The following is a 54114-nucleotide window of genomic DNA, read 5'->3' on the forward strand; positions in this document are numbered from 1 at the left end:
CCGCTTGCCCAGTCTTATCAGTTCGAGCGCCAACTCAACCAACTGTTCGGGCGGTTCAGGGAGAATCCGGCGTGGGGACCCAAGCTACTTCTCGGTCGCAAGACCTGGATCCACACGGTCGCCCACGCCGGGCTCTCGGCAACCAAGGTGCCAGATCGGCAAGAGATAAGATCCACGCCATGCGTGGATGGTGCCCAACGGCGCCGGGGAATCACCCCTCTGCCGCACTCACCCGTATCGCCAGCAACTCGCCCCCGCCCTGCAACGCGTGCCGCTGCCGTTCACCCGCTGACAACCACGCGGTATCGCCGGCCTGCAGCGGCGGCAGGCCGCTGTCGGCACCGAACTCGGCCTGGCCAGCCAGCAGGTGCAGCGCCCAGGCTACGCCCGGTTCGCAGAAGAAGAACATCGACCCAACCAGCGGCCGGTGCAGCAGTTCGGCCTGCAGCAGCTCGCGCTTCCACATCAGGTTGAAGTCGTGGGTGGTGCCATCGACCAGCTCGCCATGCAGCGCCTCTTCACCGGCAAACCGTATCCGTCCATGCGGCGGCAGCACTTCGGCCACGCGGCCGTCTTCGAAACGCAGGCGCACGCCGTTGCCCTGCAGCAGCACCAGTTCGCGCTCCACGCCGGGGAAAGCGGAAAACGCGGCATCCTGCTCGATCTCGGCCACTGACAGGCGCAGCGCCCAGTCGTCGCCCTGTGCGGGCAGGCGCAGGATCTCGCGGGTCCAGCCCAGGCCGTTGCGCCAGCGTTCGCGGCGGTAGTCCAGGCTGGAGATGACCTGGCTCGGGGTGTGCAGCAGGGAGTCGATGTTCATCGGCGCATTGCATCATGCCGCGCGCCGCGGTGCATCACCGTGTAGCGAGCGTCCCCTGGCCACCACACTCGCCGCCCAGCAGCTGCGAATGCTTCAGCCAGTCCTGGTCGGGGTAATAGGCGAACACCATGGTGCCGCCGCGCAACGCATCGATCAGTGGCTTGGCCACCGAGAGGCGCACCGCCGGGCAACCCAGGCTGCGGCCCAGCCGCCCCTGCAGCTGAGCGGTGGCCGGGTTCACGTAGGGCGCGCCATGGATGACGATCGCGCGTTCGCGCGCGCGGTCGTTGAAGCCCGGCTCCAGCCCGGCCAGTCGCAGCGAATACCCGTTGCCGCCCATGTAGGTCTCCTGCGCGGTGAACGCGCCGAGACTGGACATGAAACTGCCGTCGCGGTTGGAGAAGTGTTCGGTGCGGTTCTCGCCACTGTTGCGGCCGTGCGCCACCCATTCCTCGAACAGCAGGCGCTGGTGCGCCAGGTCGAACACCCACAGGCGCGGCTCGGTGGACGGCCGCGAATAGTCGATCACGCTGAGGCGATCACCGTTGATGCCCAGCTCCGGCCGCTGCAGCGCGCAGCGCATGGCGTGCGCCGCCAGCTGCAGCACGTGGCGGTCGGCCCTGGGCGCGCTGCGCGACAACAGCGCAGCCAGGTCATCGGCAGAGGTGGCGAGGGCGGGCGTCTGTGCCAGCGCCGGGGCGCTGGCCGAGGTCGCCAGCAGGCCGAACGCGGCCAGCCGGCACAGGCGGGATGCAGTCATGGGCACAACGAGGGGACTCAGTTGCCCTTGAGGGTGGACCCTGGCGGCTCGGATTCCAAGACCGGCTGCATTCCGGATTCAGCCGGGCTTGGGCGGACCGCCGGCAGCGAGGTCACCAGCAGGGTCGTGCCCGGCACCAGTACCTGGTACAGCTGGCGGGCGAAATCGGCCGGCAGCGCCATCGGCAGCGAGGGCGTGGCCAGCAGGTCCGGCGTGGCCTGGGCACGGTCCTGGCCCAGCAGCGGGTAGGCCGTCCACTGGTGCAGGCGCTGGTTCACGTCCAGCGGGCTGGGCGTATCACTGTAGCCCTGCCCCATCACGAACAGCGTCGTGCCCTGGAACGCCGGCAGGGCGTCGGCCTTCAGCGGCGACTCGCCGATCATCACACCATCGCGCAGCACGTACAGGCGCTGGTCATGCAGGCTGACCAGGATGCCGACCTGACCGGCCGGCGCGGCGCTGTCGTTCCACCACGCCTGCGCCGGCGCCCCGCCCTCTGCCTCCGGCAGGGCCTGCCCGCGGGCATTGACCGGCGCCAGGACCGACGGATAGGCCAGGGTCATCGGCGAGCTCTTGGCATCGGCCACCACCACCGTGTCGCCGCGCTGGGTTTCGCTGAACAGCTTCTGCGCGAAGGCCTGCGGCAGGCGCACGCAGCCATGCGAGGCCGGATGCCCCGGCAGGCTGCCGCCGTGCAGGGCGATGCCGTCCCAGGTCAGCCGCTGCATGTAGGGCATCGGCGCGCTGTTGTAGAGGTTGGACTTGTGGTCCTTGTCCTTCTGCAGGATGGTGAACACCCCGGTCGGTGTTTCGTGCCCGGCCTTGCCCGAGCTGATCGTGGTCAGGCCGATGGCGATGCCGTTGCGGTAGACGTACGCCCGCTGCTCATCGAGGCTGACCACCAGCACGATCGGGCCGGTCGGCGAGATTTCCGGATGCCACAGGTATTCGCCCGGTTTCAGGTCGGTCGGCCCGCGCACGTCGGCGGTGCTGGCGGCAGCTGCCGGCTTGGCAGCCGTCGTCGGCGCAGCGGCGTGGGCCAGCAGCGGCAGGGTCAGTGCCAGGGCGAGCATCAGGGGTGTAAGGCGGTGCGCAGGCATCCAGCGGGGTCCTTTCCATGCGGAGCGGCCACCGTACACCATCGGCCCGTGGTGGCCGCGGCAAATCCAGGCGCCGGAAATGAAACTGCCCGGCGACACAGCCATGTGTCGTACCGGGCAATCGTTACGTCCCTGTCGGCCTGCTGCCGCCCCCTCGCATCCTGCGCTGTGGGGGTAGCGTTGCGTCCTGCACGCGGCCGCGTCTGTCCTGTTTGTATCTCAGCCCCTTCCACAGGTCTGTGATGCCACCATCCTGGTGATTGGTGCCGCGTCCTGCGGCGGTCGGTGGTCACGGCCTTCCTGTCCGCGACCGGTGAACCAGCCTCCTGCCGGTTCCGACGATTCCTGCTGTCAGCGCCTGGGTACGGTCCTCACCGGTACCGATCCGGGTACCGGATCCGCCGGCAACACTCTGTTGCCTACGGTGATCCGCTGTCGATTCCGTTCGACGATCGCTTTCCCTATCCCCTTCACCTGCGTCAGGTCCTCGACGCGATGAAACGGGCCGTGTCTGCGCCGGTGCTCGACGATCGCCTCGGCCTTGGCGGCTCCGACCATCGTCAGTCCCTGCTGCAGCGCATGGGCATCGGCGCGGTTGATGTCGATCGGTTCGGCGGCATGCGCCCCAGCGATCCCCACTACCAGCACCAGTGCCCTCAACACGACACTCCAAGGCACGACGTGTATCTCCCTGTGATTCTGGCCGCCCCGACCGGCAATCCCGTCGGCAGGAACAGTGTCCGTCACCACATGTGCACAGCCTATCGGTTTCCCGGATTTCCGTAAGCCAGCCAAATACCCGACGTGATGTAGGAAAAACCCTACCCGCGGCACAGGCGTAGAATGGCGCGATCACAGCCCATGCAACCGGAGTATCAGATGGACAGCGCCAAGCTCGGCCAATTCGTCAATGACAAGTGGGACAGCGAAATCGTCCCGCAGTTGGTCGACTACATCCGCATTCCCAACAAGTCGCCGATGTTCGACGCCAATTGGGTGCAGAACGGCTACATGGAACAGGCGGTCACCCTGATGGAGAACTGGGCCAAGGCCCAGCAGCTGCCCGGCCTGACGGTTGAAGTCGTGCGCCTGGAAGGCCGTACCCCGCTGATCTTCCTGGAAATTCCGGCCACCGGCGCCGAGACCGGTGACGACACCATCCTGCTCTACGGCCACCTGGACAAGCAGCCGGAAATGACCGGCTGGGACGACGATCTCGGCCCGTGGACCCCGGTCCTGCGTGGCGACAAGCTGTATGGCCGCGGCGGTGCGGACGACGGCTACGCCATCTTCGGCTCGCTGGCCGCGGTGCTGGCGCTGCAGGCCCAGGGCCTGCCGCACGCACGCTGCGTGGTGCTGATCGAAGCCTGTGAAGAGTCCGGCAGCTACGACCTGCCGGCCTATGTCGACCACCTGGCCGACCGCATCGGCAAGCCGTCGCTGGTGGTCTGCCTGGATTCGGGCTGCGCCAACTACGACCAGCTGTGGTGCACCACTTCGCTGCGCGGCCTGACCGGCGGCAATTTCACCGTGAAGGTGCTCAACGAAGGCGTGCACTCCGGCGATGCCTCCGGCGTGGTGCCGTCCAGCTTCCGCCTGCTGCGCCAGCTGCTGTCGCGCATCGAGGACCAGGACACCGGCCGCATCCTGATCGACGGCATGAACGTGGAGATCCCGGCCGAACGCCTGGAACAGGCCAAGCGCGCCGCCGAAGTGGTCGATACCGAGATCTTCGAGAAGTTCCCGATGGTCGACGGCCTGCGTCCGATGAACGAGGACCTGACCGAGCTGGTGCTCAACCGCACCTGGCGCCCGGCCCTGTCGGTCACCGGCGTCGGCGGCATGCCGCCGCTGGAATCGGCCGGCAACGTGCTGCGCCCGCAGACCTCGGTGAAGCTGTCGCTGCGCCTGCCGCCGACCGCCGATGGCAAGACCTGCGGCGAACTGTTGAAGGAAGCGCTGCTGCGCGATCCGCCGAACGGCGCGCAGGTCACCCTGGACCTGGAAAAGGCCTCTACCGGCTGGAACGCCCCGGCGATGGCGCCGTGGCTGACCCAGGCCATCGAGGACGCCAGCCAGGCCTTCTTCGGCAAGCCGGCGATGTACATGGGCGAAGGCGGCTCGATCCCGTTCATGGGCATGCTGGGCGAGAAGTTCCCGGGTGCGCAGTTCATGATCACCGGCGTGCTCGGCCCGCACTCCAATGCGCATGGCCCGAACGAGTTCCTGCACATCCCGATGGGCAAGAAGGTGACCGCCTGCGTGTCCAAGGTGATCAGCGAGCACTACGCCGCCAGCCTGCGCGGCGAGACCAGCGGTTCGCCGGTAGCGGCCGACAGCGGTACCCGCCACGGCGACCACGGCTGCTGCTGACCCGGCACCGGTGACGGACGCAGCCTGGCCTTGCTAGGCTGCGTCCACACTCAAGCGGAATCCGCGCGCATGAATGGTCTGTTCGGCAGCAGCAGCTGGTTGTACATCCTGCTGGTCGGCTTCTTCGTCGGCCTGCTCGGGCGTTTCTTCATGCCCGGCAACAACCGCATGGGCTGCCTGCTGACCATCGTGCTGGGCATCCTCGGTGCCCTGCTGGCCGGCTGGTTCGGCCAGTACATGGGCTGGTACGCCCCCGGCGAACCGGCCGGTTTCCTCGGTGCGGTGGTGGGCGCGGTGGCCGTGCTGGCCGTCCTGCGCCTGTTCAGCGGTCGCCGCTGACGCCGTTCCCCCTTTCCTTCCTGTTGCCGACGTTGGCGCGCCCGGCGCGCCCGGATATGCCCGCATGACCGAACCCGCCTCCGATCCCCAGCGCAGCGCGCAGCGCCTGCAGTGGGCCCGTACCCAGCTCGAGGATGCCAACGCCGTGGTCGAGCGCGCCTCGGTCGACGCCGGCATGCGCAGCTACTGGCGCACCACCAGCACGCGCGGCAGCCACATCGTGATGGACGCGCCGCCCGGGCTGGAAGATCCGCGACCCTGGCTGCGCATGCGCGGCCTGCTGCATGACAACGGCCTGCGCGTACCCGCACTGCTGGCGCAGGACCTGCAGGCCGGCTTCCTGCTGCTGGAAGATCTCGGCGGCCCGACCCTGGCCAGGATCCTCGACGAGCGCAACGCCGATGAATGGTTCGGCCGCGCGATCGAACAGCTGCTGCGCCTGCAGGCGATTCCGGTGCCGGCCGACTTCGGCCAGTTCGGCGAAGCGCTGCTGCAGCGCGATGCCGGCCTGTTCGACGAATGGTTCCTGCAGCGCCACCTGAACCTGCAGCTGGACTGCGGCGAGATCGAAGGCCTGCAACTGGTGCACCGCCGGCTGATGGACAACGCGCTGGGCCAGGCCCAGCTGATGACCCATCGCGACTACATGCCGCGCAACCTGATGCCGGTCGACGATGGCCCTGCGGTGCTGGATTTCCAGGACCTGGTGCGTGGCCCGATCGCCTACGACGCGGTGAGCCTGTTCAAGGACGCCTTCCTGAGCTGGCCGCTGCAACGCGTGGACGCGTGGCTGGCGCAGTACCACGCGCACGCGCGCGATGCCGGCCTGCCGGTGCCCGACCGCGCCACGTTCCTGCGCGATGCCGACTGGATGGGCATCCAGCGCCACGTCAAGATCCTCGGCCTGTTCTGCCGCCTGCGCTACCGCGACAACAAGGGCCACTACCTGGACGACGCGCCGCGCTTCATCGGCTACCTGGATGAAGTGCTGCCGCGCTATCCCGAACTGGCACCGCTGCAGCGGCTGCTGGAGGACCGCATCAAGCCGGCGTTGGCTGAGCTGGGTGCGCCGCTGCGCGTGGCCCGATGAAGGCGCTGATCTTTGCCGCAGGACTGGGCGAGCGCATGCGCCCGCTGACCCTGCACACGCCCAAGCCGTTGCTGGAAGTGGCCGGCAAGCCGCTGATCGTCTGGCAACTGGAACGCCTGGCGGCACTCGGCGTGCGCGAGGTGGTGGTCAACACTGCGTGGCTGGCCGAGCAGTTCCCGGCAACGCTGGGCGATGGCCACCAATGGGGCCTGCGCCTGCATTTCCTGTACGAAGGACAGACCCCGCTGGAAACCGGTGGCGGCATCCTCAACGCACTGCCGGTGCTGGGCGACGCCCCGTTCCTGGTGGTGAACGGCGACATCTGGACCGATTTTGATTTCGCTGCATTACCGCGCGAGCCGCAGGGCCAGGCGCACCTGGTGCTGGTCGACAATCCTGTACAGCACCCGGACGGCGACTACCGTCTGGATGCACAGGGGCTGCTGCACCACGATCGCGCAGGGCCGTGCCTGACCTATGCCGGCATCGGCGTGTACCGTCCGTCGATCGTGGCCGACTGGCGCGCGGTGATCGGCGACGCGCCGGGCAGCGAACGGCTGCCGCCGAAGTTCTCGGTGGTGCCGCTGCAGAAGCATTTCATGGCGCAGGGGTTGATGACCGGGCAGCACCATCGCGGGCGCTGGACCGACGTGGGTACCGTGGATCGCCTGCGCGCGCTGGATGTGGAGTTGGCGGCGAACGGCTGAGCCCCTCGTGGTTGGTCGCGTAGAGTCGACTGTTAGTCGACTGGCATGTGAGTTGGCCGGGCGGGCGCCCGGCCTCTGACAGTTTCCGTGCGCGTCCAGCCACGGAAGAAAGAAAGAAAAGCAAAAGCGGGTCGCTTCGCTGCGCTTGCTCGGGTGTCGACCAAGGTCGACACCCACCAACAGCCGCGGGAACCTGTCGAAGGCGGGGTGGCTCAGGTTGCGGGGGCGTGAGCGCCATGGATGGCGCGACCGAGGCTACAGGGACGTACTTGCGCCGTCCCCCGCAACCTGAGCCACCCCGCCTCCCCTCAGGAAGCCAGCTTCTGCCGTTGACGTTGACGTTGCTGTTGACGTTGCCGGCCAGCGGCCGGCACTACCGCGGGTGCAGGGCGCAGCCCTGCAAACAAACCCCACCTCAGTAACGGGGCCGACCTTCTTCCAGCACCTGGCGCAGGAACGGCACGGTGATCCGCCGTTTCGCCGCCAGCGACTCACGGTCCAGCCAGTCCAGCAGCGTGATCAATCCGCCCAGCTCGCGACCGGTGTGCGACAGCAGCCACTCGATGGCCGCCTCATCGATCGCCAGGCCACGGCGCAGCGCGCGCTCGCGCAGCACCGCGGCACGGCCTTCCTCATCCAGCGGCTGCAGCAGCACGCGCACGCACTGGCCCAGCCGCGAGCGCAGGTCGGGCAGCAGCAGGCCCAGCTCGCCCGGCGACTTCTGCGCCGTGTACAGCACAGTGACTCCAGCCGCACGTGCACGGTTGTGGAAGTCGAACAGCGCGACCTCGTCCTCGCGATTGCCGGCCACTTCATCCAGGCCGTCCAACGCCACCAGTTCGCGCGCATCCAGCCCGTCCAGCGCCGCACGGACACGGCCGGCGGCGCTGGCCAGCGGCACGTAGGTCGGCAGGCGCCCGGCCTGCTCGGCGCTGGAGCACATCGCCAGCGCCTGGTGGGTCTTGCCGGTGCCCGCCGCGCCTTCCAGGTAGACCCAATCGTGGCTGGCGCCAACCGCGATCGCGCGCAGCTGCGCCAGCGCGCCATCCGGCGCGCCGATGAAGGTCTCCAGGCGCTGGTCCCGCGGGTAATGCAGGGCCAGCGGCAGTTGCGGCACACCCATCACTTCAGGTCGGGGCCCTTGTCGTTCGGATCGAGCAGGATATGGGGCTGGTCGACCACCCCGTCAAGCACGATCGCCGGCTTCTCGCCCACGTACAGCTCGCTCTGGCGATAACGCTGGTGGGCGTAGCGCAGCAGCACGTTGGTCACCGCCGCCACCGGCAGCGCCAGCAGCATGCCGAGGAAGCCGAACAGCTGGCCGCCGGCCATCACCGCGAAGATCACCGCCACCGGGTGCAGGCCGATCTTGTCGCCGACGATGCGCGGGGTCAGCACGTAGCTTTCCAGCAACTGGCCCACGGTGAACACCACGCCGACCAGGATCAGCAGCTTCAGGTCGAAGCCCTGCGCCTGCACCAGCGCGGCGATCACCGCCATCAGCACGCCGGTGGTCGCGCCCAGGTACGGGATGAAGCTGATCAAGCCGGCAATCAGGCCGATCAGCAGGCCCAGCTTGAGGCCGACCAGCGACAGGCCACCGGCATAGATCACGCCCAATGCCAGCATCACCAGGAACTGGCCGCGGATGAACGCCCCCAGCACTTCGTTGGACTCACGCGCCAGCGCGCTGATGGTGCCGATGTGGTTGCGCGGGATCACCGAGGCCACCCGCTCCACCAGCTTGTCCCAGTCGCGCAGGAAGTAGAACGCCAGGATCGGCAGCAGCAGGATGTTGACCACCCAGGTCACCATCGCAAAACCCGAACGCGACACGTAGCCCATGAACGTGGTGGCGAAACCGCCGGCCTGCTGCCAGTGGCTGCGCACCCACTCGATCAGGCGGTCCGGGTCCAGCCACTGCATCACTTCCAGGCCGGTCTTCTGCTCGAACCAGGGAATCCCCTTTTCCATGAGCCACGCCTGTGCCTGCGGCGCGACCGCGATCAGGGTGGTGATCTGGCGCTCGATCATCGGCACCAGCACCAGCAGCAGCGCCACGATCACCAGCACCATCGCCGCGAACACCAGCACCACGCCGGTCATGCGCGAGCGGCCGGTGGCCTCGATGCGGTCCACCAGCGGGTCGCCCAGCCACGCCAGCGCCAGCGCCATCACGAACGGGGTCAGGATCGGCGCCAGCAGCCACACCACCCAGCCGATCAGGCCGGCGAACAGGATGTACTTCAGCCGGCGCAGGAACTGCGCGATTTCAGCTTCCGGGGTCAGGGTCATCGCAGGCGGTACTCGTTGCTGACCGGCGCGGCCACCGGGGCACCGGTGGTGTCATCGATCGGGGTCGGCAGCGCCGGCAGCGGCGCACTGGGTACCAGCACGCCGTTGTCGCCGAGCATGCGGTTGAAGCCGGCCAGGCCGGTGGTCATCTCCACGCTCAGCTCCAGCTGGCCGGCCGAGGCGTGCAGCGGGGTCACAGTACGCACCACCGGCACTTCGCGCAGGCCCGCGGCCAGGCGCAGGTAGTCATCGGCGCTGTTGATGCCGGTCACCACCACGCGGTAGGTGCCGGCCTGGCCGGTGGCCGCCCCCGCCTTGGCGTAGCGCTTGACCAGCGCGTCGGCGGCGCCATCGGCGCCGGCCGCCATCGCGCGCATGGCGTTGGCGTCCTTGCTGGTCCACTTGTTCAGTTCACGGCCGTTGTCGACGAACACCCAGTCCGCCTGCCAGCCGCCATTGGCGCGGTACAGCTTGCCGATCAGCTGCATCGGTGGCGAGTAGCGCGAGGAGGCGCGGGCCACGGCGGCACTGTCCTGGCGCCAGATGGCCCCGGCCAGGGCCTGTTCGGCAGCGCCGCCGCTGGGCAGGCCCAGCTTGTAGCCCCGCTCGATGGCACGGTTCAGCAACGGGCGGGCGGCGTTGGCCTGCTGCACGCTGACCAGGCGCGGGCCGCTGCCGTCATCGACCGCCAGCCACAGCACCGGCTTCGGCCGCGGCTGCGGCCACAGCGGCAGGCCGAGCGCCGAGACCAGCGCATCGACGTCGTCCTCGCGGAAGCGGGCCACCAGCAGGGTCCGGAAGCTCGGCGCGCCGCTGGCGCCCACGCTCTGGTCCTGCTTGTAGTCGTAGCTGGCCACGTAGTCCTTGGCATTGCGCAGCGCCTGCACCACGCCGGGGCGTGACATCACGTTGCGATCGCCGGACAGCTTGCCCAGCACCACGCTCAGGGCACGGGCCAGGGCACCGTTGCGATCGGCCTCGGCCTGGCTGTTGACGGGCACTTCGGCCTCGTAGGCCCCCGAAGCGGTGGCGACATCTCCCTCGGTGCGCAGGCCGCTCTGGGCCATCGTGGCCACCGGCAGGCTCAGTGCAAGGAGCAGGGTCAGAATCAGGCTGCGGCGCATCAGGACATCCATTGGCTCGACGAATCCGGGGGAATTGTTGCCCGAATACGGCCTTTGCGCCAATGCGGCCTGTTAAAATCGCCCGTTCAACCCCTGCCAGCGCCGACGCCCGTGACCAACACCCCGTCTTCCGCCCCCTCCCCCCTCACCTACCGTGACGCGGGGGTCGACATCGACGCCGGCAACGCGCTGGTCGAGCGGATCAAGCCCCTGGTCAAGCGCAGCTTCCGCCCGGAAGTGATGGGTGGCCTGGGCGGCTTCGGGGCCCTGTTCGACCTGTCCAACAAGTACCGCGAGCCGGTGCTGGTGTCGGGCACCGACGGCGTGGGTACCAAGCTGAAGCTGGCCCACCAGCTGAACCGCCACGATACGATCGGCATCGACCTGGTCGCCATGTGCGTGAACGACGTGCTGGTGCAGGGTGCCGAGCCCCTGTTCTTCCTGGACTACTTCGCCACCGGCAAGCTGGACATCGACACCGCCGCAGCGGTCGTGGGCGGCATCGCCAACGGCTGCACCGAGGCCGGCTGCGCGCTGATCGGCGGTGAAACCGCTGAAATGCCCGACATGTATGCCCCGGGCGAGTACGACCTGGCCGGCTTCACCGTCGCCGCAGTCGAGAAGAGCGAGCTGAAGGACGGCGCCAGCGTGGCCGCAGGCGACGTGCTGATCGGCATCGCCTCGTCCGGCCCGCACTCCAACGGCTACTCGCTGGTACGCCGCATCTACGACCGCGCCGGCCGCCCGGCCGACCTGGAGCTGGAAGGCGGGGTGAAGCTGGTCGACGCGCTGATGGCACCGACCCGCCTCTATGTGAAGCCGATCCTGGCGCTGCTGAAGTCGCACGGTGCCGCCATCCACGGCATGGCCCACATCACCGGTGGCGGCCTGACCGAGAACATCATCCGCGTGGTACCCGATGGCCTCGGCCTGGACATCCAGGCCTCGTCCTGGACCCTGCCGCCGGTGTTCCAGTGGCTGCAGAAGGAAGGCGCGGTGGCCGACAGCGAGATGTGGCGCACTTTCAACTGCGGCATCGGCTTCGTGCTGATCGTGGCCGCCGACCAGGTCGCTGCGGTGTCCGAGGCGGTCAAGGCCCAGGGCCTGGACCACTGGACCATCGGCCAGGTGGTGACCGCTGAAGGCGCCGAGCGCGTCCGCATCGGCTGAACCCGACGCCGAGGAGCCCGCATGGACGCAACGCCCCCCGTGTTGCCCGCCCCCGCACCCGTGCCGCCGCCGCTGGCGACGGTACCGGCGTTCAGCGTCCAGGATGCCGACCACCTGCGCATGCTGGCCATCGCGCACTACGTGGTCGGCGGCCTGATCGCGCTGTTCTCGCTGATCTTCATCGTCCACATCGTGCTCGGCGTCACCGCGCTCACCGGCAACCTGCCGATGAACTCCGGCGGCCAGCCCTCGTCGCCGGCCGAACAGCGCGTGTTCGGTTGGATGTTCGTCCTGATCGGCTGTGTCATCGTGTTCGGTGGCGTCACCCTGGGCGCGTTCGTGGCCTACGCCGGCCGCTGCCTGGCCCGCCGTCGCCGTCACCTGCTGTGCCTGATCGCGGCCGGCCTGGCCTGCCTGTTCACGCCGGTCGGCACGGTGCTGGGGGTGTTCAGCCTGATCACCCTGCTGCGCCCGCAGGTCAAGGCCGCGTTCGACGCTCCGGCCACGGCCGCATGACCGCCTCCGGCAATCCACCGCCGCTGCCGCATCAGACCCTGGCGCACCTGCAGCTGGCCAGCCACCTGCAGACGCTGAAGGTACTGTTCTACGCGCTGGCGGTTTTCCACTGGGTGGCCGCGCTGGCCTTCCTCGGTTTCATCGGCCTGGTCGCCAGCGCGCGCGGGCTGGACGATGGCGCGGTACTGGCCACCGTGTACGGCGTAGTTTCAGTGCTGGCTGCCGCGATTGGCTTCGTGCAGCTGCACACCGCGCGCCTGCTGTCGCGCCGCACCGGGCTGGCCTGGTGCCAGCGCGCGGCCTGGCTGGCGGTACTGGCCGGCCCGCTGGGCATGGCCCTGACCGCCTATGCCTGGGTGTTCCTGTCCAGGCCGGACATGGCCGCCCTGTTCGACCGCGGCGACCATCTCCGCGTCTGAGCTTGCCGGCAGACGCTCCGCCCTCCCCTGATCGACTCCCCATGTCCGCGCCCGCACTACCGACGACCGCCCCGCCCACCGCCTCCCGTTTCCCGGGCCCCAAGCGGCTGGCCTTTGCCGCCGTACTGGCAGTGTTCGCAATCAGCTGGATCCATCCGCTCTGGCCCACCGAGCAGGCCCTGCACAGCACGCTGACCGTGGTCGGGCTGGCCGCCCTGCTGTGGGTCGACCGCCGTGGTGGCTGGCTGGGCAACGGCCCGTTCATCGCGATCTGCGGCTTCATCGCGCTGCATTGCGTGGCGGCGCGCTGGCTGTACTCGAACGTGCCCTACGACGCGTGGGCGCAGGCGCTGACCGGCTGGTCGCCCAACGCGGCGTTCGGCTGGCAGCGCAATCATTTCGACCGCCTCATCCACTTCCTGTTCGGCGTCTGCTTCACGCCGGCGCTGCTGCAGCTGGCACGCCACGCGTGGCCGGCCCTGCGTCGGGGCCAGGCCTTCATCCTGGCGGTGATGACGGTGATGTGCGCCAGCCTGGTCTACGAGTGGTTCGAGTGGGCCATCGCGCTGGCCCTGTCCCCGGATGCCGCCGAGGCCTACAACGGGCAGCAGGGTGACATGTGGGACGCGCACGCCGACATGCTGTTGGCCACCGTGGGCAGCCTGCTGACCTGGCCGCTGATCCGCCGGAGCGCCCGGCCATGACCACGCCCACCCGCATTGCGGTGCTTGCCTCCGGCCGTGGCAGCAACCTGCAGGCCATCCTCGATGCGATTGCCGGCGGCCGCCTGCCCGCCGAGGTCGTCGGCGTGTTCTCCGACCGCCCCGCTGCCGCCGCGCTGCAGCGGGTCGACGCTGCGCTGCGCTGGGCGCATGCGCCGAAGGAATTCCAGGACCGCGCGGCCTACGAGCAGGCGTTGGGCGATGCACTGGCCGCCGTCGCGCCGGACTGGATCGTCTGCGCCGGCTACATGCGCATTCTCGGCGCCGCCTTCGTGCAGCGCTTCAATGGCCGCCTGGTCAACATCCACCCCTCCCTGCTGCCGCTGCACAAGGGGCTGGACACGCATGCGCGGGCACTGGACGCCGGCGACGCCGAGCACGGTGCCAGCGTGCACCTGGTCGTACCCGAGCTGGACGCCGGCGCCGTGCTGGCCCAGGTGCGGGTACCGGTGCTGCCCGGCGATGACGCCAACACCCTGGCCACACGCGTGCTGGCGGTGGAGCATCCCCTGCTGATCGCCACGCTGCGGCTGCTGTGCGCCGGCCGCCTGACTGAACGGGAGGGCCAGCCGCAACTGGACGGTCACCCCCTGTTTAGCCCGCTGGCCCTAGATTCCGCCGGGAACCTGAACCGGTAACGCCCACGCACACGCCCCGCTGACTGCGGGGCTGGCATCCTGCCCACCTCCTGCGGCTCCTCTCTTCCATGAAGACCACGACCCTGCTGTCCACTTCACTGCTGCTGTCGCTTGTCGTGCTTCCCGGCGTGGGTTGGGGCCAGGCGCAGGCGCCTGCCGCCTCGCCCGCTCCGGCGCCGGTGCCAGCGGTGCAGCCGCCGGCCGAAGCGGCGGCCCCGGCCCTGCCGGCGTTGGCGTGGGAACCGCCGCCGCTGCAGCCGTTCAGCGCCACCTACCAGGCCTTCTACAAGGGCAAGGAGGCCGGCGATGCCAGCATGCAGGTCACCCATACCGGCGGCAACCAGTGGCGGGTCGACATGCAGGTGGTCGGCCGCCGCGGGTTCGCCAGCGTGCTGGGCCTGAACATCGAGCAGAGCACGGTCTTCGAGGAGCGCGCCGGCGCCTATGCACCGCTGAGCCAGAGCACGGTGCGCAAGGGCCTGTTCCTCGGCAAGAAGGCGGTCGGCACGTACAACTGGCAGGCCGGTACCGCGCAGTGGAGCGGCGACGTCGAGAAGAAGCGTGCGCAGCCGATTCCGCTGCAGCCGGGCGACCAGAGTGCCCTGCTGATCAATCTGGCGATCATGCGCGACGCCCGTCCGGGTGCCACCATGCACTACCGCTACGTGGACATGGGCAAGGTCCGCCAGCATGACTACCAGGCCGCGCCGCAGACCGAGAACGTCGAAGTCGGCGACCTGTCCTACAACGCGCTGCGGGTCTACCGGACCAACGGCGGCAACAATGAAACCATCCTCTGGATCGCCAACGGAGTTCCCACCCCGGTGCGCATCCTGCAACGCGAAGACGGCGAAGACCGCGTCGATCTGCGCCTGATCGAATACCAAGGAGTCTGAGCATGAGCACCCTGACCCGCCCCCTCGCCTGGATCGCTGCGGCCGCCCTGTCGGTGGCCAGCCTGCCGGCCATGGCCCTGCAGCCGTTCAAGGCCGACTATCTCGCCAGCTACATGGGCATGCAGGCCAATGGCAGCATGACCCTGAGCAGCGAGGGCGCCAACAAGTGGCGCTACACGCTGCAGGTGAAGAACCAGCTGGCAGACCTGAGCCAGAGCACCGTGTTCGAGGAAGTACGCGGCCAGCTGCGCCCGCTCAGCAGCCAGGACCGTTCGGCGCTGCTGGTCAAGAAGCGCAACGTGCAGGCCACCTACAACTGGACCAGCAACCAGGCCACCTGGACCGGCGACATCAAGCCGGACCGGGCTGGCCCGATCGCGCTGAAGGCCGGTGACATGGATGCCCTGCTGATCAACCTGGCGATCGCCCGCGACCTGGCGGCCGGCAAGCCGTTGACCTATCGCATGGTCGACGAAGGCCGCATCAAGAACATGACCTATCGCGTGGTCGGCAAGGAGTCGATCACCGTGGGCGGCAAGAGCTACGAAGCCACCAAGGTCTCGCGTGCCGACGGCAACAAGGAGCTGATCGCCTGGATCGTGCCGGAATTCCCGGTGCCGGCGCGCATGCTGCAGCGTGAGAGTGGCCGTGACGCGCTGGACCTGACCATCAAGGCGATGAACTGAGCGCCGGGGTCGGAGCCCTTTCCGATGGAAAGGGATCCGGCCCCAGGCACCGCGCAAAGAAAACGCCCGCTTTCGCGGGCGTTTTTCTTACTTCTTTTCCTCGGCCGCGGCCGGCTTGAACTCGGTGCGGCAGTCCACGCGGATCTGCTCGCCGGTGCTGCGCCAGACGAAGGTGCGGCAATGGCGGTTGCCCTCCTGGCTGTCGTTCACTGCAACGGCATAGAACGACTCGATGATCTCGTCGCGCGAGACCGTGCCATCGCCATTCCAGTCCATGTCCTTCTGCTCGATGCCCTGGGTGATGGCGATGTTGGCGTACCAGGCGTAGCCCAGCCACGCCAGCACGATCAGCACCAGGGCCAGCAGCGCCTTGCGGCGCGGGCTGAACTTGCCACGCAGGATCATGGCACGCGCCGGATGGTGGCGCCGAGCGAAGACAGCTTCTCTTCGATGTTCTCGTAGCCACGGTCAAGGTGGTAGATGCGGTCGATGGTGGTCTCGCCCCGGGCCATCAGCCCGGCCAGGATCAGCGACGCCGAGGCACGCAGGTCGGTGGCCATCACCGGCGCACCGCTGAGGTGATCGCTGCCGCGCACGATGGCGGTATGGCCTTCGACCTGGATGTCCGCGCCCAGGCGCAGCAGTTCGTTGACGTGCATGAAACGGTTCTCGAAGATCGTTTCATTGATCACGCCAACGCCGTCGGCCACGCAGTTGAGCGCCATGAACTGCGCCTGCATGTCGGTCGGGAAGGCTGGGTACGGCGCGGTGGTCAGGTTGACCGCCTTCGGCCGCTTGCCCTGCATGTCCAGGGTGATGGTGTCGTCGGTGGTCTCGATCTTCGCACCGGCCTCGACCAGCTTGGACAGCACCGCGTCCATGGTGTTCGGGCGCGCACGGTTGACCGTGACCTTGCCACCGGTCATCGCTGCGGCCACCAGGAAGGTGCCGGTCTCGATGCGATCGGGCAGCACTTCGTGGCGGCCACCGGACAGGCGCTCGACGCCTTCGATGACCAGGCGCGCGGTGCCCAGGCCTTCGATCTTTGCACCCAGCGCGATCAGGCAATGCGCCAGATCGGTCACTTCCGGTTCCATCGCGCAGTTGTCGAGGATGGTGGTGCCTTCGGCCAGCACCGCGCCCATCAGCACGTTCTCGGTGCCGGTCACGCTGACCATGTCGAAGGTGAAATGGCCCCCCTTCAGGCGCTTGGCCGTGGCCTTGATGAAGCCGTTCTCGACCACGATCTCGGCGCCCAGCGCCTGCAGGCCCTTGATGTGCTGGTCGACCGGGCGCGAACCGATCGCGCAGCCGCCGGGCAGCGACACTTCGGCCGCGCCGAAGCGGGCCAGCAGCGGGCCCAGCACCAGGATCGAGGCGCGCATGGTCTTGACCAGTTCGTACGGCGCGACGTGCTGGTTGACCGGCCGCGGATCGACCACGATCGCGCTGCCGCGCGACAGCGTACCCTGGTCGATGGTGACCTTGGCGCCCAGTTCGCCCAGCAGCTTCACCGTGGTGACCACGTCGTGCAGGTGCGGCACGTTGGTGATCTCCACCGGCTCATCGGCCAGCAGGGTCGCGCAGAGAATGGGGAGGACGGCGTTCTTGGCGCCGGAGATGCTCACTTCACCGTGCAGCGCAGCGCCGCCGGTCACAACGATCTTGGCCATGTATTGGGGATCTTCTGCGGTTCAGCCGGCTTCGGCCGGGGTCACGGTTTTCAGCGCCAGCGCGTGGATCGCGCCGCCCATCAGGTCGCCGAGGGTGGCATAGACCATCCGGTGGCGGGCCAGCGGCATCTTGCCGGCAAAGGCCTCGCAGACCACGGTCGCTTCGAAATGCACGCCATCGTCGCCACGCACGTCGGCGCGGGCGCCGGGCAGGCCGGTTTCGATCAGGTTGCGGATGGTGTCGGCGTCCAACGGGCTTTCCTAATAAAATGAGCGCTCATTCTACTTCCGCTGCGTGGCGTCCGCATGGCCGAGTCCCTCCTGCCCCCCCGTTCCGTCGATCCGGCCAGCCTGGTCGCCAGTGGCCGCCGCGTCTTCGAGATCGAACAGCAGGCCCTCGACGCGGTCGCCACCCGCCTCGGCGAGGCCTTCCAGCAGGCCTGCCAGGCGATCCTGGCCAGTCGCGGCCGGGTGGTTGCCACCGGCATGGGCAAGTCCGGGCACATCGCCCGCAAGATCGCCGCCACCCTGGCCTCCACCGGCACACCGGCGTTCTACGTGCACCCCGGTGAAGCCGGCCACGGCGACCTGGGCATGATCACCGAGGACGACGTGGTGCTGGCACTGTCCTACTCGGGTGAGTCGGACGAGCTGCTGATGCTGCTGCCGGTGCTCAAGCGCCAGGGCAACCTGCTGATTTCCATGACCGGCCGCCCGCAGTCCAGCCTGGCCACCGCCGCCGACATCCACCTGGACGTGAGCGTGCCGGCCGAGGCCTGCCCGCTGGCACTGGCGCCGACCTCCAGCACCACCGCCTCGCTGGCGATGGGCGATGCGCTGGCCGTGGCCCTGCTCGATGCACGCGGCTTCACCGCCGACGACTTCGCCCGCTCGCACCCGGCCGGCAGCCTCGGCCGCCGCCTGCTGCTGCACATCACCGACGTCATGCACACCGGTGAGGACCTGCCCAGCGTGGGTGCCGACGCCAGCCTCAGCGAGGCGCTGGTCGAAATGAGCCGCAAACGGCTGGGCATGACCGCCGTGGTCGATGCCGACGGTGTGCTGATCGGCCTGTTCACCGACGGTGACCTGCGCCGGGCGCTGGACAGCGCGCTGGACGTGCGGACCGCGAAGATCGCCGATGTGATGACCCGCAACCCCCGCACCATCGGCGCCGACCAGCTGGCCGTGGAGGCCGCCCGGCAGATGGAAACCCAGAAAATCAATGGCCTGATCGTGGTCGATGGCCAGGGCCGCGCGGTCGGCGCCCTGAACATTCATGACCTGTTGCGGGCCCGGGTGGTTTAACCGACAGTCCGTAGACCCCATTCAGTCTGTAACGCCCCACCCGAATCCACCGAGCCCGCCCCCCTGATGCCCTGGTCCCCCCTGCCCGCCTTCCCCGCCCACCTGCATGCCGCCGCGGCCCGCATCCGCCTGGCCTGCTTCGACGTGGACGGTACCCTCACCGACGGTCGGCTGTACTACGACAAGGACGGCAACGAGAGCAAGGCGTACTTCGTGCAGGATGGCCTGGGCCTGAAACTGCTGCAGCAGCACGGTATCCACCCCGTGCTGATCACCGCGCGCAACAGCCAGTCCGCGCTCAAGCGCGGCGCCGACCTCGGCATCGACACCCAGATCGCCGTGGGCGACAAGCTGGCCAGCGTGCAGGCGCTGTGTGCGCAGCATGGCATCGGCCTGGAGCAGGTGGCCTTCATGGGCGACGACCTGCCGGACCTGGCGCCGCTGGGCGCGGTCGGCCTGTCAGTGGCCCCGGCCAATGCCCACCCGTGGATCGCCGAGCGCGTCCACTGGCAGACGCGCGCCGATGGCGGCCGTGGCGCGGCACGTGAGCTGTGCGACATCCTGCTGGCTGCCCAGGGCCATGTGGACGCGGTGCTGGCGAGGTTCGGCGCATGAACCTGCCGACCCTGAACTGGCGCACCGTGCTTGGCATCGGCCTGCTGCTGGCCGCGCTGCTCAGCAGCTGGGCGGCCCTGCGCAACCGCGACAAGGGCGCGGCCGCGGCCGGCCAGGACGTCGGCGTGGACTACATCCTGCACGACTTCCAGATCGTCGCGCTGGATGAGCAGGGCAAGGAATCGACCACCCTGCGCGCGCCGTTGCTGGAACGCCAGCGTGGCGACCAGACCATCAACATCGCCACGCCGCTGTTCGAGATGCCGGACAAGGACGGCAAGCACTGGACCCTGCGCGCCGAGACCGGCTGGCTCAGCGCCAAGGGCGACCAGATGAAGCTGCGCGGCAATGTCGCCGGCGACAGCCCGGCCGGTCCGGGCGTGGTGCCGACCACCTTCCGCACCGACCACCTGGATGTCTTCCCGAAGGAGAATCGTGCCCGCACCGACGCGCGGGTGGTCATGACCCGACCCGGCATGGAACAGTCCGGCGTCGGCTTCGAGGTGGATTCGAAGAACAACACGTATCATTTCCTCAGCCAGTCCAAGGGCCGTTACACGCCCCGACGCTGATTCCGCCGCCCTCCTGCGACGTCCCCGGACCGGCGCAAGGAAGGCAGCTCCCCCACCCGCCCCCGGGTTTCCGGGCGGCCCCACCGGTAGAACGGACCCCGATGAAGATTCCCTTTGCAGCCGTACTCGCGCTCGGTCTCCTTGTTCCCAGCGCAGCCTTTGCCAAGTCCACCGACCGCAACGAGAACATGAACATCGACGCCGGCGCCCAGTCGGGCGTGCTGACCGGCGACGGCAAGACCGTGCTGTCGCAGGGGGTGACCGTCACCCAGGGCACGCTGGACCTCCGCTCGTCCGAAGCCGAGATCTACCTGAAGGATGGCGAAGCCGTGCGTGCGGTGTTCACCGGCAAGCAGGCCACGATGAAGCAGCAGCTCGACGATGGCACCTGGATGGACGCGGTGGCCGATCGCATCGACTACGACATCAAGACCGAGATCATCACCCTGACCGGCAACTACAAGGTCACCAGCGCGCGCGGCACCAATGCCGGCCAGCGCATGGTCTACAACACCCGCAGCGGCGAGATGAACTCCGGTGGCGATGGCAGCCGCGTGCGCACGGTCATTCCGCCGAAGAACAAGAACGCGGCTGCACAGCCGGCCGCTGCGCCCAAGGCGGCGGCTCCGGCCAGCACGCCGGCCAAGCCGACCGGGAGCAAGAAGTAATGCTCGTCGCCAAGGGCCTGCGCAAGCGCTACAAGCAGCGCGAAGTCGTCAAGGACTTCGGGCTCACCCTCGACGCTGGCGAAGTGGTCGGCCTGCTCGGCCCCAACGGCGCCGGCAAGACCACCTGCTTCTACATGATCGTCGGCCTGGTCGCCGCCGATGCAGGCAGCATCGTGCTCGACGGCAAGGACATCACCGGCGACCCGATGTATACCCGTGCCAAGCAGGGCGTGGGCTACCTGCCGCAGGAACCCTCGGTGTTCCGCAAGCTGACCGTGGCCGACAACCTGCGGCTGGTGCTGGAGCTGCGCGAAGACCTGGATTCGGCCGGCCGCGAACGCGAATTGAACAGCCTGCTCGACGAACTGCAGCTGGGCCATGTGGCCGACCAGCTCGGTGCCAGCCTGTCCGGTGGCGAACGCCGCCGCTGCGAGATCGCCCGCGCCCTGGCCGCGCAGCCGCGCCTGATCCTGCTCGACGAACCGTTCGCCGGTGTCGACCCGATCTCGGTGGGCGAAATCCAGCGCATCGTCACCCATCTGAAGCAGCGCGGCATCGGCGTGTTGATCACCGACCACAATGTGCGCGAGACCTTGGGAATCTGCGACCGCGCGTATATCCTCGCCGAGGGCACCGTGCTGGCCCAGGGCTCGCCGGAGGCGATCCTGGACAACGCCGACGTACGTCGCGTCTACCTTGGGGATTCCTTCAAGTTGTGACCGCAGGCGCCGGGGCCCTTACCTTCCGTTCGGCACAGGCATGAAGACTCGGCTGCAGACATCGTTGGGACAGCAGCTGGTGCTCACGCCCCAGCTGCAGCAGGCCATCAAGCTGCTGCAGATGTCCACGACCGAACTGGAGCTTGAGATCGCCCAGGCGGTGGAGAGCAATCCGCTGCTGGACTGGGCCGACAGCAACGACAGCAGCACCGCCGATGACGGCGGCGGCAGCACCGGGGCCGACGCACCCGCCGAACGCACCGACACCGGCGACGACTGGGCGCCGGCCGAGCTCGACTGGAGCGCCGCCGGCAGTGGCGGCAGCTTCGACGATGACGATGACACCGGCAGCGCGGCCGAGCGCGTGGCCGAAACCGAGACGCTGGCCGACCACCTGCTGTGGCAGCTGCACCTGTCGCATCTGTCCGCCCGCGACCGCAGTATCGGTGCGGCCTTGATCGATGCACTGGACGACGATGGTTACCTGCGCGAACCGTTGGCCACGATCGCGGAAACGCTGTTGCCAACGATCCATGCCGACGAGGACGAGATCCTGGCGGTGCTGCACCGCATCCAGCGCTTCGACCCGGTCGGTGTTGCCGCGCGCACGCTCGGCGAGTGCCTGCAGCTGCAGCTGGACGTGGTGCCTGGCGACACGCCGGGGCTGGCGCTGGCGCGACAGATTGCCGCAGGCCCGCTGGAACGGCTGCCACGCAGTGGCGTCGCCGGGCTGGCCCATGAACTGAAACAGCCGCTGGACGAGGTCGAGACCGCAGTGACCCTGCTGCGCTCGCTGGACCCGCGCCCGGGCACGCAGGTTGCGCCGCTTTCGCAGGATACCTACGTGGTACCCGACGTGGTGGTGTGGCGGCAGAACGGCATCTGGCGTGCGGCGCTGGCCGGCCATGCCGGACCGAGGGTAGTGATCCATCGTGGCTACGAACAGCTGATCCGACGTTGTGGCGAGGCCGACGCCGGTTACCTGCGCGCCCAGCTGCAGGAAGCGCGCTGGCTGCTGAAGGGACTGCAGCAGCGCGGCGAAACCCTGCTGCGCGTCGTGCGCAGCCTGATCCTGCAACAGGCCGGGTTCCTCGAATTCGGCGAGCAGGCACTGCGTCCGCTGACCCTGCGCGAGATCGCCGCCGAACTGGGCCTGCACGAATCCACCGTGTCGCGTGCGATCGCCCGCAAGTACGTGCGCACCCCGCGCGGCACCCTGCCACTGCGCGCCTTCTTCGCCTCCGGCATCGATACCGAAGGCGGCGGCGAGGCGTCCAGTACCGCCATCCAGGCGATGATCCGGCGCCTGATCGACGATGAGAACCCGCGCAAGCCGCTTTCTGACGCCAAGCTGGCTGAGCTGCTCAAATCGTCGGGAATTCCAGTAGCGCGGCGCACCGTGGCGAAGTATCGTGAAGCCATGAACATCTCCGCCTCGCACGAAAGGGTCAGAATCGCTTGACGCGCCGCCGCGCCCGGCGGAGAGGTTCATTGGCACATCCGAACACAGGAGAAACCCGATGCGCATCGAAACGTTTGGCAAAGACGTCGAAGTCACCCCGGCCCTGCAGTCCTATGTAGAGGAGAAGCTGGCCCGGATCGGAAAGCACTTCGACCAGCACTGCGAAGCGCGGGTGACCCTCAAGCTGCAGAAGACCGAACACCACGTCGACGCCAGCCTCAACATCCCCGGGCAGACCCTGCACGCCGAGGCCGGTGGCCAGACCATGTATGCCGCGATCGACCTGCTTGCGGACAAGCTTGACCGCCTGGTCATCAAGCACAAGGAGAAAAAACAGCAGCACGCACCGCTGCCGGTGGGCGACAATGGTGGCTGATCGCCACCGTTCCCCGCAGACATGCCCCTGACTGACCTCCTGGCGGCCGTGCAGACCCAGCTCTGCACGGCCTCCGACCGTGACAGCGTCCTGCAGGCCGCCGCCGGGTTGCTGGCCTGCCGCCAGGCCAATGCCGAACAGATCTATCTGAACCTGTGCCAGCGCGAAGCCGTGGGCAGCACCGCGATCGGCCACGGCATCGCCATCCCCCATGGCCGCGCGCCGGCCCTGGACCGCCCCCGTGGCGCCCTGCTGCGCCTGGCGGCCCCGGTCGACTTCGGCGGCGACGAGCCGGTGGACCTGGTGTTTGCGATGGCCGTCCCGGCCCACTACACCCACCAGCACCTGATGCTGCTGTCAGAGCTGGCCGAGCTGTTCTCCGTGCCCGACATCCGCCAGGCCCTGCGTGAAGCGGGCGATGCCCGCGCGCTGCGCGAGGCGCTGGACATGACCCCTCCTGCGAGTGCCGCATGAATACCAGCATCACCGCCCGTGAACTGTTCGAACAGCAGCGCGAGCGGCTGGGACTGCGCTGGGCCGCCGGCAAATCCGGTGAGAAGCGCGAGCTGGAGGCCGGCAACACGGTCTCGCGGCGCCCTTCGCTGGCCGGCTACCTCAACGCCATCTATCCCAACAAGGTGCAGATCCTGGGCACCGAGGAACTGTCCTGGCTGGACGCGCTGGAACCAAGGCAGCGGTGGGAGACCATCGAGAAGATCATGCAGTCGCATCCGCTGGCGCTGGTGCTGACCCGCAACCAGGCGTGCCCGGAAGACCTGCGTGCCGCCGCCGATGAATCCGGCACGCCGCTGTGGCTGTCGCCCAAGCGCGGCCACGAACTGCTCAACCACCTGTCCTACCACCTGGCGCGCACGCTGGCACCCCGCGTGATCCTGCATGGCGTGTTCATGGAGATCTACTCGATCGGCGTGCTGATCACCGGCGAGGCCGGGTCGGGCAAGAGCGAGCTGGCGCTGGAACTGCTCAGCCGCGGGCACCGCCTGGTCGCCGACGATGCCCCCGAGTTCACCCAGATCGCCCCGGACGTGCTCGACGGCACCTGCCCCGAGCTGCTGCAGGACCTGCTGGAAGTGCGCGGCCTGGGCGTGCTGAACGTGCGCGAGATGTTCGGCGACACGGCTGTAAAGAAGAACAAGTACCTTCGGCTGATCGTCCACCTGACCAAGCCGATGACCGAACCCACCCCGCATGGCTACGAGCGCCTGACCGGCGACTCGGGTACCCGCCATGTGCTGGACCTGGATGTCCCGCTGATCACCCTGCCGGTGATGCCCGGCCGCAACCTGGCCGTGCTGACCGAGGCCGCGACCCGCCTGCATATCCTGCGCACCAAGGGCATTGATCCGGCGGCGATGTTCATCGCCCGCCACAGCAACCTGCTGGAACGGCGCACCCCCTGATTTCCCTGCCCCGCGAAGAGCCTGTCCATGAGCACCGCACCCCCTACCGCCCCGACCCTGATCATCGTCAGTGGCCTGTCCGGCTCGGGTAAATCCGTCGCCCTGAAGACCTTCGAAGACCAGGACTACTACTGCTCGGACAACCTGCCCATCCAACTGCTGCCGGACTTCGTGCGCAGCCTGCTGGCCAACCATGACGGCAGCGCGCCGCGCCGGCTGGCGGTAGGCATCGACGTCCGCGGCCAGGCCGACCTGAGCCAACTGGGCAACTGGCGGCAGCTGGCCACCGATGCCGGCGTGGAAGTGAAGGTGCTGTTCTTCGAAGCCAGTGACGAGGCGGTGCTCAAGCGCTACGCCGACACCCGTCGCCGCCATCCACTGAGCCAGCTGCGGCTGTCATTGCCCGAGGCCATCGCCCGCGAACGCGAACTGACCGCGCCGCTGCGCCGTGAGGCCGATGCGGTGATCGATACCAGCCACCTCAACGTGCACCAGCTGCGGCGGCGGATCATCACCGAGTTCGCGATGGGCCATGCCACCGGCCTGTCGCTGCTGTTCGAATCGTTCGCCTACAAGCGCGGCGTACCGGCCGAGGCGGACTTCGTGTTCGACGCGCGTGTGCTGCCCAATCCGCACTGGGACCCGGACCTGCGCGCGCTCAGCGGCCGTGAGCCCGGCGTGCGCGACTACCTGGAGGCACAGCCGGACGTGCAGCGCTACCTGGCCCAGCTGATGGATTTCCTGGATACCTGGCTGCCGAAACTGGGCGATGGCACGCGCAGCTACGTGACCGTGGCGTTCGGCTGCACCGGCGGCAAGCATCGCTCGGTGTACCTGGCCGAGCGCATGGCCCGGCATGCGCGCGAGAAGGGCTGGGAAGACGTGGCCACCTACCACCGCGAACAGGATTGAGGGGGTCGGCCGGGCTGCGCCCGGCACCCGCCGGTAGTGCCGGCCGCTGGCCGGCAACAGCAACAGCAAAAGCGGCATTCCGTGGGATGGCGGGGCGGTGTGGGCAGGCAGGACACGCCGTGAACCCCTCCCTGGGGGCTCGATGGCGCCATCCATGGCGCCAACGGTCCTGCCTGCCCACACCGCCCCGCCTCTGACAGATTCCGTGTGCTGTTGGTGGGTGTCGACCTTGGTCGACACGTGGATCCACGCCATGCGCGGATGAATCGCTTTCAGGCATCGAAAAACGGATGGCGTCGGATCTCTTTTTCAGCGAAAAAGGGCTCGCCAGCGAGCAACACTGAATACGGGACACAGTACCCCTCGCCTGCTGCTATCGCCAATTCACCTTGACCTGTTAACGTGCGGTAATGACCTGTGGCATTCTCCTCGTAACACATCCCGGGGTCGGGACCGCCCTGCTAGACGTGGCGACCCGGCTGCTGCGGCAATTGCCGCTGAAAACCGAAGCTTTCGAAGTACCGTTCGACGCAGACCTGGACGCCCTGCTGCCACTTGCCTCGGCCGCCCTGCGGCGGGTCGACGGCGGTGAAGGCGTGCTGATCCTGACCGACCTGTACGGCGCCAGCCCCGCCAACCTTGCCGGGCAGCTGGCCCGGCTGGGGACCCCGGTTCGCCGGGTGTCGGCGCTGAGCCTGCCGATGTTGCTGCGGGTGATGAATTATCCGGAACAGGGACTGGATCAACTGCCCGCCACAGCCGCGGCGGGTACCCGTAATGGAGCGATAGTCGACGATGCTTGAACGAGAACTCACCGTCAGCAACCGCCTGGGCCTGCATGCCCGGGCCACCGCCAAGCTGGTGCAGACCCTGGCACCGTTCCGCTGCAACGTGACCATGGCCGCCAAGGGCCGTGAGATCAACGCCAAGAGCATCATGGGCGTGATGCTGCTGGCCGCGGGCCAGGGCACTCCGGTCACCGTGCGCATCAACGGCGAGGACGAAGCCGCCGCGATGGAGGCGGTGGTCGGCCTGTTCGAACGCCGCTTCGACGAGGACAGCTGAGCGTGCCACGCGCACGCGCCGGCCAGCTTCCCCCGGGCCAGCGGCCGGTACAACGGCTGGCCGGGCACGGCGCCGCCCGTGGTACGGCGATGGGCCGGGCCCGGGTGCGCCTGCCGCATGCGCTGGAAGTGGCCGAACAACGTGTCGCCCCCCACCAGGTCGAGGCCGAGCTGGCGCGCCTGCACCATGCCGTGGATGCCGCGCGCATGGAAATGCACGAGCTGCGGCAGCGCCTGCATGGCGCACTGAACCAGGAGGTGGGCGAGTTCCTGGACCTGCACGCGCTGCTGCTGGACGACCCCGAGCTGCTGTATGGCCTGGACGAACTGATCCGCAGCGGCCCGTACAGTGCCGGTTACGCCCTGCGCCTGCAGCGCGACCGCTTGGCCAAGGTCTTCGATGGCATGGACGATGCCTACCTGAAGAGCCGCATGGACGACCTGGACCATGTGATCGGCCGTATCCATGCCTTCCTGCAACCCGAACGCGCGCCGGCAATGAAGGGCCTGGCCGGCGAGATCCTGGTCTGCGACAACATCGCTCCGTCCGAGCTGGCGCAGCTGCAGGCGCAGGGCGTGGTCGGCATCGTCACCGCCGCCGGCAGCGCGCTGTCGCACAGCGCGATCCTGGCACGCAGCCTGCACCTGCCGCTGATCGTCAACGTGCCGCAGCTGCTGAGCCGCATCGCCGACGGCGACGTGCTGATCATCGACGGCGCCGACGGCAGCATCACCGCCAACCCGTTGGCGGACAACCTGCGTGACTACCGCACGCGCCTGAAGGAGCACGCACGCGAGCAGCGCGAGCTTGGCCGCCTGCGCAGCAAGCCCAGCCGCACCCGCGACCAGGTCGACATCGCCCTGCTGGCCAATGCCGAGTCGCTGGAAGACGTCACCCAGGCGCATGCGCTGGGTGCGCAGGGGCTGGGCCTGTACCGCACCGAATTCCTGTTCCTGCAGCGCAACGAGCTGCCGGACGAAGAAGAACAGTTCCAGACCTACCGGGATGCCGCGCTGGGCATGAGCGGCCGGCCCGTCACCATCCGCACGCTCGACCTGGGTGCGGACAAGGCCGATCGCACCGGCCTGACCCTGAGCAACGAAGAGAATCCGGCGCTGGGCCTGCGCGGCGTGCGCCTGTCGCTGGCACGACCCAAAGTGGCCGACACCCAGCTGCGCGCGATCCTGCGCGCCTCCGCCTACGGCAAGCTGCGCGTGCTGGTGCCGATGATCAGCACCCGCGAGGAACTGCTGGCGGTGCGCCGGCGCATGCTCAAGCTGAGCGAACAGCTGCGCGCCGAAGGCCACATGGTGGCCGAACACGTACCGCTGGGCGCGATGATCGAGGTGCCGGCGGCTGCACTGGCGCTGGAGAGCTTCATCGATCTGGTCGACTTCCTGTCGATCGGCACCAACGACCTGGTGCAGTACCTGCTGGCCGCCGACCGCAACAACGAGGCGCTGGGCGAGTTGTACTCACCGCTGCATCCCGCCGTGCTGCGGCTGCTGCAGATGGTGATCGAGACCGGCGCACGCCACCGTATTCCGGTCGCGGTCTGCGGCGAAATGGCCGGTGATGCGCGGATGACGCCGCTGCTGCTGGCACTGGGCCTGAGCGAGTTCAGCCTGCACCCCGGCACCCTGCTGGAAGTGCGCCGCGCGATCCGCGACGCTGACCTGGGCGCACTGCGCGCCCGCGCACCGAAACTGCTGGCCGCGCGTGACCGCCGTGCCATCGAACGCTGGCTGGCGCTGGTGGCCGATACGCCCTGATACCACCCGCTCGCCGGGCATGCATGCCTGGGGTCAGATCGCTTTTCCGCGGGAGAAGGATCTGATCCCGTCCCGTCGAAGGCCAAGAGGTTGCCGGCCAGCGGCCGGCACTACCGCCACCCGGCGGCTATGCGCTGAAACATCCCCTTGCGATAATGACGCGCTGAACACCCCTGTTGCCGCATCCTTGCCGGGATCGCGGCTTTTCTTATCCCGCGGGAGCTGCGATGGCTGAAGCCGTACGCCACGACAAGACTGCGCGCCAACTGCGGATGTTGTCCGATGCACTGGACAGCGGCCGGCTGGGCCCGGTGCGTCGGCTGGTCAATACCCTGGCCCCGGCCGAGATCGGCAACCTGCTTGAATCGCTGCCGCCGGGCAAGCGCGAAGTGGTGTGGGGCCTGGTGGATCCGGACGATGACGGCGAGGTGCTGGTCCACGTCGGCGACGACGTGCGCGAAAGCCTGCTCGCGGACATGGACCCGGACGAAATCATCGCCGCGGTCGAAGACCTGGACATCGACGATCTGGCCGACCTGGTCGAAGACCTGCCGGATACGGTCATCGACGAAGTCCTCAAGTCGATGGACCGCGAGAACCGCGAGCGCCTGGAACAGGTGCTGTCCTATCCCGAGGACAGCGCCGGCCGCCTGATGAACCCGGACGTGGTGACCGTGCGCGCCGACGTCAACGTCGACGTGGTGCTGCGCTACCTGCGCCTGCGCGGCGAACTGCCCGACCACACCGACCACCTGTTCGTGGTCAGCCGGCGCCATCAATACCTCGGCCGGGTGTCGCTGGCGGCCCTGGTGACCCACGAGGACACCACCCCGATCAACCGCCTGATCGATGACGAGCAGCCGGCCATCGACGTCGGCGAGAGCGACCAGGAGGTCGCCCGCCAGTTTTCCGACCACGACTGGATTTCCGCCCCGGTGGTGGATGAGAACAACATCCTGGTCGGTCGCATCACCATCGATGACGTGGTCGACATCATCCGTGGCCAGGCCGAGCATCAGGCGCTGGGCGCCGCCGGCCTGGACGAGGACGAGGACCTGTTCAGTCCGGTCTGGCGCGCGATGCGCCGCCGCCTGATGTGGCTGTCGGTGAACCTGTGCACGGCCTTCCTGGCCTCCAGCGTGGTCGGCCACTTCGAAGGCACGATCGACAAGCTGGTGGCGCTGGCCGTGCTGATGCCGATCGTGGCCGGCCTGGGTGGCAATGCCGGCACCCAGGTGCTGGCGCTGATGGTGCGCGGCCTGGCGCTGGGCCAGGTGGGCGCCTCCAACGCGCGCACGCTGCTGTGGAAGGAAGTGCGGGTGGCCGCGCTCAATGGCCTGCTGCTGGGCTCGATCCTGGGCATGATCGTGCTGGTCTGGTTCCACTCGCCGGGGCTATCGGCGGTGATCGCCATCGCGCTGACCTGCAACCTGCTGTTCGCCGCACTGGCCGGCGTGCTGGTGCCGCTGACCCTGAAACGCTTTGGCTTCGACCCGGCACTGGCCAGTGGCATCTTCCTGACCGCCGTGACCGACTCGATGGGCTTCTTCACCTTCCTCGGCCTGGCCACGCTGGTGCTGCTGCACTGATCTCTGCCGGGCCGGATCCCCGCAACGCGGAGCTCCGACCCACGCCAAAACCCAGGGTCGGATCTCCGCTGCGCGGGGCTCTGACCCGATTCCAACTGGACCCCCATGGCCACCACGATCGAAAACTATTTCCAGCCCGGCTGGCGCGACCAGCAGCACACCTGCCCGGCCTGCGAATGGAAGGGCAGTTCGCGCGCCATGGAGATGGAACTGGACGAGGACGCGACCGAGTACGCCTGCCCGGTCTGCGAAAACCCGTTGCTGGTGGTGCTGCACCCGGACCTGGCGCAGGTGCAGGCCGCCGCCGCCGAGGGCAACGCCGAGGCACAGGAGCAGCTGGCCATCATCGCCAGCGTGCCGCGGCCGCAGTGACGCAGCGCACGATGCCACGTTGACCTGCGCGGACTACGATGCGGCTGAACCCACCGCTTCTGGAACGCCGATGGTCCGTAGGATGATGCGCTGGCTGCCGATGCTGGCGGTCCTGATGATGGCCGGCTGCGCCTCGCAGCCGGACAGCGCGCGCGGCCGCTTCGAATCGCGTGCAGTGAAAGTGGATGGGCGTACCGCCTATTACCAGGTGTTCATTCCGGCAACCGCGGCGCGCACGCCTGGCGCACTGCCGGTGGTGCTGTTCCTGCATGGATCCGGCGAGCGTGGCGGCGACGGTGTCAAGCAGACCCATGCGGGGCTCGGGCCGCGCCTGCGCAGGCATGCGGCCGACTTCCCCGCATTGGCCGTATTCCCGCAGGTGCCGGGCCACCAGGAATGGAGCGGGCGCAACAACCGCGTCGCGCTGGCCGCCCTGGACGCCACCATCGCCGAGTTCGGTGCCGATCCCTCACGGCAGTACCTGACCGGAATGTCGATGGGCGGCTACGGCAGCTGGAACATCGCGCTGGATGACCCCGGGCGCTTCGCCGCGATCGTGCCCGTGTGCGGCGCGGTGCTGGCGCCGCGCGCGGTGCGCCCGACCCTGTTCGTCGAACGGGTGGCCCACGAAGCCGATCCGTATGCGGCCATCGCCCAGCGCCTGAGAGGCACGCCGATCTGGATCTTCCACGGTGCGCTGGATGACGTGGTGCCGCCGGATGACGACCGCCGGCTGCACGCCGCATTCCAGAGCGCCAACGCACGCGACGTGCGCTACACCGAATATCCGGACGGCAACCACAACGCCTGGGATGCCACCTACGCCGACCCGGCGATGTGGGACTGGCTGTTCGCGCAGAAGCGCTGAACCACGACGTCCGGTGGTTGCCCACCAAGGTTGGAATCCGCTTTCGGTGGGTGCCAACCTTGGTTGGGCACTATCTGCCCGCCCTGATCGGATTCGCCATCACATGCATTGCGTGCCGGAACAGCGATTCATGGGTAAGACCTTCCAGATCCAGACGCTGGAACGCCTGCATGGCGGTAACCGCAACGGCGTCATTGGCGAACAGAGCCGCCCGGCCAAGCACGTTCGTGGTGAGGATGTAGCTCTGGCCGATACTGGAATGACGGCCTGGCAGGAGACGGGTGCTGTTCATGCAGAAGAGCATGGGCGGGCGCATGTTCCCTGAACATCGGGAAATCACCTTCGCCCGGGTGGGCCAGTGCCAACCAAGGTTGGCACCCACCCCACCAGCAGTGCCAACCAAGATTGGCACCTGCCAAGGCGGGTCAGCCCAGCAGGGTTTCCAGCACGGCCATGCGCACGGCGACGCCGTTGGCGACCTGGCGCAGCACCCACGACTGCGGGCCGTCGGCCACGTCGTCGGTGACTTCCACGCCGCGGTTGATCGGGCCCGGGTGCAGCACTGCAGCGTCCTTGCCGGCGCGGGCCAGGCGCTCGCGGGTCAGGCCGTACTGGGCGTGGTACTGCTCCAGCGACGGCACCAGGCCTTCCTCCATGCGCTCGCGCTGCAGGCGCAGCATCATCAGCGCGTCGACGCCTTCGAGCATCGCGTCGAAGTCATCGCCGACCACGCAGCCCTTCAGGGTCTCGTCATCCGGCAGCAGCGACTGCGGGCCGCAGACGCGGATCTCGCCCACGCCCAGCGTACGCAGCGCATGCAGGTCGGTGCGGGCCACGCGCGAGTGCTTCACGTCGCCGACGATCACGACCTTCAACTTCGAGAAATCCGCGCCCTTGGCCTGGCGCAGGGTCAGCATGTCCAGCAGGCCCTGGGTCGGGTGCGAACTGCGGCCGTCACCGGCGTTGATCAGTGCAGTGCCCTCGCCCGCCGCCTCGGCCAGTGCGGCCACGGCGCCATCATCGGGATGGCGTACCACGAAGCCGCGTACGCCCATTGCTTCCAGGTTGCGCAGCGTGTCGCAGGCGGTTTCGCCCTTGCGGGTGGACGACGTCGACGCATCGAAGTTCAGCACGTCGGCGCCCAGGCGCTGTGCGGCCAGCTGGAACGAGCTGCGGGTGCGCGTGGACGGCTCGAAGAACAGCGTGCACACCGCCGAGCCGGCCAGCACGTGGCGCTTGTTGCCAACGCGGCCGACCGCGGCATCGCGGATCTGTCCGGCCCGATCAAGCAGTTGCAGCAGGGTTTCGCGCGGCAGGCCCTCCAGGGTCAGCAGGTGGCGCAGGCGTCCGGAGGCATCGATTTGCTGGGCGGTCATGGCGGGAGTCGTGCAGTCAGGGAATGGGGGTGGCGTCGTCCGGCGACGACAGCCAGCGGTCGATGATCACCGCTGCGGCCACGGCATCGAGGGCGGCCGCATCGCGGCGGCGCTTGCGCCCTTCGGCGCGCTCGACGGCGAAGCGGCGCGCGGCCTCGACCGAGCTGGAACGCTCGTCGATCATCACCACCGGCAGCTTGAAGCGTTCCCGCAGCTGGCGGGCAAAGCCCTGCGCGCGCTTGCGGTTGGGCTGGTCCTGGCCATCCAGCGTCAGCGGATCGCCGACCACCAGGCCGTCGGGCTTCCATTCCTTCAGCAGGCGCTCGATCGCGGTCCAGTCCGGGCCGTTGCCGTGCACATCGACCACGGCCACTGCGCGCGCATGCGCGGCGAAGGCACTGCCGATGGCCACGCCGATCCGGCGCGAGCCGACATCAAATCCCAGGACCGTGCCGTCGCGGCGGATGGCCGGAGCCGGAGGCGCCGCCGCGGGCGTGGTCGGCTCAGACATGGCCGCTGTAGTCGGTCAGCCGGAACAGGTCGACGCCGATGCGCGAGGCCGCTCCCTGCCAGCGCTGTTCCAGCGGCAGCTGGAACACGAGCTCGGCATCGGCCGGTACGGTCAGCCAGCTGTTCTCGGCCAGCTCGGTTTCCAGCTGGCCTGCCCCCCAACCGGCACAGCCGAGGGTAACCACGGCGTTGGCCGGGCCTTCGCCGCGCGCCATCGCTTCGAGGATGTCGCGCGAGGTGGTCAGGTACAGCCCTTCGCCGACGATCAGGCTGGAGTCCCACGCCCTTGCATCATCATGGATGACGAAGCCACGTTCGGGATGCACCGGGCCGCCGTTGAGCACCATGCGCGCCTGCAGCTCACCATCGCCGGTGGCGATGTCCATCTGCGCGAGCACTTCGCCCAGCGTGTACTCGGACGGCTGGTTGACCAGCACGCCCATCGCCCCGTTCTCGTCGTGCTGGCAGATCAGCGCGACGCTGCGGGCAAAGGTCGCGTCGAGCAGCGACGGCAGCGCGACGAGCAGGTGATCGGCAAGGGAGGTCGGCGTTACAGGCATGGCTGACATTCTAGCGGCTGGGCGCGCCGGGCGCCTCCACCCGGCGGTCACGGCGCGCATAATGACCTCCCCCCAGCGCAGGAGTTCGACGTGTCCGGTTACTGCCTCATCGCCCCGGGCCATCCGGTGCACGACGACTACCACGCCAACGAATACGGCTTTCCGCAGCGCGACGAGCGCGAGCTGTTCGAGCGGCTGGTGCTGGAAATCAACCAGGCCGGGCTCAGCTGGGAAACGATCCTGAAGAAGCGCGAGGGCTTCCGCGCGGCCTACGACGGCTTCGCGGTGGACCGCGTGGCGGCGTATGCCGAGCAGGACATTGAACGCCTGCTGTCGGACCCGGGCATCATCCGCAACCGCCTGAAGGTGCTGGCGGCGATCCACAACGCGCAGGTGATCCAGCAGCTGCGGGCCAGCCATGGCAGCTTCGCGGGGTGGCTGGACGCACATCATCCGCGCAGCAAGGCCGACTGGGTGAAGCTGTTCAAGAAGACATTCCGCTTCACCGGCGGCGAGATCACCGGTGAATTCCTGATGAGCCTCGGCTACCTGCCCGGCGCGCATGCCGCAGACTGCCCGGTGCATGCGCGGCTGCTGACACTGTCACCGCCCTGGTTGCAGGCCACCGCGCGCTGATGGATATCCTCCGGGCATGGCCCGGGGTCATCACCCGCGGCGTTCCGAGGCTGCCGGCCAGCGGCCGGCACTGCCGTCGGATCGTCACACGCCCATGTAGCGGCCGGGGCGATGGTTGAACATCAGCACCAGGCTGAGCACCACCGCGCCGATGGCCGAGTACAGCACCTTCGACGGCGACAGCACGAAGAACGCGGCCACCATCAGGCAGGCGTCGTAGGACATCTGCACCTTGCCCGCGCTCCAGCCACGGGTGCGCTGCAGGTACACCGCCAGGATGCCGATGCCGCCGAGGCTGGCACGATGGCGGATGAAGAACAGGATGCCCAGACCCGACAGCGCGCCACCGACGATCGCCGAGTACAGCGGGTTGATGTGCGAGAAGTCGATCCAGCGCGGCAACAGGTCGGTCAGCACGCCACAGGCGGTGACCGCAGCGAAGGTCTTCAGGGTGAATTCCCAGCCCATGCGCCGCAGCGCCACCCAGTAGAACGGCAGGTTGACCAGCACGAACACCAGGCCGAAGTTCCAGCCCATCGCGTAGTGCAGCAGGAACGCCAGGCCGGCCATGCCGCCGATCATCAGCCCCCCCTTGGCGAAGATGGCCAGGCCCAGCGAGGCCACCATCGTGGCCAGCACCATGCCCTGCACGTCCTCGGCGATCGAGTGACGCAGCGCTTTCTCATCGGCGGTGGTGCCGGCACTGTCGGGCGGAGGGGTCAGCGGACCAGCGGTGACCAGGTGGCCGTCAGCGTCGTCGCACGGCGCGGGGCCATGGGAAGGAAGGGACATGCAGGTGGGGGAACAGCAGGTGGGGAGCGGTATTAGACACGATCTGCATGACAGTTGCAGATGAAATCGTTCAGCTGAATGCGCCCCACTGTGCCCGCTCCGGCGCGGCTCAGCCCCTGCCGGCCAGATGGTGCGCCACCAGCGCGTTGGCATGGCCATGGCCCAGCCCGTGCTCACTTTTCAGGAAGCTGACCAGTTCCATGTGTTTCAGGCCCTTCTTCGCGGCCAGCAACCCGAACCAGTGCGCCACCGGTTGCCCATAGGTCCTCTCGATGGAGGGGAAGTAGGAGGCCGGGCCCTTGGGCTTGGTGTCAGTGCTCATGCGGAAGCTCCTTGCGTTGGATGTACCGTTGCGACGAACCGGGGAGCCGGAAATCGACAGATCCGTTCAATCCGGGAGCCGTATCATCCCTGCATGCCCCGTGAAAACCTCAACGACCTGCAGGCCTTCGTCCACGTCGCCCGCGAGGGCAGCTTCACCAAGGCCGCCGCCCAGCTGGGCGTATCCCAGTCCGCGCTCAGCCATGCCATGCGCGGCCTGGAACAGCGCCTTGGCGTGCGCCTGCTGACCCGCACCACCCGCAGCGTATCGACCACCGAAGCCGGCGCGCGTCTGCTCGACACCCTCGGCCCACGCCTGGCCGAGATCGAGGATGGCCTGGCCGCGCTGGCCGAGTACCGCGAGCGCCCGGCCGGCACCATCCGCATCAATGCCACCGGCCATGCGGCCGAGTACATTGCCTGGCCGCGGCTTGCGCCCCTGCTGCAGCAGTATCCGGAGCTGAAGGTGGAACTGGCCGCCGATTACGGGCTGGCCGATATCGTGGCCGAACGTTATGACATCGGCATCCGCCTCGGCGAGCGGCTGGCGCGCGACATGATCGCGGTGCCGATCAGCCCGCCGCTGCGCATGCGCGTGGTCGGCGCGCCCCGCTACTTCCGCCAGCACGTCGTGCCACGGCATCCGCACGAGCTGGCCGACCACAACTGCGTGACCCTGCGCCTGCCCACGCATGGCGGGCTGATGCCGTGGGATTTCGGCCAGGACGGCAACGAACTGAGCGTGCGCGTGAGCGGCCAGTGGACCTTCAACACCATGGGCATGACCCGCGCCGCAGCGCTGGCCGGCAGTGGACTGGCGTGGTTGCCGGAGGACCAGGTGCAGCCGATGCTGGACGATGGGCGACTGCAGTCGGTGCTGGATGACTGGTGCCCGCACTTCGATGGCTACTACGCCTACTACCCGTCGCGCCGCCACGTGACCGTGGCAATGCGCACGGTGCTGGATGCGCTGCGCGGGCCTATGCAGGGGTGAGGGTCAGGGAGTGCGGACCGACGGTCCGCACCCACCTGGTGATCAACCCTTGGCCTGCGCCGCACGCTGCGCGTTGTAGCGCTCGCCAACGATCGACACCTCGTCCAGCGCCTGCGCGATGCGTTGCAGTTCTTCCGGCGCCAGCTGCAGGTCGACCGCGCCCAGGTTTTCTTCCAGGCGATGAACCTTGGTGGTGCCCGGGATCGGCACGATCCACGGCGCCTGTGCCAGCAGCCAGGCCAGCGCCACCTGCGCCGGCGTCGCGCCCCGTGCTGCCGCGATCGTACTGATGCGATCCACCAGCGCCTGGTTGGCGCGGCGCGCCTCCACTTCGAAACGCGGCACGCTGTTGCGGAAATCGTTGGCGTCGAAGGTGGTGTCGGCGTTGATCGTGCCGGTGAGGAAGCCGCGGCCAAGCGGGCTGAATGGCACGAAGCCGATGCCCAGCTCCTGCAGCGTCGGCAGCAGTTCACGCTCCGGCTCGCGCCACCACAGCGAATACTCACTCTGCACGGCGGCGACCGGCTGCACCGCATGCGCGCGACGCACGGTGGCAGCGCTCGCCTCGGACAGCCCGAAGTGGCCAACCTTGCCTTCGGCGATCAGGTCGCGCACGGTGCCAGCCACATCCTCGATCGGCACGTTCGGGTCGACGCGGTGCTGGTAGAACAGGTCGATATGGTCGGTGCGCAGGCGCTTGAGGCTGGCTTCGGCGACGGCGCGGATGTTCTCGGGGCGGCTGTCCAGGCCGTCATCGGTGCGCGCGCCCTTGAATCCGAACTTGGTGGCAATCACCAGCCTGTCGCGGTGGGGCGCCAGCGCCCGTCCGAGCAGATCTTCGTTGGTGTACGGGCCGTACACCTCTGCGGTATCGAAGAAGGTCACGCCGCGCTCGACGGCGGCCTCCAGCAGAGCCACACCCTGGCTCTGCTCGACCGGCTGGCCGTAGGCATGGGTCAGGCCCATGCAGCCCAGGCCGAGGGCGGAAACCTTCAGGCCGCTGCGGCCCAGTTCGCGTGTCTGCATCGTCGTGCTCCAGAGGGGGAGTGCTGACGATACGCCTGTCGTGGCGCTGGATTGAGCCAGCCCGGCCGCAGTCGGTCATGACCGGAATTCATCAATCGCCTGTGGTGCCCGTCACTCCATGCCCTGCAGGGTGTCAGTGCAACCCGCCAGTTCCACCATCATCCTGCCGGTGTTGCGGAACGCCGGATCCCGCGGCACCCATCGTGCGAACCAACGCTGCTCGCCGTCCACCACGGACTCGAACATCCACGATGAGCCGTCAAGCCCAGCGCTCGAATCTTCGCCCTGCAACAGCGCAAACGCGGCGGCGATGGCGTTCCATTCCTGCGCACTCAGCGCGCGCGGTGGAGCGCACGTGCCACCCTTGATGACGGTGGCTGGGCTTCCGGGTAACGATCCAGGAATCTCGAAATCGCGCGCACTGCGCCCGACGATCCACGCGTGGCCCGCTGCATTGCGCTGCGCGCGTACTACCACGCCACGGAAGAATGGGGTATGCCAGACGAAGCGATACGCCTGGACCGGCACGCTGCCACAGCGGAACGACGGCTCCGGCAAGCCATCGAGATCCCGCAACGCGTCTCTGTAGGATGCCCTCGCAAACCCGGTGAAATCGAGGAACGGAAGCGAGCCCCTGCTACGCCGCTGTGCAGGCGGTGGCAGCAGATACCAGGCATGCGCCTGTGGATCGTCGCAGCCCTCGGCCGCGGCTGCCGGTTCGGGGGTACGGGCACAACCGGCCTGCAGCAGCACGGCGATGGCCAGTATCACGCTCGTAGTCACACGCATGCAGGCCTCCCTGGCAGGTTCACGCGGGCGTGCATCCGGCGCCGCGGTCATCCCGGAGCAGCGGGCGCCCGCAGGCGCCCGTCCGGTCAACGGATCTCCGAGATCTCCACGCCATCCAGTCCCTGCGACAGGGTGCGCGCGTCGCCGCCCTGGCTGAGCTTGATGCGCAGGCGCACCTCGTTCTGCGAGTCGGCGTAGCGCAGCGCGTCCTCGTAGCTGATCTCGCCGGCCTGGTACAGCTCGAACAGGCTCTGGTCGAAGGTCTTCATGCCCAGCTGGACCGAGTCCTTCATCACTTCCTTCAGCTTGTGGATCTCGCCGTCGCGGATGTAGTCCTGCACCAGCGGCGTGCCGAGCAGGATCTCCATCGCCACCTTGCGCGAGCGACCATCGGGCGACGGCACCAGCTGCTGCGCGACCACGCCCTTGAGGTTCAGCGACAGGTCCATCAGCAGCTGGTTGCGGCGGTCTTCCGGGAAGAAGTTGACGATGCGGTCCATCGCCTGGTTGGCGTTGTTGGCATGCAGGGTGCACAGCACCAGGTGGCCGGTTTCAGCGAACGCGATGGCGTGGTCCATGCCTTCGCGGGTACGCACCTCGCCGATCATGATCACGTCCGGCGCCTGGCGGAGGGTGTTCTTCAGCGCGGCTTCCCAGCTGTCGGTATCGATGCCGACCTCGCGCTGGGTGATGATGCAGCCCTCGTGCTTGTGCACGAATTCGATCGGGTCCTCGATGGTGATGATGTGGCCGGTCGAGTTCTGGTTGCGGTAGCCGATCATCGCCGCCAGCGAGGTCGATTTACCGGTACCGGTGGCGCCGACGAACAGGATGATGCCGCGCTTGGTCATCGCCAGCGTCTTGATGATCGGCGGCAGGCTCAGCTCTTCCACGGTCGGAATGCGCGTCTCGATGCGACGCAGCACCATGCCGACCTGGTTGCGCTGGTAGAAGCAGCTGACACGGAAGCGGCCGACACCGGACAGGCCGATGGCGAAGTTGCATTCGTGGGTCTTCTCGAATTCCTCGCGCTGCGCCGGGGTCATCACGTTGAGGACCAGGTCGCGGCTCTGCTGCGGCGTCAGTGGGGTCTGGGTGATCGGCGAGATCTTGCCGTTGACCTTCATCGCCGGCGGCATGCCGGCCGTGATGAACAGGTCCGAGGCGCGCTGGTGCGCCATCAGCTTGAGGAACGAAGTGAAATCGATGGTGGTCGCGGTGCTGTTCACGGCGGGCTCCCAAGAGGGCATGTACCAGGAAACGGTCGGTGGAGGAAACGGCACGGGGACGGCGCCGCACTGGTGCACGCCGCCCGTGGTTGTCCCGCCTTACTCGAACAGGCGCTTGTCCTTGGCGTACTCGCGGGCCTGGTTGCGGGTGATCAGGCTGCGCTTGACCAGGTCCTGCAGATGCTGGTCCAGGGTCATCATGCCGTACTGCTGGCCGGTCTGGATGGCCGAGTACATCTGCGCCACCTTGTCCTCGCGGATCAGGTTGCGGATGGCCGGGGTGCCGACCATGATTTCCCACGCTGCGGTACGACCGCCGCCAACCTTCTTCAGCAGCGCCTGCGAGATCACCGCACGCAGCGACTCGGACAGCATCGAGCGCACCATCGGCTTTTCGCCGGCCGGGAACACGTCGATGATGCGGTCGATGGTCTTGGCCGCCGAGCTGGTGTGCAGGGTGCCGAACACCAGGTGGCCGGTTTCCGCGGCGGTCAGCGCCAGGCGGATGGTTTCCAGGTCGCGAAGTTCGCCGACCAGGATGATGTCCGGGTCCTCGCGCAGTGCCGAGCGCAGCGCTTCGTTGAAGCCATGCGTATCGCGGTGCACTTCGCGCTGGTTGATCAGGCACTTCTGAGAGGTGTGCACGAATTCGATCGGATCCTCGACGGTGAGGATGTGGCCGTATTCGTTCTTGTTGATGTAGTCGATCATCGCCGCCAGCGTGGTCGACTTGCCCGAACCGGTCGGGCCGGTCACCAAGATCAGGCCCTGCGGCTGCTGGATCACTTCACGGAAAAGCGGCGGGCAGGCCAGGTCCTCGAGGGTGAGCACCTCGGACGGAATGGTACGGAACACCGCACCGGCGCCACGGTTCTGGTTGAACGCGTTCACACGGAAGCGCGCCAACGACGGGATCTCGAAGGAGAAGTCCACTTCGAGGAATTCCTCGTAATCGCGGCGCTGCTTGTCGGACATGATGTCGTACACCAGCGCATGGACCTGCTTGTGGTCCAGGGCCGGGATGTTGATCCGGCGAACGTCGCCGTCCACGCGGATCATCGGCGGCAGGCCTGCGGACAGGTGCAGGTCGGACGCTTTGTTCTTTACGGAAAACGCCAGCAGTTCGGCGATATCCATGAGCGGCTACTCCCCAATAACGGCTTCGACTGGAAGGATCTTTCCCCGGGCGGCAGTATAGCCTCCTGATTCAACGGAACGCGTTACGTGGCCACTCCCCTGCCCCAGATCCTGAGCAACCTGCATGGCGCCGCCGAGGCGGCCGGCCGGCCCGATCCGCGCCTGCTGGCGGTTTCCAAGACCCAACCGGCCGAGGCCGTGGCCGCGCTGGCCGCGCAGGGCCAGCAGGCCTTCGGCGAGAACTATGTGCAGGAAGCGCTGGCGAAGATGCAGGCGCTGCAGCACCTGGCGCTGGAGTGGCACCTGATCGGGCACCTGCAGTCGAACAAGGCCGAGGCCGTGGCTACCCACTTCGATTGGGTGCAGAGCGTGGACCGGCCCAAGCTGGTGACTGCGCTGGCACGCCATCGCCCGGCCGCACGCGGCCCGCTGAACGTGCTGATCCAGGTCAACATCGACGACGAATCCAGCAAGCACGGCTGTGCGCCGGAGGACGTCGAGGCATTGGCCGCCGCGATTACCGCTGAGCCCCGCCTGCGCCTGCGTGGCCTGATGGCGATTCCCGCGCCATGGCCCGAGGCCGAGCGTCGCCGCGATGCATTCGTGCGCATGCGCACACTTTTCCACTCACTGGCCGCCCAGCACGCGCAGGTCGACACGCTGTCGATGGGCATGAGCAGCGACTACGCCGACGCCATCGCCGAGGGCGCCACACTGGTGCGCATCGGCACCGCCCTGTTCGGCGCGCGCCCGCGCCCGGCCTGATCTTGCAAGGAGAGTTCCATGGCAGCTGATTCCATCACCTTCATCGGCGGCGGCAACATGGCGCGCAGCCTGATCGCCGGCCTGATCCGTCAGGGCGTGCCGGCCGCGCACATCCATGTGGCCGAACCGGTGGCCGCCCTGCGCGAGTCGCTGGCTGCCGACTTTGGCGTGCAGGTGCACGACAACGCAATCGATGCGGCCGCGCAGGGCGGCACCTGGCTGCTGGCGGTGAAGCCGCAGGTACTGCGCGAGGTCTGCCAGTCGCTGCAGGCGCTGGCCCAGGCGAACCGGCCGCTGGTGGTGTCGATCGCCGCCGGCATCACCAGTGCGCAGCTGGAGCGGTGGCTGGGTGGCAACCTGCCGGTGGTGCGGGCAATGCCCAATACGCCGGCCCTGCTCGGCGCCGGTGTGACCGGCCTGTACGCCACGCCGTCGGTGGATGCGCATCAGCACGCGCAGGCCGAACAGGTGCTGGCCAGTGCCGGCCGCACCGTGTGGATCGATCGTGAGGCGCTGATGGATTCGGTGACCGCCGTGTCCGGCAGCGGACCGGCCTATGTGTTCCTGCTGGCCGAAGCGATGGAAGCGGCGGGTATCGCCCAGGGCTTGCCCGCCGACGCCGCACGCACGCTGGTGGTGCAGACCCTGTTGGGCGCCTCGCGGATGCTCGATGAAGCCGGCGAAAGCCCGGCCGAGCTTCGTCGCCGCGTGACCTCGCCGAACGGCACCACCCAGGCCGCGATCGAGCGCTTCCAGGCGGGGGGGTTCGAAGCGCTGGTGGACAAGGCACTGCGCGCCGCGCAGGTACGCGGGCAGGAATTGTCTGCAGCGAATGATTGATTGCCCTGGGGCCAGATCCCTTTGCCGAGGGAAAGGGATCTGACTCCAGCTGCCACCCCACCTGCCCCGATGATCACGGCCCCAACGTGGCCATGACGAAATCGACGAAGCACTGCAGACGCGGGCGCGGGCGTCGATCAGGCAGGTAGATCAGGTGCATCGGCCGCGGTTCGGGCAAGTAATCGCGCAGCAGCGTCTTCAGTCGCCCCGCTGCGATCTCGCCAGCCAGCAACGCCGTCGGTTGCAGCACCAGACCCGCCCCGGCCACCGCGGCTTCGCGCAGCGCGAAGCCGTCGTTGCAGGTCAGCCGCGCCTCCCAATCCACCTGTTCGCCATTGGCCAGCTGCCAGCCATGGCCACCGCGCCAGGCCAGGTGGCTCAGGCAGTCATGCCCGGCCAGGTCCGCCGGCGTACGCGGTGTGCCACGCCGGCGCAGATAGGACGGCGCTGCGCACAGGCTCATCGCATACGGCGGCAGTGGACGCGCCACCACCTCCTGCGACGGCAGCGGCCCGACCCGGATCGCAACGTCGAAGCCGTCCTCGATCAGGTCCACGCGGCGGTTGCTCAGGTCCAGCTCGACGTTCAGCAACGGCTGCGCACGCAGCAGTCCGGACAGTACCGGCGCCAGCACGCAGCTGCCCCACGTGGTCGGCGCGCTGACCCGCAGCAGGCCGCGCGGCTGCACCTGCAGCCCGGCCACGTCCGCCTCGGCCTGCTGCACCTGCTCCAGCACCTGCCGGCATCCGGCCAGGTAGGCGCTGCCGGCTTCGGTCAGGCGCTGGCGCCGGGTGTTCCGTTGCAGCAAGGCGGTGCCCAGGTGCGCCTCCAGCTGCTGGATGTACTTGCCGACCATCACCGCCGACACCTGCAGCTGTTCGGCGGCAGCGGCAAAGCTGCCGCGTTCGGCAACCGCGACGAAGGCCTGCATGCAGCGAAGGGTATCCATTGCTAATCCACGGTTAGGAATCTGCAAAGCATACGCCGCTTACCTAACCCGCTTGTGACGGCGCAGACTGCGCTCACTCCCTCACGCAAGGAACGACCATGAAGATCCTCCTCGTCGGTGCCAGCGGCACCCTCGGCCAGGCGGTCGCCCGCCAGCTCGGCCAGCAACACCAGATCCTCGCTGCCGGCCGCCACAGTGGTGAGCTGCGCGTGGACCTGACCGATGATGCGAGCGTCGCCGAACTGTTCGCGCGTACCGGCGCGGTCGATGCAGTGATCTCGACCGCAGGCACGCTGCATTTCGGACCGCTGCAGGAAATGACCCCGGCCCAGTTCAACGTCGGCCTGCAGGACAAGTTGCTGGGCCAGGTGCGGCTGGCACTGGCCGCCCAGCATCACCTCAACGCCGGCGGCTCGATCACGCTGACCAGCGGCATCGTCAGCGCCCAGCCCATCCGCGACGGCGTCAACGCCACGTCGGTGAATGCCGCGCTGGAGGGCTTCGTGCGCGCCGCCGCTTTGGAACTGCTGCCGCGCGGCCTGCGCATCAACGTGGTCAGCCCAAACGTGCTGATCGAATCGATGGCGGCCTACGGTCCCTACTTCCCCGGTTTCGAAGCGGTCAGCGCGCAGCGCGCGGCGCTGGCCTTCCAGCGCGCGGTGGAAGGCATCCAGAGCGGAGAGACCCTCACGGTCTGGTAAGAAAAAAAGGGGACGGAGGGGATTAAGTCGTTTGTGCACTTGCGACTTAATCCCCTCCGTCCCCTTTTTTCATTCCCAGCGCATCGGGCCGTCGCCGCGTTCGCCGAGGACATCGCCGGGGTTGGCCAGACGGCAGCGCTGCAGCGACAGGCAGCCACAGCCGATGCAGCCGGTCAGTTCATCGCGCAGCCGCTGCAGCATGTGGATGCGCTCCTCCAGCTCGGTGCGCCAGCGCGCGGACAGCCTGGCCCAGTCGGCCTTGGTCGGCGCGCGCCCCTCGGGCAGGCTCTCGAAGGCCCGCCCGACCGCTTCCAGTGGCATGCCGACACGCTGCGCCACGCGGATCACCGCCAGGCGCCGCAGCACATCGCGGCTGTAACGGCGCTGGTTGCCCGAGGTGCGCAGGCTGCTGATCAGCCCCTTGCGCTCGTAGAAATGCAGCGCGGACACGGCCACGCCACTGCGCTGGGAGACTTCGCCTACGCTGAGCTCCGGGAATGCCATTGCTTGACCTCAACTATGGTTGAGATGTCATGCTGCTGTCTTCGCCGCGTGTTGACAAGCGCGGCCCGCACCTACCCCCCTATGACGCCAACGCTTTCACCCGCCAATGCCGGCCTGCCGCCGGATACTTCGATCCTGTCCGCGCGCTACCGCGCCACCACCCTCGGCATGGTCGCGCTGGTCGCGCTGCATGCCTTCGAGGCATTGGCCGTCGCAGCCGCGATGCCGACCGTAGCCGAGGCACTCGACGGCCTGCGCCTGTATGCGCTCGCTTTCGGCGGCACCCTGGCCACCAGCGTGATCGGCATGACCCTGGCCGGTCGCTGGGCCGATCGCCACGGCCCGGCCCGGCCACTCTGGTACGGGCTGGCCTGCTTTGTGGCCGGCCTGCTGCTGGCCGGCCTGGCCACGCGCATGGGCCTGCTGGTGGCCGGGCGCCTGATGCAGGGCCTGGGCGCGGGCGCGATCTCGGTCTCGCTGTACGTGATGGTCGGCCGCAGCTACCCGGAGCACCTGCAACCGAAGGTGTTCGCGGCATTCTCAGCAGGCTGGGTGCTGCCGTCGCTGGTCGGCCCGGCGCTGAGCGGGCTGATCGTGCAGCATCTGGGCTGGCGCTGGGTCTTCCTGGCGGTACCGCTGCTGGCGATTCCCGCGGCGCTGCTGCTGCGCCCGGCACTGGCCCGCATCCAGGCCACCGGTGGCGCGGGCAACGACGCCGGGCGCGGCAACGTGGTGCGCTGGGCCAGTGGCGCGTCGCTGGCGGCGTTGCTGCTCTACGTCGGAGGACAGCAGCAGGGCCTGGCCGCCCTGCTCTGCATCGGCGTGGCGATGCTGGCGCTGCTGTTCTGCGTGCATCGGTTGCTGCCGGCCGGAACGTTGACCCTGCGCCGCGGGCTGCCCAGCGTGATCGCGCTGCGTGGCATTGCGGCAGCGGCGTTCTTCGCCTGCGAGGCCTATCTTCCCCTGCTGCTGCAGCGCGAGCGCGGGCTCTCTCCGAGTTGGGCCGGTGCGGTGCTCAGCCTGGGCGCCCTGGGCTGGTTCGCTGGCTCATGGCTGCAGGGTCACCAGCAGCGCGGCTGGTCACGCCAACAGCTGCTGCGCGCTGGCACGGCGATGATGACCGTGGGCATTGCCGCAACACTGGCGGTACTGTTCAGCGCGGTGCCGCTGCCGGTGTCGCTGGTCGGCTGGGCGATGACGGGCTTCGGCATGGGCATGATCTACGCCAGCCTGTCAGTGCTGACCCTGTCGCTGTCGGCGCCGCATGAGCAGGGCGCCAACACCTCTGCGCTGCAGCTGAGCGAGGCCCTGTCGGTGGCCACCGCGCTGGCGGCCTCCGGTGCACTGTTCGCCCTGTTCGTGGACAGCGCGCCACACACCGGTTACCTGCTGTGCCTGGCCATCACCCTCGGCCTGGCGGTGATGGCCGCAGTGATCGCGCGGCGGGTGTAGGCAGCCGCTTTACGGTAGTGCCGGCCGCTGGCCGGCAACCGCCATGTGCAGAGGAATTCCCCGGGTTTGACGGCCAACGGCCGCCATTACCGGGTGCCGCTCCCCACGTCATCGATGTCCCGGTGCAGGATGCGGCGCACTTCCAGCACGGCCTGCGGGGTCTCCTGCACGCTGTGGCCGGAAATGATCACCTTTTCCGACAGCGCGCCCGGCAGGTGCGCGCTCCAGTACGGCACCAGCCCGTCATCGGACTTCTCCACCGGCAGCTCCGGCTTGCGCTGGGCGATGATCGAGTGGTACTTCAGGCCCGTTTCGATCGGCAGCTGTGCGGCGGCCTTCACGAACGGATCGCTGGCCTTGAGGTTGTCGATGCTGTTGGGAATCTTCGGCTTGGCGGTGCCGTCCTCCTGTTGCTCGGCCTGCGCCAATGCCAGGAATACATCTTCGAATTTGCCAAGGATGGTCAGCGGCAGGCGCACCAGCCGGCCCAGCAGGCGCCCGACCTTGTTGCCGGCGATGTCCGTACCCTGGTGCGGGGCGGCGATGAAGATCGCACGCTCCACGTTCGGCTGCGCCTTGAAGTGCAGCAGCGGCCCCAGCTTGTTCTGGACGCGCTTGAGGCGCTCGCCCTTCAGGTCATAGTTGGCCAGCAGGTCGTTCCACAGCACGTCGCCCGAATCGCTGACCAGCAGGCGCGCCAGCACGCCACCCATGCTGTGGCCGATGTAGACCATGTCCTTCGATGCACGCGTGCTGCCGTTGGGGTCAAAGTGCTTGAGGGTATCGTTGAACGCGTTGGCGATCTCGTAGCGGTTCAAGGCAATCGGCGCGTTGGTCGGGTAATAGACCTGCCACACCTGGAACTGCTGGCGCAGCTCGGGGTCGCCCATGATCTCGTTGGCCAGGTTCACCCAGGCTTCCGGGCTGCTGGCCAGGCCGTGCAGCATGAAGATGATGCGACGGTTCGGATCCCACGGCTGCATCAGGTAGATGTGCGGCTCGCCGATGCCTTCACTCATGCCGAACAGGGTGCGCAGCGACTGCCGGGCGAAGCCGCTCTGTGCCAGCCACAGGCCGTAGGCGGCGGTGAAGTTGCCCGCCAGCGGCACCTGTTCGCCGTGCAGGCTGATGCGCTCGGTGGCTTCCGGCGAATACGCATCCAGCTCGACCCGGCGCGTGCGCATCACATCGTCCAGGCTGCTGCCCTCGAAACGCAGCAGCGCGGTGACGTTGATCGAGGACATCTCGCTGAATTCCGGTACCGAATCGTCATGCCGATGGCGGCGCCCGCGGCGCTCGTTGTCGTCAGCATCCGCCGCCGTTTCCGCCTTCGGCCCATCGCCCGCGATCACCGGCGCGACCAGCTTGGGCGGGTCCATCACCATCACCAGCTCGGCACCGAAGCCATCACGGCGATAGGTACTGCGCAGGCCGACGAAACTGACCGTACCGGCCGGCACCAGCTGCGCGGGAATGCTCTTCAGGTTCAACTGCTGGTAGTTGGAGGCCAGCGACCAGCTGCCGACCGAGATCGGCTTCGTGTAGTCCTCGCCCGCCAGTGCCGCTGCACGCGCGCGCACGAACAGCACCACCGCCGCCTTCTCGGCCGCGTAGTTGTAGTAGTCGCGCACCTGCGTCTGCCGGTCCTCGAAGGCGCGGTCGGACGGCGAGCGGCCGCTGTAGAACAGGTACGCATACGCGTAGCGCGCGGCCTCCAGCCAAGCATCCAGCGCCTCGTCGCTCATCGGTGGATCACCGGCGGCAGTCTTCTTCGGCGTCAGCGCCAGTGCGGCCTTCACCCACAGTTCGGACAGCGCCGACAGCCGCTGCTCGACGTTGAGGTCATCGGTCATCAGCAGCGTACTGCGGCAGACCAGGAAGTCCTTCTCGCATTGCGATTCGTCCAGGCCCGCCGCGCTGAGCGTCTCGCGCGCGGCCGGGCTGAGCTTGCCGGTATTGAGCACGTCGGCACGCTTGTTGACCAGCGATTCGCTGGACTTGACCTGCTTGACGGTGACCATCGCGCAGCCGCTACTGCCCAGCAGCAGGATGGCGGCGAACAACACCGGCAGCGCACGCTGCCAGCGGATCAGGGGGAGTCGGGTCATTACTGCGGGTCCTGCTCGGTGCCGGGCACGCCCTGGCGGATCACGGTGGAGAAGTGGTCGCCGCTGCCCAGGTCCAGCGCACGCTGGGTGATGCGGCCCTTGTCATGCAGTTCGGCGTAAGGCACGCCCGGCGTGAGCGCGCCGACCTCCTGTGCGTATTCGGCCAGGTAGCCGGACAGCAGCAGGCGATAGTCCAGCGGCAGGCGCGGCGCGATGTGGCGGGCCAGGTCGAAGACGATGGTGGTGCAGTTGCTGGTGAGCGTGTTGTAGAAGCCCGGCTTCGCGTCCAGTTCGCGCGCCTGCGCGATGTACGCGGCGAACAGTTGCTTCAGCTGCGCCTGGTCCATGCCGTGCAGGCGGTACAGATAGACATCCTCGCCACGCGCGTTGGTGCGGGTGCGGATGATGTCGGTCTCCTCCGAGGCCACCAGGGTCATCTCGAACTTGCGGAAGAAGCCGCCCAGCGCAGAGAAGGATTCGCCGCGTTCCTTGCGGATCTCCAGCGAGAACACCACGTGGCGCCCGTCCTCGAAACCGAACGAGATCAGGGTGTGGGCGATCGCCGGGCCCATCCAGTACGACAGCACCAGGTCGGCCGAGCGCAGCTGGTCAAGATCGTACGCGCGGCGTACCCAGTGCGCGTCGTAGTCGGTTTCGCTGCGCCAGGTGAAATCCCGCACGTTGTCGAGCACCACGTGGCGCCCGTCGAAGGACACCACATGCAGGCGCTGGGCCACGTCATCGGCCCAGACCCGGTCCTGGCGCGGGGTGAGCAGCAGCCACCACAGGCCGGCCAATGCCAGCGATGCCGCGAACGCCAGGCCGAGCCGACGGCTGCTGCGGCCACGCGCGACCTGCCACGAGGCCCACAGCGCCAGCAGCAGCCACAGCAGGGCCACGGTGGTCGCCAGCCAGCCCGGCCCCGGCACCTGATAGGCCAGCAGCCCGGTCACCCACAACGCTGCCAGCGCCATGGCACTTCCTGTCATCCAACGTCCTGCGGCTCTCACTGGCATCCTGTCGCGGTCCCGAAGCCGCATAGTTAGCCACAAGCGGGTTCACCGTGGCATCTACGGCCCGTTCAGGGACCGCAGCGCACCGTCTGCGGCGACCTCCGCAGCCCGATGGATCACACAGGAGCAACGATGGGCATCACCTCCGTGGCCGGCGTTCCGGTCCAACCCCGGCACCGCGCCACCTGCCACTGCGGCACGGTCGAGCTGCTGCTCGACCTGCCGGACGGCATCGTCGATCCGCGCCGCTGCGACTGCTCGATGTGCCGGCGCCGGGGTGCCATCGCCGCCAGCGTCCCCCGCCAGGGCCTGCAGGTGGTACGCGGGCAGCATCACCTGCAGAAGTACCAGTTCAACACCCATGTGGCCGAGCACTACTTCTGCGGCGTGTGCGGCATCTACACCCATCACCGGCGCCGCTCCAACCCCGACCAGTACGGCTACAACGTGGCCTGCCTGGAGGGCATCGACCCATTCGCGCTGGGGGTGATCCCGGTCAGCGATGGGGTCAACCACCCATCAGACCGCACCGGCTAGTGGCGCGTGCGCCGCGGCGGCGTGGCCACCTTCTGCCAGGGCGCCATGCCGCTGCGCCCCGCCCGCGCCGGGCGTTTCAGCCAGGGCCGACGTGACGGTGCCTGTGGCGCGTCCTCGACCGGGGGAGGAAGGGGTCGACGGCCGGGCCAGAGATGGTCGAGCAGCCACATGGCAGGTCTCCGTGGGGGGACGGGGACGATCAAGACTAGGCCCGGTTGGGCATAGGCGACGTGAGCGGGACACGACAACGGGATGACGGCGGAGGCGGCGATGAGCCTGCTACACCCGGTTCCCGACCAAGGCGCCTGTGCGTTTCCGCAGCAACAGGTGCAACACGGCGGCACAGGCAGCGGTCAGCAGCGCCAGTACACGCAGCAGTGTCGCCAGCGCCTCGCCACTGACCTGCCGCAAGTGCTCGCCCCCCATCGCAGGCAGCAGCGCCGCCGCCTGCGCCCGGGACCCGCTCGCCAGGTAAGCACCGGCACGCGCCAACGACGCCGGCGAGGCCCCTTGCAGCTGTTGATCGATCAGCAGTGCCAGCAGCGCCGTCACCGCGGCCAACGCGATGCCTTCGCCGGCCACCCGAACGGTTCCGAAAATGCCGGCGGCCATGCCGGCACGTTGCACCGGTACCACGCTCACCGACAGCCCATCCATGAGGCCCCACGGCAACGCCGTCCCTGCGCCGACCAGCATCAGCAGCGGCACCCATTGCGAGGGCGACGGGTGCGATGCCTGCCGCGACAACAGGCACAGGCCGGTGGCACACACCAGCAGACCCAGCGTGCACAGCCGCGCACTTCCCACGCGCTCCGCCCAACGCGCAGCCAGCATCGGCAGGACCAGCATCGGCGCGGACAGCGCCAGCATCTGCAGTCCCACCAGCGTCGCGCTCTGGCCATGCACGCCCAGCAGTTGCAGAGGTAACACGACCAGCAGCACCACGTAGCCGAAGCAGGTCGCCACCGGCAGCAGCTGGACGCCGAGGAACGCCGGTTGCGAGAACAGTGAGAGATCCAGCAATGGTGATGGGTGCCGTCGTTCGATAGTGACGAACACCCCGCCCAACAACAGCGTCGCCAGCAGCGCCAGTTGCACACGCACGGCGTGCAGGCCGAACTCGCCCAGCCACAGCAGGGCCAGGGTCAACGCCGCCAGCGTCAGGCTGAAACTCAGCATGCCGCCGATATCCAGTGGTCGGCGCTCGCCATGGCTTTCAGGCACCGCGCGTGCCCCCAGGCCGAAGGCCACCAACGTGAGCACACCGCCCGCGGCGAACACGCTGCGCCATCCCAATGCCTGCAGCAGCAGGCCCGCGAGCAGGGGCCCCAACGCCAGCCCCATGCCGAACGTGGTGCCCAGCAGGGCGAAGACACGGGCACGCGCCGGCCCCTGCCAGGCCTGTGCCAGCAGCGCCGTGCCAGATGCCAACGCCGCTGCAGCCGCCACGCCCTGCAATCCGCGCGCCATATCCAACCACAGCAGCGCGGGAGCAAGGCAGACCACGGCCGTGGCGAGGGTGAAGCCCACCGTGCCCAGCAGGAACAGCCGCCGCCGGCCATAACGATCGGCCAATCCGCCTGCCGCGAGCAGCAGGCTGCCGAAGGTGAGCATGAAGGCGTTGGTCACCCAGGCCAGCGCGGTGGGCGATGCTGCCGCGGAACGCGCCAGCGCCGGCACCGCAACTGCACCGGCAGAGAAGGACAACGGCAACGCCAGCGCGGCCAGGCAGACCGCAAGCAGCGTCCAACGCTGCTGCGCGCGGGCAGGTACAGGGAACATCGAAACCGGGGCCATGCGGGCCTCCATCCATCAGGGGCATTGATGATGGACAGGCCGTTATTCCAGAAAAACGGGCTCGATGGACGTTGATTGCGGCCAGATGTTCCGCAATCATGCCCCTTATGGACTCCATCTCCGCCCTGCTCGCCTTTGTCCGCACCGCCGAGGCCGGCAGCATCGTCGGTGCTGCCCGCGTACTCGGCCTGTCCGCCTCGGCGGTCGGCAAGCGCATTGCCCGCCTCGAACTCGATCTGGGCACGCGTCTTTTCCAGCGCACTACCCGCCGCGTGCACCTCACCGACGAAGGCGAACTGCTGCTGCAGCGCTGCCGGCGTGCACTGGACGAGCTTTCCGAAGCGCAGGCTGACCTGGCGCAGCGACAGCACGCCCCCAGCGGGCTGCTGCGCATCGGCCTGCCCACCATCGGCTACCGCTTCCTGCTGCCGGTGCTGCCCGGCTTCCAGCAACGCTACCCGCAGGTGCAGCTGGAACTGGACTTCAACGACCGCATCGTCGACGTGGTCAGCGAGGGCCTTGACGCGGTGATACGCAGCGGCGAACTGGCCGATTCCAGCCTGACCGCACGCCGGCTGGGGGGCTTTCGCTTCATCCTCTGTGCGGCGCCGGGCTACCTGCAGGCGCACGGCACTCCCGGCGATGTGGGCGACCTTGGCAAGCATGCCGCACTGCGCTTCCGTTACCCCACCACCGGAAAGCTGCATCCGTGGCAGCTGCCGGGCATTGAAGGCGATGCCGGGGCGCGCCTTCCCACGGCGATGACCTGCAACAACATGGAAGCCGTGCTGGCCGCTGCGATCGGCTGCATGGGCCTGGCCTGGATGCCCGACTTCCTCGCCGCTGACGCGCTGGCCGATGGCCGCCTGCAACAGGTACTGCCCGCGCTGCCGACGCACCAGGGGCAGTTCTCGCTGCTATGGCCCGGTGGGCGCCATCCCAGCGCACGCCTGCGTGTGTTCATCGACTATGCCGTTGCGCATCTTTTCCGCGGCTCCCCCGGAAAAGGGGACGGAGGGGATTAAGTCGTAATCGGTCCTGCTGTGCCTGAAACGACTTAATCCCCTCCGTCCCCTTTTTCCTAGCGGCTGAAGCGGCGCGCGCCTGCCACGCAGATCACGGCGACCACGGTCACCAGCACCATGCTGAGGCTGACCGACTCGTGCAGCAGCAGCGCGGCCAGCGCCAAGCCGAAGAACGGCTGCAGCAGCTGCAGTTGGCCGACTGCGGCGATGCCGCCCTGTGCGAGCCCGCGGTACCAGAACAGGAAGCCGATCAGCATGCTGAACACCGCCACGTAGCCCAGCGCCCACCATGCCGAGGCAGCCACCGCGGTGAACGAGGCCGGGCGCATCAGCACCGCCAACGGCAGCATCACCGGCAATGCCAGCAGCAGGGCCCAGCTGATCACCTGCCAGCCGCCCAGATGGCGGGCCAGCCGACCGCCTTCGGCGTAGCCCAGCCCGCACACCACGATGGCCACCAGCATCAGCAGGTTGGCCTGCAAGGACGCCTCGATGCCGTTACGCACCGCATAGCCGACCACGCAGGCGCTGCCCAGCAGCGAGAACAACCAGAACGCCGGGCGCGGCCGCTCGCCACCGCGCAGCACGCCGAACACCGCAGTGCTCAACGGCAGCAGGCCGAGGAACACGATGGTGTGCGCCGACGACGCGTGACGCAGCGCGAGCGCGGTCAGCAGCGGAAAGCCGACCACAACGCCGAGGCTGACCACCACCAGCCCCGGCAGGTCGCCGCGACGGGGCCACGGCTGGCGCAGCATCAGCAGCAGGCCAAGGCCGAGCATGGCGGCGATGGTGGCGCGCGCAGCCGTGACGAATCCGGCATCCAGCTGCAGCACCGCTACGCGCGTGGCCGGCAGGGAGCCGGCGAAGATCACCACACCGATGAAGCCATTGATCCAGCCACTCGCCGACCGTTCCACGCCTGTGATCCTGAAGTGCCGGGCGACGCCTGGCGGAGCCTGTATGGAAGCATCCGGCGCGGAACGCGCCCAGCTACAATCCAGTACAGTCGCAAGTAACTGTACTGCCCACACTTCCACTACAGTCCGCCATGCCGCCCCCACTCACCCGCATCGAATCAGTCATCCAGGCCGTCCGCACCCGCATCAACGCGCGGGCCGATGGCCCCGGCACGCGCCTGCCTTCGGTACGTGCACAGGCGGCCGCGATGGGGGTGTCGGTCTCCACCGTGGTCGAAGCCTACGAGCGATTGGCTGCCGAAGGCCTGATCAGTGCGCGCGCAGGATCCGGCTTCTACGTCAGTGGGCCGGCCGCACCGCTTGCACTGGCCGAGATGGAACCCCGCCTAGAGCGCGCGGTGGACCCGTTGTGGGTGTCGCGGCAGTCGCTGGAAACCCCGCCGGGTCACCTCAAGCCAGGATGCGGCTGGATGCCCAGCGACTGGCTGTATCACGACGGCGTGCGCCGCGGCCTGCGTCGGCTGGCGCGTGCCGATGCCATGCATCTGGTCGACTACGCCGGCCCGCTCGGGCTGCCCGCGCTGCGCCAACTGCTGCTGAGGCGCAGCGCCACGCTCGGCATCGATGCACCGATGGAGCAGATCCTGCTGACCGAATCGGGCACGCATGCGGTCGACCTGCTCTGCCGCTTCCTGCTCAAGCCCGGCGACTGCGTGCTGGTCGATGACCCGAGCTACTTCAACTACCACGCAATGCTGAAGGCGCACCAGGTGCAGGCCATCGGCGTGCCGTACACGCACAGCGGCCCGGACCTGGAGGCGTTCGCGCAAGCCCTGCAGGCGCATTCGCCGCGGCTGTACATCACCAATTCCGGCCTGCACAACCCGACCGGCGCGGTGCTTTCGGCCAACACCGCGCACCGCTTGCTGGGCCTGGCCGAACGCAGCGAACTGATCATCGTCGAGGACGACATCTTCGCCGACTTCGAACTGCTGCCGGCACCGCGGCTGGCCGCGCTCGATGGGCTGTCGCGGGTGATCCACGTCGGCAGCTTCTCCAAGACACTGTCGGCGGCTTCGCGCTGTG

The 54114-nt window shown here is 68.2% G+C and carries 60 protein-coding genes and 2 pseudogenes (1 of these 62 only partly in view); 37 read left to right on the forward strand and 25 right to left on the reverse strand.

Going from position 1 to position 54114, the window contains the following annotated elements:
* Positions 1-211: 211 nt before the first annotated feature.
* The 4 genes from AC5P9C_RS16495 to AC5P9C_RS16510 form a co-directional block, all read right to left on the reverse strand.
* Positions 212-820, reverse strand: a complete 609-nt coding sequence (locus AC5P9C_RS16495) for a HutD/Ves family protein (RefSeq protein ID WP_074726423.1) — start codon at positions 818-820, stop codon at positions 212-214.
* Between the two features lie 34 nt (positions 821-854).
* Complete coding sequence (locus tag AC5P9C_RS16500; protein ID WP_053506913.1) at positions 855-1580, reverse strand: murein L,D-transpeptidase catalytic domain family protein; 726 nt, start codon at positions 1578-1580, stop codon at positions 855-857.
* Positions 1581-1597: 17 nt separating this feature from the next.
* A complete protein-coding gene (locus AC5P9C_RS16505; protein WP_053506914.1) occupies positions 1598-2680 on the reverse strand; it encodes a L,D-transpeptidase in 1083 nt (360 codons plus the stop codon).
* Between the two features lie 351 nt (positions 2681-3031).
* A complete protein-coding gene (locus AC5P9C_RS16510; protein WP_414615245.1) occupies positions 3032-3343 on the reverse strand; it encodes a ComEA family DNA-binding protein in 312 nt (103 codons plus the stop codon).
* A 216-nt stretch (positions 3344-3559) separates the two neighbouring features.
* On the opposite strand from AC5P9C_RS16510, the gene AC5P9C_RS16515 reads away from it, so the two are divergent.
* The 4 genes from AC5P9C_RS16515 (at position 3560) to murU (ending at position 7189) form a co-directional block, all read left to right on the forward strand.
* Positions 3560-5053 carry a M20 family metallopeptidase gene (locus AC5P9C_RS16515; protein ID WP_049467454.1) on the forward strand — a complete coding sequence of 498 codons (1494 nt, stop codon included), beginning with the start codon at positions 3560-3562 and terminating at the stop codon, positions 5051-5053.
* Between the two features lie 69 nt (positions 5054-5122).
* Positions 5123-5392 carry a GlsB/YeaQ/YmgE family stress response membrane protein gene (locus tag AC5P9C_RS16520; RefSeq protein WP_005415577.1) on the forward strand — a complete coding sequence of 90 codons (270 nt, stop codon included), beginning with the start codon at positions 5123-5125 and terminating at the stop codon, positions 5390-5392.
* 64 nt (positions 5393-5456) lie between these two features.
* Complete coding sequence (locus tag AC5P9C_RS16525) at positions 5457-6482, forward strand: aminoglycoside phosphotransferase family protein (protein WP_495205212.1); 1026 nt, start codon at positions 5457-5459, stop codon at positions 6480-6482.
* On the forward strand, positions 6479-7189 hold the full coding sequence (gene murU, locus AC5P9C_RS16530) for an N-acetylmuramate alpha-1-phosphate uridylyltransferase MurU (protein ID WP_495205213.1): 711 nt from the start codon (positions 6479-6481) through the stop codon (positions 7187-7189). The genes AC5P9C_RS16525 and murU overlap by 4 nt, the downstream gene beginning before the upstream one ends.
* 415 nt (positions 7190-7604) lie before the next feature.
* Here the strand turns inward: murU and hda are convergent, their stop codons facing one another.
* Genes hda through AC5P9C_RS16545 form a run of 3 tightly spaced genes read right to left on the reverse strand, consistent with a single transcriptional unit; the run spans position 7605 to position 10620 of the window.
* Complete coding sequence (gene hda / locus AC5P9C_RS16535; protein WP_049466118.1) at positions 7605-8312, reverse strand: DnaA regulatory inactivator Hda; 708 nt, start codon at positions 8310-8312, stop codon at positions 7605-7607.
* On the reverse strand, positions 8312-9484 hold the full coding sequence (locus AC5P9C_RS16540; RefSeq protein ID WP_049466117.1) for an AI-2E family transporter: 1173 nt from the start codon (positions 9482-9484) through the stop codon (positions 8312-8314). The genes hda and AC5P9C_RS16540 overlap by 1 nt, the downstream gene beginning before the upstream one ends.
* Positions 9481-10620 carry a DUF2066 domain-containing protein gene (locus tag AC5P9C_RS16545; RefSeq protein ID WP_064237791.1) on the reverse strand — a complete coding sequence of 380 codons (1140 nt, stop codon included), beginning with the start codon at positions 10618-10620 and terminating at the stop codon, positions 9481-9483. Before AC5P9C_RS16545 ends, AC5P9C_RS16540 begins: the two co-directional genes overlap by 4 nt.
* Positions 10621-10719: 99 nt before the next feature.
* Here AC5P9C_RS16545 and purM point away from each other — a divergent pair, with 99 nt between their 5' ends.
* The 7 genes from purM (at position 10720) to AC5P9C_RS16580 (ending at position 15655) form a co-directional block, all read left to right on the forward strand.
* Entirely contained in the window at positions 10720-11778 is a 1059-nt protein-coding gene (gene purM, locus AC5P9C_RS16550) for a phosphoribosylformylglycinamidine cyclo-ligase (RefSeq protein ID WP_049466113.1), read from the forward strand.
* Positions 11779-11799: 21 nt separating this feature from the next.
* On the forward strand, positions 11800-12294 hold the full coding sequence (locus AC5P9C_RS16555) for a hypothetical protein (RefSeq protein WP_343541814.1): 495 nt from the start codon (positions 11800-11802) through the stop codon (positions 12292-12294).
* A complete protein-coding gene (locus AC5P9C_RS16560; RefSeq protein WP_343541813.1) occupies positions 12291-12713 on the forward strand; it encodes a hypothetical protein in 423 nt (140 codons plus the stop codon). The genes AC5P9C_RS16555 and AC5P9C_RS16560 overlap by 4 nt, the downstream gene beginning before the upstream one ends.
* A 41-nt stretch (positions 12714-12754) precedes the next feature.
* Positions 12755-13417, forward strand: coding sequence for a DUF2238 domain-containing protein (locus AC5P9C_RS16565; RefSeq protein ID WP_343541811.1), 663 nt, complete (start codon positions 12755-12757; stop codon positions 13415-13417).
* Complete coding sequence (purN, locus tag AC5P9C_RS16570) at positions 13414-14073, forward strand: phosphoribosylglycinamide formyltransferase (RefSeq protein WP_343541208.1); 660 nt, start codon at positions 13414-13416, stop codon at positions 14071-14073. Before AC5P9C_RS16565 ends, purN begins: the two co-directional genes overlap by 4 nt.
* 68 nt (positions 14074-14141) lie before the next feature.
* A complete protein-coding gene (locus tag AC5P9C_RS16575) occupies positions 14142-14969 on the forward strand; it encodes a DUF3108 domain-containing protein (RefSeq protein ID WP_049466104.1) in 828 nt (275 codons plus the stop codon).
* A 2-nt stretch (positions 14970-14971) separates the two neighbouring features.
* Positions 14972-15655: a DUF3108 domain-containing protein gene (locus AC5P9C_RS16580; RefSeq protein ID WP_049466102.1), complete on the forward strand. Its 684-nt coding sequence runs from the start codon at positions 14972-14974 to the stop codon at positions 15653-15655.
* Positions 15656-15742: 87 nt separating this feature from the next.
* Here the strand turns inward: AC5P9C_RS16580 and AC5P9C_RS16585 are convergent, their stop codons facing one another.
* From AC5P9C_RS16585 to AC5P9C_RS16595, 3 genes are read right to left on the reverse strand one after another with little or no spacing between them, the layout of a single operon-like run.
* Positions 15743-16060 carry a hypothetical protein gene (locus AC5P9C_RS16585; protein ID WP_049466099.1) on the reverse strand — a complete coding sequence of 106 codons (318 nt, stop codon included), beginning with the start codon at positions 16058-16060 and terminating at the stop codon, positions 15743-15745.
* A complete protein-coding gene (gene murA / locus AC5P9C_RS16590) occupies positions 16057-17328 on the reverse strand; it encodes a UDP-N-acetylglucosamine 1-carboxyvinyltransferase (RefSeq protein WP_049466097.1) in 1272 nt (423 codons plus the stop codon). Before murA ends, AC5P9C_RS16585 begins: the two co-directional genes overlap by 4 nt.
* Before the next feature lie 21 nt (positions 17329-17349).
* Positions 17350-17580, reverse strand: a complete 231-nt coding sequence (locus AC5P9C_RS16595) for a BolA family protein (RefSeq protein WP_021202589.1) — start codon at positions 17578-17580, stop codon at positions 17350-17352.
* Positions 17581-17634: 54 nt separating this feature from the next.
* On the opposite strand from AC5P9C_RS16595, the gene AC5P9C_RS16600 reads away from it, so the two are divergent.
* From AC5P9C_RS16600 to AC5P9C_RS16680, 17 genes are all read left to right on the forward strand, one after another.
* Positions 17635-18636, forward strand: a complete 1002-nt coding sequence (locus tag AC5P9C_RS16600) for a KpsF/GutQ family sugar-phosphate isomerase (RefSeq protein WP_049466095.1) — start codon at positions 17635-17637, stop codon at positions 18634-18636.
* A 66-nt stretch (positions 18637-18702) separates the two neighbouring features.
* Positions 18703-19251, forward strand: coding sequence for a KdsC family phosphatase (locus tag AC5P9C_RS16605; RefSeq protein ID WP_182067544.1), 549 nt, complete (start codon positions 18703-18705; stop codon positions 19249-19251).
* Positions 19248-19823: an LPS export ABC transporter periplasmic protein LptC gene (lptC, locus tag AC5P9C_RS16610; RefSeq protein WP_049466093.1), complete on the forward strand. Its 576-nt coding sequence runs from the start codon at positions 19248-19250 to the stop codon at positions 19821-19823. Before AC5P9C_RS16605 ends, lptC begins: the two co-directional genes overlap by 4 nt.
* Positions 19824-19924: 101 nt before the next feature.
* Positions 19925-20491, forward strand: coding sequence for a lipopolysaccharide transport periplasmic protein LptA (lptA, locus tag AC5P9C_RS16615; protein ID WP_049466091.1), 567 nt, complete (start codon positions 19925-19927; stop codon positions 20489-20491).
* A complete protein-coding gene (gene lptB, locus AC5P9C_RS16620) occupies positions 20491-21210 on the forward strand; it encodes an LPS export ABC transporter ATP-binding protein (RefSeq protein WP_049466089.1) in 720 nt (239 codons plus the stop codon). Before lptA ends, lptB begins: the two co-directional genes overlap by 1 nt.
* 40 nt (positions 21211-21250) lie before the next feature.
* Positions 21251-22672, forward strand: coding sequence for an RNA polymerase factor sigma-54 (locus tag AC5P9C_RS16625; protein ID WP_064237785.1), 1422 nt, complete (start codon positions 21251-21253; stop codon positions 22670-22672).
* Between the two features lie 58 nt (positions 22673-22730).
* A complete protein-coding gene (hpf, locus tag AC5P9C_RS16630; protein WP_005415556.1) occupies positions 22731-23048 on the forward strand; it encodes a ribosome hibernation-promoting factor, HPF/YfiA family in 318 nt (105 codons plus the stop codon).
* Between the two features lie 21 nt (positions 23049-23069).
* The gene (locus AC5P9C_RS16635; RefSeq protein WP_495205214.1) at positions 23070-23522 is read left to right on the forward strand and encodes a PTS sugar transporter subunit IIA; all 453 of its coding nucleotides are present in this window, start codon (positions 23070-23072) and stop codon (positions 23520-23522) included.
* Complete coding sequence (gene hprK / locus AC5P9C_RS16640) at positions 23519-24469, forward strand: HPr(Ser) kinase/phosphatase (protein ID WP_005408388.1); 951 nt, start codon at positions 23519-23521, stop codon at positions 24467-24469. The genes AC5P9C_RS16635 and hprK overlap by 4 nt, the downstream gene beginning before the upstream one ends.
* 27 nt (positions 24470-24496) lie before the next feature.
* A complete protein-coding gene (gene rapZ / locus AC5P9C_RS16645; protein WP_057495186.1) occupies positions 24497-25381 on the forward strand; it encodes an RNase adapter RapZ in 885 nt (294 codons plus the stop codon).
* Positions 25382-25791: 410 nt separating this feature from the next.
* The gene (locus AC5P9C_RS16650; RefSeq protein ID WP_010483657.1) at positions 25792-26184 is read left to right on the forward strand and encodes a PTS sugar transporter subunit IIA; all 393 of its coding nucleotides are present in this window, start codon (positions 25792-25794) and stop codon (positions 26182-26184) included.
* The gene (locus AC5P9C_RS16655) at positions 26177-26446 is read left to right on the forward strand and encodes an HPr family phosphocarrier protein (RefSeq protein WP_005408385.1); all 270 of its coding nucleotides are present in this window, start codon (positions 26177-26179) and stop codon (positions 26444-26446) included. Before AC5P9C_RS16650 ends, AC5P9C_RS16655 begins: the two co-directional genes overlap by 8 nt.
* Before the next feature lie 2 nt (positions 26447-26448).
* Positions 26449-28218 carry a phosphoenolpyruvate--protein phosphotransferase gene (gene ptsP / locus AC5P9C_RS16660; RefSeq protein WP_049469655.1) on the forward strand — a complete coding sequence of 590 codons (1770 nt, stop codon included), beginning with the start codon at positions 26449-26451 and terminating at the stop codon, positions 28216-28218.
* A 227-nt stretch (positions 28219-28445) separates the two neighbouring features.
* Entirely contained in the window at positions 28446-29807 is a 1362-nt protein-coding gene (gene mgtE / locus AC5P9C_RS16665; protein ID WP_053462353.1) for a magnesium transporter, read from the forward strand.
* 105 nt (positions 29808-29912) lie between these two features.
* Positions 29913-30179, forward strand: coding sequence for a hypothetical protein (locus tag AC5P9C_RS16670; RefSeq protein ID WP_049469661.1), 267 nt, complete (start codon positions 29913-29915; stop codon positions 30177-30179).
* A 70-nt stretch (positions 30180-30249) separates the two neighbouring features.
* A complete protein-coding gene (locus tag AC5P9C_RS16675) occupies positions 30250-31047 on the forward strand; it encodes a carboxylesterase family protein (protein ID WP_495205215.1) in 798 nt (265 codons plus the stop codon).
* Between the two features lie 130 nt (positions 31048-31177).
* Positions 31178-31372, forward strand: a complete 195-nt coding sequence (locus tag AC5P9C_RS16680) for a hypothetical protein (RefSeq protein WP_160321013.1) — start codon at positions 31178-31180, stop codon at positions 31370-31372.
* A 100-nt stretch (positions 31373-31472) separates the two neighbouring features.
* Here AC5P9C_RS16680 and AC5P9C_RS16685 read toward each other — a convergent pair whose 3' ends face one another.
* The 3 genes from AC5P9C_RS16685 to AC5P9C_RS16695 are packed head-to-tail and all read right to left on the reverse strand — an operon-like array spanning position 31473 to position 33493.
* Complete coding sequence (locus AC5P9C_RS16685) at positions 31473-32423, reverse strand: aspartate carbamoyltransferase catalytic subunit (protein ID WP_049469670.1); 951 nt, start codon at positions 32421-32423, stop codon at positions 31473-31475.
* A gap of 16 nt (positions 32424-32439) precedes the next feature.
* Positions 32440-32934, reverse strand: a complete 495-nt coding sequence (gene ruvX / locus AC5P9C_RS16690) for a Holliday junction resolvase RuvX (RefSeq protein ID WP_049469673.1) — start codon at positions 32932-32934, stop codon at positions 32440-32442.
* Positions 32927-33493 (reverse strand): YqgE/AlgH family protein, encoded by a 567-nt coding sequence (locus AC5P9C_RS16695; RefSeq protein ID WP_049469678.1) that lies wholly within the window; start codon positions 33491-33493, stop codon positions 32927-32929. The genes ruvX and AC5P9C_RS16695 overlap by 8 nt, the downstream gene beginning before the upstream one ends.
* Positions 33494-33583: 90 nt before the next feature.
* Here AC5P9C_RS16695 and AC5P9C_RS16700 point away from each other — a divergent pair, with 90 nt between their 5' ends.
* Positions 33584-34129: a DNA-3-methyladenine glycosylase I gene (locus tag AC5P9C_RS16700; RefSeq protein WP_164688130.1), complete on the forward strand. Its 546-nt coding sequence runs from the start codon at positions 33584-33586 to the stop codon at positions 34127-34129.
* An 84-nt stretch (positions 34130-34213) separates the two neighbouring features.
* Here AC5P9C_RS16700 and AC5P9C_RS16705 read toward each other — a convergent pair whose 3' ends face one another.
* Both AC5P9C_RS16705 and AC5P9C_RS16710 read right to left on the reverse strand, forming a co-directional pair.
* Positions 34214-34921 carry a YitT family protein gene (locus AC5P9C_RS16705; protein ID WP_049469684.1) on the reverse strand — a complete coding sequence of 236 codons (708 nt, stop codon included), beginning with the start codon at positions 34919-34921 and terminating at the stop codon, positions 34214-34216.
* 109 nt (positions 34922-35030) lie between these two features.
* Positions 35031-35243 (reverse strand): DUF4287 domain-containing protein, encoded by a 213-nt coding sequence (locus tag AC5P9C_RS16710; protein ID WP_057495181.1) that lies wholly within the window; start codon positions 35241-35243, stop codon positions 35031-35033.
* A 93-nt stretch (positions 35244-35336) separates the two neighbouring features.
* Here AC5P9C_RS16710 and AC5P9C_RS16715 point away from each other — a divergent pair, with 93 nt between their 5' ends.
* Entirely contained in the window at positions 35337-36236 is a 900-nt protein-coding gene (locus AC5P9C_RS16715; RefSeq protein WP_057495180.1) for a LysR family transcriptional regulator, read from the forward strand.
* Between the two features lie 42 nt (positions 36237-36278).
* Here AC5P9C_RS16715 and AC5P9C_RS16720 read toward each other — a convergent pair whose 3' ends face one another.
* From AC5P9C_RS16720 to AC5P9C_RS16735, 4 genes are all read right to left on the reverse strand, one after another.
* The gene (locus tag AC5P9C_RS16720) at positions 36279-37262 is read right to left on the reverse strand and encodes an aldo/keto reductase (RefSeq protein ID WP_049469693.1); all 984 of its coding nucleotides are present in this window, start codon (positions 37260-37262) and stop codon (positions 36279-36281) included.
* A gap of 111 nt (positions 37263-37373) precedes the next feature.
* Positions 37374-38102: a hypothetical protein gene (locus tag AC5P9C_RS16725; RefSeq protein ID WP_343542919.1), complete on the reverse strand. Its 729-nt coding sequence runs from the start codon at positions 38100-38102 to the stop codon at positions 37374-37376.
* A gap of 35 nt (positions 38103-38137) precedes the next feature.
* On the reverse strand, positions 38138-39280 hold the full coding sequence (locus tag AC5P9C_RS16730) for a PilT/PilU family type 4a pilus ATPase (protein ID WP_014036222.1): 1143 nt from the start codon (positions 39278-39280) through the stop codon (positions 38138-38140).
* A 99-nt stretch (positions 39281-39379) separates the two neighbouring features.
* Positions 39380-40417: a type IV pilus twitching motility protein PilT gene (locus AC5P9C_RS16735; protein ID WP_004147099.1), complete on the reverse strand. Its 1038-nt coding sequence runs from the start codon at positions 40415-40417 to the stop codon at positions 39380-39382.
* An 87-nt stretch (positions 40418-40504) separates the two neighbouring features.
* On the opposite strand from AC5P9C_RS16735, the gene AC5P9C_RS16740 reads away from it, so the two are divergent.
* Both AC5P9C_RS16740 and proC read left to right on the forward strand, forming a co-directional pair.
* Complete coding sequence (locus tag AC5P9C_RS16740; protein WP_329853504.1) at positions 40505-41182, forward strand: YggS family pyridoxal phosphate-dependent enzyme; 678 nt, start codon at positions 40505-40507, stop codon at positions 41180-41182.
* 18 nt (positions 41183-41200) lie between these two features.
* A complete protein-coding gene (gene proC / locus AC5P9C_RS16745) occupies positions 41201-42022 on the forward strand; it encodes a pyrroline-5-carboxylate reductase (RefSeq protein ID WP_074726409.1) in 822 nt (273 codons plus the stop codon).
* A 73-nt stretch (positions 42023-42095) separates the two neighbouring features.
* On the opposite strand, the gene AC5P9C_RS16750 is transcribed toward proC, so the two are convergent.
* A complete protein-coding gene (locus AC5P9C_RS16750; RefSeq protein ID WP_343543812.1) occupies positions 42096-42971 on the reverse strand; it encodes a LysR family transcriptional regulator in 876 nt (291 codons plus the stop codon).
* Positions 42972-43042: 71 nt separating this feature from the next.
* Here AC5P9C_RS16750 and AC5P9C_RS16755 point away from each other — a divergent pair.
* Positions 43043-43672 (forward strand): annotated as a pseudogene (locus AC5P9C_RS16755) (short chain dehydrogenase); the annotation flags it as partial.
* A gap of 69 nt (positions 43673-43741) precedes the next feature.
* On the opposite strand, the gene soxR reads toward AC5P9C_RS16755, so the two are convergent.
* Positions 43742-44176 (reverse strand): redox-sensitive transcriptional activator SoxR, encoded by a 435-nt coding sequence (gene soxR / locus AC5P9C_RS16760; protein ID WP_053462342.1) that lies wholly within the window; start codon positions 44174-44176, stop codon positions 43742-43744.
* An 81-nt stretch (positions 44177-44257) separates the two neighbouring features.
* Here soxR and AC5P9C_RS16765 point away from each other — a divergent pair, with 81 nt between their 5' ends.
* Positions 44258-45628 carry an MFS transporter gene (locus tag AC5P9C_RS16765; RefSeq protein ID WP_343543050.1) on the forward strand — a complete coding sequence of 457 codons (1371 nt, stop codon included), beginning with the start codon at positions 44258-44260 and terminating at the stop codon, positions 45626-45628.
* An 86-nt stretch (positions 45629-45714) separates the two neighbouring features.
* On the opposite strand, the gene AC5P9C_RS16770 is transcribed toward AC5P9C_RS16765, so the two are convergent.
* Positions 45715-47736, reverse strand: coding sequence for an esterase/lipase family protein (locus tag AC5P9C_RS16770; protein ID WP_074726406.1), 2022 nt, complete (start codon positions 47734-47736; stop codon positions 45715-45717).
* Entirely contained in the window at positions 47736-48710 is a 975-nt protein-coding gene (locus AC5P9C_RS16775) for an Lnb N-terminal periplasmic domain-containing protein (RefSeq protein ID WP_049469258.1), read from the reverse strand. Before AC5P9C_RS16775 ends, AC5P9C_RS16770 begins: the two co-directional genes overlap by 1 nt.
* A gap of 171 nt (positions 48711-48881) precedes the next feature.
* Between AC5P9C_RS16775 and AC5P9C_RS16780 the strand changes: the two genes are divergently transcribed.
* A complete protein-coding gene (locus tag AC5P9C_RS16780; protein WP_005415530.1) occupies positions 48882-49286 on the forward strand; it encodes a GFA family protein in 405 nt (134 codons plus the stop codon).
* Positions 49287-49565: 279 nt separating this feature from the next.
* On the opposite strand, the gene AC5P9C_RS16785 is transcribed toward AC5P9C_RS16780, so the two are convergent.
* Positions 49566-51083, reverse strand: a complete 1518-nt coding sequence (locus AC5P9C_RS16785; RefSeq protein WP_495205216.1) for an MFS transporter — start codon at positions 51081-51083, stop codon at positions 49566-49568.
* Positions 51084-51190: 107 nt separating this feature from the next.
* Between AC5P9C_RS16785 and AC5P9C_RS16790 the strand changes: the two are divergent.
* A pseudogene (locus tag AC5P9C_RS16790) lies at positions 51191-52115 on the forward strand (LysR family transcriptional regulator).
* Between the two features lie 49 nt (positions 52116-52164).
* On the opposite strand, the gene AC5P9C_RS16795 reads toward AC5P9C_RS16790, so the two are convergent.
* Complete coding sequence (locus AC5P9C_RS16795) at positions 52165-53028, reverse strand: DMT family transporter (protein WP_343540785.1); 864 nt, start codon at positions 53026-53028, stop codon at positions 52165-52167.
* A 131-nt stretch (positions 53029-53159) separates the two neighbouring features.
* Here AC5P9C_RS16795 and AC5P9C_RS16800 point away from each other — a divergent pair, with 131 nt between their 5' ends.
* Positions 53160-54114, forward strand: partial view of an aminotransferase-like domain-containing protein gene (locus AC5P9C_RS16800; protein WP_495205217.1) — the 5' portion only. Its footprint extends 425 nt past the window's final position; 955 of the gene's 1380 nt are visible here — the first part of the coding sequence; it begins with the start codon at positions 53160-53162; its stop codon lies beyond the right edge, outside the window.

It is taken from the genome of Stenotrophomonas sp. YJH_SMC_10 (assembly GCF_059371555.1).

Bases quoted from the DNA above. Each gene is read 5' to 3' on its own strand.
- AC5P9C_RS16525 (WP_495205212.1), top strand. From the start codon at position 5,457: ATGACCGAACCCGCCTCCGATCCCCAGCGCAGCGCGCAGCGCCTGCAG.
- AC5P9C_RS16720 (WP_049469693.1), bottom strand. From the start codon at position 37,262: ATGCAGACACGCGAACTGGGCCGCAGCGGCCTGAAGGTTTCCGCCCTC.
- lptB (WP_049466089.1), top strand. From the start codon at position 20,491: ATGCTCGTCGCCAAGGGCCTGCGCAAGCGCTACAAGCAGCGCGAAGTC.
- AC5P9C_RS16495 (WP_074726423.1), bottom strand. From the start codon at position 820: ATGAACATCGACTCCCTGCTGCACACCCCGAGCCAGGTCATCTCCAGC.
- AC5P9C_RS16675 (WP_495205215.1), top strand. From the start codon at position 30,250: ATGGTCCGTAGGATGATGCGCTGGCTGCCGATGCTGGCGGTCCTGATG.
- AC5P9C_RS16780 (WP_005415530.1), top strand. From the start codon at position 48,882: ATGGGCATCACCTCCGTGGCCGGCGTTCCGGTCCAACCCCGGCACCGC.
- hprK (WP_005408388.1), top strand. From the start codon at position 23,519: ATGAATACCAGCATCACCGCCCGTGAACTGTTCGAACAGCAGCGCGAG.
- AC5P9C_RS16635 (WP_495205214.1), top strand. From the start codon at position 23,070: ATGCCCCTGACTGACCTCCTGGCGGCCGTGCAGACCCAGCTCTGCACG.
- AC5P9C_RS16540 (WP_049466117.1), bottom strand. From the start codon at position 9,484: ATGACCCTGACCCCGGAAGCTGAAATCGCGCAGTTCCTGCGCCGGCTG.
- AC5P9C_RS16605 (WP_182067544.1), top strand. From the start codon at position 18,703: ATGCCCTGGTCCCCCCTGCCCGCCTTCCCCGCCCACCTGCATGCCGCC.
- ruvX (WP_049469673.1), bottom strand. From the start codon at position 32,934: ATGTCTGAGCCGACCACGCCCGCGGCGGCGCCTCCGGCTCCGGCCATC.
- hpf (WP_005415556.1), top strand. From the start codon at position 22,731: ATGCGCATCGAAACGTTTGGCAAAGACGTCGAAGTCACCCCGGCCCTG.
- AC5P9C_RS16725 (WP_343542919.1), bottom strand. From the start codon at position 38,102: ATGACCGCGGCGCCGGATGCACGCCCGCGTGAACCTGCCAGGGAGGCC.
- AC5P9C_RS16560 (WP_343541813.1), top strand. From the start codon at position 12,291: ATGACCGCCTCCGGCAATCCACCGCCGCTGCCGCATCAGACCCTGGCG.
- lptC (WP_049466093.1), top strand. From the start codon at position 19,248: ATGAACCTGCCGACCCTGAACTGGCGCACCGTGCTTGGCATCGGCCTG.
- AC5P9C_RS16765 (WP_343543050.1), top strand. From the start codon at position 44,258: ATGACGCCAACGCTTTCACCCGCCAATGCCGGCCTGCCGCCGGATACT.
- AC5P9C_RS16770 (WP_074726406.1), bottom strand. From the start codon at position 47,736: ATGACCCGACTCCCCCTGATCCGCTGGCAGCGTGCGCTGCCGGTGTTG.
- AC5P9C_RS16705 (WP_049469684.1), bottom strand. From the start codon at position 34,921: ATGTCCCTTCCTTCCCATGGCCCCGCGCCGTGCGACGACGCTGACGGC.
- AC5P9C_RS16625 (WP_064237785.1), top strand. From the start codon at position 21,251: ATGAAGACTCGGCTGCAGACATCGTTGGGACAGCAGCTGGTGCTCACG.
- AC5P9C_RS16545 (WP_064237791.1), bottom strand. From the start codon at position 10,620: ATGGATGTCCTGATGCGCCGCAGCCTGATTCTGACCCTGCTCCTTGCA.
- AC5P9C_RS16750 (WP_343543812.1), bottom strand. From the start codon at position 42,971: ATGGATACCCTTCGCTGCATGCAGGCCTTCGTCGCGGTTGCCGAACGC.
- purN (WP_343541208.1), top strand. From the start codon at position 13,414: ATGACCACGCCCACCCGCATTGCGGTGCTTGCCTCCGGCCGTGGCAGC.
- AC5P9C_RS16655 (WP_005408385.1), top strand. From the start codon at position 26,177: ATGCTTGAACGAGAACTCACCGTCAGCAACCGCCTGGGCCTGCATGCC.
- AC5P9C_RS16775 (WP_049469258.1), bottom strand. From the start codon at position 48,710: ATGGCGCTGGCAGCGTTGTGGGTGACCGGGCTGCTGGCCTATCAGGTG.
- lptA (WP_049466091.1), top strand. From the start codon at position 19,925: ATGAAGATTCCCTTTGCAGCCGTACTCGCGCTCGGTCTCCTTGTTCCC.
- AC5P9C_RS16505 (WP_053506914.1), bottom strand. From the start codon at position 2,680: ATGCCTGCGCACCGCCTTACACCCCTGATGCTCGCCCTGGCACTGACC.
- rapZ (WP_057495186.1), top strand. From the start codon at position 24,497: ATGAGCACCGCACCCCCTACCGCCCCGACCCTGATCATCGTCAGTGGC.
- proC (WP_074726409.1), top strand. From the start codon at position 41,201: ATGGCAGCTGATTCCATCACCTTCATCGGCGGCGGCAACATGGCGCGC.
- AC5P9C_RS16500 (WP_053506913.1), bottom strand. From the start codon at position 1,580: ATGACTGCATCCCGCCTGTGCCGGCTGGCCGCGTTCGGCCTGCTGGCG.
- AC5P9C_RS16520 (WP_005415577.1), top strand. From the start codon at position 5,123: ATGAATGGTCTGTTCGGCAGCAGCAGCTGGTTGTACATCCTGCTGGTC.
- AC5P9C_RS16600 (WP_049466095.1), top strand. From the start codon at position 17,635: ATGGCCGAGTCCCTCCTGCCCCCCCGTTCCGTCGATCCGGCCAGCCTG.
- AC5P9C_RS16695 (WP_049469678.1), bottom strand. From the start codon at position 33,493: ATGCCTGTAACGCCGACCTCCCTTGCCGATCACCTGCTCGTCGCGCTG.
- AC5P9C_RS16680 (WP_160321013.1), top strand. From the start codon at position 31,178: ATGGGTAAGACCTTCCAGATCCAGACGCTGGAACGCCTGCATGGCGGT.
- hda (WP_049466118.1), bottom strand. From the start codon at position 8,312: ATGGGTGTGCCGCAACTGCCGCTGGCCCTGCATTACCCGCGGGACCAG.
- AC5P9C_RS16715 (WP_057495180.1), top strand. From the start codon at position 35,337: ATGCCCCGTGAAAACCTCAACGACCTGCAGGCCTTCGTCCACGTCGCC.
- mgtE (WP_053462353.1), top strand. From the start codon at position 28,446: ATGGCTGAAGCCGTACGCCACGACAAGACTGCGCGCCAACTGCGGATG.
- murA (WP_049466097.1), bottom strand. From the start codon at position 17,328: ATGGCCAAGATCGTTGTGACCGGCGGCGCTGCGCTGCACGGTGAAGTG.
- AC5P9C_RS16585 (WP_049466099.1), bottom strand. From the start codon at position 16,060: ATGATCCTGCGTGGCAAGTTCAGCCCGCGCCGCAAGGCGCTGCTGGCC.
- AC5P9C_RS16650 (WP_010483657.1), top strand. From the start codon at position 25,792: ATGACCTGTGGCATTCTCCTCGTAACACATCCCGGGGTCGGGACCGCC.
- AC5P9C_RS16565 (WP_343541811.1), top strand. From the start codon at position 12,755: ATGTCCGCGCCCGCACTACCGACGACCGCCCCGCCCACCGCCTCCCGT.
- AC5P9C_RS16785 (WP_495205216.1), bottom strand. From the start codon at position 51,083: ATGGCCCCGGTTTCGATGTTCCCTGTACCTGCCCGCGCGCAGCAGCGT.
- AC5P9C_RS16735 (WP_004147099.1), bottom strand. From the start codon at position 40,417: ATGGATATCGCCGAACTGCTGGCGTTTTCCGTAAAGAACAAAGCGTCC.
- AC5P9C_RS16515 (WP_049467454.1), top strand. From the start codon at position 3,560: ATGGACAGCGCCAAGCTCGGCCAATTCGTCAATGACAAGTGGGACAGC.
- AC5P9C_RS16685 (WP_049469670.1), bottom strand. From the start codon at position 32,423: ATGACCGCCCAGCAAATCGATGCCTCCGGACGCCTGCGCCACCTGCTG.
- AC5P9C_RS16580 (WP_049466102.1), top strand. From the start codon at position 14,972: ATGAGCACCCTGACCCGCCCCCTCGCCTGGATCGCTGCGGCCGCCCTG.
- soxR (WP_053462342.1), bottom strand. From the start codon at position 44,176: ATGGCATTCCCGGAGCTCAGCGTAGGCGAAGTCTCCCAGCGCAGTGGC.
- AC5P9C_RS16575 (WP_049466104.1), top strand. From the start codon at position 14,142: ATGAAGACCACGACCCTGCTGTCCACTTCACTGCTGCTGTCGCTTGTC.
- murU (WP_495205213.1), top strand. From the start codon at position 6,479: ATGAAGGCGCTGATCTTTGCCGCAGGACTGGGCGAGCGCATGCGCCCG.
- AC5P9C_RS16710 (WP_057495181.1), bottom strand. From the start codon at position 35,243: ATGAGCACTGACACCAAGCCCAAGGGCCCGGCCTCCTACTTCCCCTCC.
- AC5P9C_RS16670 (WP_049469661.1), top strand. From the start codon at position 29,913: ATGGCCACCACGATCGAAAACTATTTCCAGCCCGGCTGGCGCGACCAG.
- AC5P9C_RS16555 (WP_343541814.1), top strand. From the start codon at position 11,800: ATGGACGCAACGCCCCCCGTGTTGCCCGCCCCCGCACCCGTGCCGCCG.